57 protein-coding genes (2 of these 57 only partly in view) are annotated in these 55,431 nt (G+C 74.0%); 33 read left to right on the top strand and 24 right to left on the bottom strand.

Features of this window, described 5'->3' with window-relative positions; all coding sequences use genetic code 11:
* Positions 1-177, top strand: partial view of a response regulator gene (locus QRN56_RS22295; protein ID WP_285106952.1) — the end only. Its footprint begins 525 nt before the window's first position; only the last 177 of its 702 coding nucleotides appear in the window; its start codon lies beyond the left edge, outside the window; its stop codon occupies positions 175-177.
* 69 nt (positions 178-246) lie between these two features.
* Here QRN56_RS22295 and QRN56_RS22290 read toward each other — a convergent pair whose 3' ends face one another.
* Both QRN56_RS22290 and QRN56_RS22285 read right to left on the bottom strand, forming a co-directional pair.
* Complete coding sequence (locus QRN56_RS22290) at positions 247-807, bottom strand: hypothetical protein (RefSeq protein WP_285106949.1); 561 nt, start codon at positions 805-807, stop codon at positions 247-249.
* Positions 808-941: 134 nt separating this feature from the next.
* Positions 942-1,931: a helix-turn-helix transcriptional regulator gene (locus tag QRN56_RS22285; protein ID WP_285106947.1), complete on the bottom strand. Its 990-nt coding sequence runs from the start codon at positions 1,929-1,931 to the stop codon at positions 942-944.
* Between the two features lie 113 nt (positions 1,932-2,044).
* Between QRN56_RS22285 and QRN56_RS22280 the strand changes: the two genes are divergently transcribed.
* The 3 genes from QRN56_RS22280 (at position 2,045) to QRN56_RS22270 (ending at position 4,700) form a co-directional block, all read left to right on the top strand.
* Positions 2,045-3,127, top strand: a complete 1,083-nt coding sequence (locus QRN56_RS22280) for an ATP-binding cassette domain-containing protein (RefSeq protein WP_285106946.1) — start codon at positions 2,045-2,047, stop codon at positions 3,125-3,127.
* On the top strand, positions 3,124-3,942 hold the full coding sequence (locus tag QRN56_RS22275) for an ABC transporter permease (protein ID WP_285106944.1): 819 nt from the start codon (positions 3,124-3,126) through the stop codon (positions 3,940-3,942). Before QRN56_RS22280 ends, QRN56_RS22275 begins: the two co-directional genes overlap by 4 nt.
* A 134-nt stretch (positions 3,943-4,076) precedes the next feature.
* Complete coding sequence (locus tag QRN56_RS22270; RefSeq protein ID WP_285106942.1) at positions 4,077-4,700, top strand: cation efflux transmembrane domain-containing protein; 624 nt, start codon at positions 4,077-4,079, stop codon at positions 4,698-4,700.
* A gap of 9 nt (positions 4,701-4,709) precedes the next feature.
* Here the strand turns inward: QRN56_RS22270 and QRN56_RS22265 are convergent, their stop codons facing one another.
* Positions 4,710-5,909 carry an FAD-dependent monooxygenase gene (locus QRN56_RS22265; RefSeq protein ID WP_285106940.1) on the bottom strand — a complete coding sequence of 400 codons (1,200 nt, stop codon included), beginning with the start codon at positions 5,907-5,909 and terminating at the stop codon, positions 4,710-4,712.
* Positions 5,910-6,017: 108 nt separating this feature from the next.
* Here QRN56_RS22265 and QRN56_RS22260 point away from each other — a divergent pair, with 108 nt between their 5' ends.
* The 3 genes from QRN56_RS22260 to QRN56_RS22250 all read left to right on the top strand — a co-directional run bounded on the left by QRN56_RS22260 (position 6,018) and on the right by QRN56_RS22250 (position 8,149).
* The gene (locus QRN56_RS22260) at positions 6,018-6,716 is read left to right on the top strand and encodes a TetR/AcrR family transcriptional regulator (protein ID WP_285106938.1); all 699 of its coding nucleotides are present in this window, start codon (positions 6,018-6,020) and stop codon (positions 6,714-6,716) included.
* A 52-nt stretch (positions 6,717-6,768) separates the two neighbouring features.
* Entirely contained in the window at positions 6,769-7,632 is an 864-nt protein-coding gene (locus tag QRN56_RS22255; protein ID WP_285106936.1) for a patatin-like phospholipase family protein, read from the top strand.
* 91 nt (positions 7,633-7,723) lie between these two features.
* Positions 7,724-8,149 (top strand): NUDIX hydrolase, encoded by a 426-nt coding sequence (locus QRN56_RS22250; protein WP_285107082.1) that lies wholly within the window; start codon positions 7,724-7,726, stop codon positions 8,147-8,149.
* A gap of 22 nt (positions 8,150-8,171) precedes the next feature.
* On the opposite strand, the gene QRN56_RS22245 is transcribed toward QRN56_RS22250, so the two are convergent.
* Together QRN56_RS22245 and QRN56_RS22240 are read right to left on the bottom strand one after the other, a co-directional pair.
* The gene (locus QRN56_RS22245; protein WP_285106934.1) at positions 8,172-8,765 is read right to left on the bottom strand and encodes a histidine phosphatase family protein; all 594 of its coding nucleotides are present in this window, start codon (positions 8,763-8,765) and stop codon (positions 8,172-8,174) included.
* 66 nt (positions 8,766-8,831) lie between these two features.
* A complete protein-coding gene (locus QRN56_RS22240) occupies positions 8,832-9,479 on the bottom strand; it encodes a transcriptional regulator (RefSeq protein WP_285106932.1) in 648 nt (215 codons plus the stop codon).
* Positions 9,480-9,540: 61 nt separating this feature from the next.
* Here QRN56_RS22240 and QRN56_RS22235 point away from each other — a divergent pair, with 61 nt between their 5' ends.
* On the top strand, positions 9,541-9,873 hold the full coding sequence (locus QRN56_RS22235; RefSeq protein ID WP_285106930.1) for a PEP-utilizing enzyme: 333 nt from the start codon (positions 9,541-9,543) through the stop codon (positions 9,871-9,873).
* A gap of 131 nt (positions 9,874-10,004) precedes the next feature.
* On the top strand, positions 10,005-10,928 hold the full coding sequence (locus QRN56_RS22230; RefSeq protein WP_285106928.1) for a M23 family metallopeptidase: 924 nt from the start codon (positions 10,005-10,007) through the stop codon (positions 10,926-10,928).
* 66 nt (positions 10,929-10,994) lie between these two features.
* Here QRN56_RS22230 and QRN56_RS22225 read toward each other — a convergent pair whose 3' ends face one another.
* Entirely contained in the window at positions 10,995-11,378 is a 384-nt protein-coding gene (locus QRN56_RS22225) for a VOC family protein (protein ID WP_285106926.1), read from the bottom strand.
* Positions 11,379-11,387: 9 nt separating this feature from the next.
* Positions 11,388-11,855 (bottom strand): MarR family winged helix-turn-helix transcriptional regulator, encoded by a 468-nt coding sequence (locus tag QRN56_RS22220; protein WP_285106924.1) that lies wholly within the window; start codon positions 11,853-11,855, stop codon positions 11,388-11,390.
* A gap of 93 nt (positions 11,856-11,948) precedes the next feature.
* Here QRN56_RS22220 and QRN56_RS22215 point away from each other — a divergent pair, with 93 nt between their 5' ends.
* From QRN56_RS22215 to QRN56_RS22200, 4 genes are all read left to right on the top strand, one after another.
* Positions 11,949-12,404, top strand: a complete 456-nt coding sequence (locus tag QRN56_RS22215; protein ID WP_285106922.1) for a nitroreductase/quinone reductase family protein — start codon at positions 11,949-11,951, stop codon at positions 12,402-12,404.
* A gap of 1 nt (position 12,405) precedes the next feature.
* Positions 12,406-12,861 (top strand): nitroreductase/quinone reductase family protein, encoded by a 456-nt coding sequence (locus tag QRN56_RS22210; RefSeq protein ID WP_285106920.1) that lies wholly within the window; start codon positions 12,406-12,408, stop codon positions 12,859-12,861.
* Between the two features lie 36 nt (positions 12,862-12,897).
* Positions 12,898-13,356, top strand: a complete 459-nt coding sequence (locus tag QRN56_RS22205) for a DUF5959 family protein (protein WP_285106918.1) — start codon at positions 12,898-12,900, stop codon at positions 13,354-13,356.
* Positions 13,357-13,456: 100 nt separating this feature from the next.
* A complete protein-coding gene (locus QRN56_RS22200; protein ID WP_285106917.1) occupies positions 13,457-14,176 on the top strand; it encodes a DUF1684 domain-containing protein in 720 nt (239 codons plus the stop codon).
* A gap of 7 nt (positions 14,177-14,183) precedes the next feature.
* On the opposite strand, the gene QRN56_RS22195 is transcribed toward QRN56_RS22200, so the two are convergent.
* Complete coding sequence (locus QRN56_RS22195) at positions 14,184-14,501, bottom strand: XRE family transcriptional regulator (protein WP_285106916.1); 318 nt, start codon at positions 14,499-14,501, stop codon at positions 14,184-14,186.
* 3 nt (positions 14,502-14,504) lie between these two features.
* Complete coding sequence (locus QRN56_RS22190) at positions 14,505-14,858, bottom strand: type II toxin-antitoxin system RelE/ParE family toxin (protein WP_285106915.1); 354 nt, start codon at positions 14,856-14,858, stop codon at positions 14,505-14,507.
* Between the two features lie 344 nt (positions 14,859-15,202).
* On the opposite strand from QRN56_RS22190, the gene QRN56_RS22185 reads away from it, so the two are divergent.
* The 6 genes from QRN56_RS22185 to QRN56_RS22160 all read left to right on the top strand — a co-directional run bounded on the left by QRN56_RS22185 (position 15,203) and on the right by QRN56_RS22160 (position 21,725).
* Entirely contained in the window at positions 15,203-15,961 is a 759-nt protein-coding gene (locus tag QRN56_RS22185; protein ID WP_285106913.1) for a VIT1/CCC1 transporter family protein, read from the top strand.
* A 16-nt stretch (positions 15,962-15,977) separates the two neighbouring features.
* Positions 15,978-17,255, top strand: a complete 1,278-nt coding sequence (locus QRN56_RS22180; RefSeq protein WP_285106911.1) for an arginine deiminase — start codon at positions 15,978-15,980, stop codon at positions 17,253-17,255.
* 311 nt (positions 17,256-17,566) lie between these two features.
* Positions 17,567-17,701 carry a hypothetical protein gene (locus tag QRN56_RS22175; RefSeq protein WP_285106910.1) on the top strand — a complete coding sequence of 45 codons (135 nt, stop codon included), beginning with the start codon at positions 17,567-17,569 and terminating at the stop codon, positions 17,699-17,701.
* 150 nt (positions 17,702-17,851) lie between these two features.
* Positions 17,852-18,322, top strand: a complete 471-nt coding sequence (locus tag QRN56_RS22170) for an HNH endonuclease (RefSeq protein WP_020018328.1) — start codon at positions 17,852-17,854, stop codon at positions 18,320-18,322.
* 263 nt (positions 18,323-18,585) lie between these two features.
* The gene (gene rox, locus QRN56_RS22165) at positions 18,586-20,037 is read left to right on the top strand and encodes a rifampin monooxygenase (RefSeq protein WP_285106908.1); all 1,452 of its coding nucleotides are present in this window, start codon (positions 18,586-18,588) and stop codon (positions 20,035-20,037) included.
* Between the two features lie 83 nt (positions 20,038-20,120).
* Entirely contained in the window at positions 20,121-21,725 is a 1,605-nt protein-coding gene (locus tag QRN56_RS22160; protein ID WP_285106906.1) for an ATPase, read from the top strand.
* Positions 21,726-21,744: 19 nt separating this feature from the next.
* Here QRN56_RS22160 and QRN56_RS22155 read toward each other — a convergent pair whose 3' ends face one another.
* From QRN56_RS22155 to QRN56_RS22145, 3 genes are all read right to left on the bottom strand, one after another.
* Positions 21,745-22,350, bottom strand: a complete 606-nt coding sequence (locus tag QRN56_RS22155; RefSeq protein ID WP_285106905.1) for a TetR/AcrR family transcriptional regulator — start codon at positions 22,348-22,350, stop codon at positions 21,745-21,747.
* A gap of 10 nt (positions 22,351-22,360) precedes the next feature.
* Positions 22,361-23,269, bottom strand: a complete 909-nt coding sequence (locus QRN56_RS22150) for an SDR family oxidoreductase (RefSeq protein WP_285106903.1) — start codon at positions 23,267-23,269, stop codon at positions 22,361-22,363.
* A 196-nt stretch (positions 23,270-23,465) separates the two neighbouring features.
* On the bottom strand, positions 23,466-24,527 hold the full coding sequence (locus QRN56_RS22145; protein ID WP_285106901.1) for an LLM class flavin-dependent oxidoreductase: 1,062 nt from the start codon (positions 24,525-24,527) through the stop codon (positions 23,466-23,468).
* Between the two features lie 126 nt (positions 24,528-24,653).
* Between QRN56_RS22145 and QRN56_RS22140 the strand changes: the two genes are divergently transcribed.
* The gene (locus QRN56_RS22140; RefSeq protein WP_285106899.1) at positions 24,654-25,133 is read left to right on the top strand and encodes a GNAT family N-acetyltransferase; all 480 of its coding nucleotides are present in this window, start codon (positions 24,654-24,656) and stop codon (positions 25,131-25,133) included.
* A gap of 149 nt (positions 25,134-25,282) precedes the next feature.
* A complete protein-coding gene (locus tag QRN56_RS22135) occupies positions 25,283-26,104 on the top strand; it encodes a metal-dependent hydrolase (protein ID WP_285106897.1) in 822 nt (273 codons plus the stop codon).
* A gap of 73 nt (positions 26,105-26,177) precedes the next feature.
* Here the strand turns inward: QRN56_RS22135 and QRN56_RS22130 are convergent, their stop codons facing one another.
* Complete coding sequence (locus tag QRN56_RS22130; RefSeq protein ID WP_285106896.1) at positions 26,178-27,959, bottom strand: ATPase; 1,782 nt, start codon at positions 27,957-27,959, stop codon at positions 26,178-26,180.
* Positions 27,960-28,379: 420 nt separating this feature from the next.
* Between QRN56_RS22130 and QRN56_RS22125 the strand changes: the two genes are divergently transcribed.
* From QRN56_RS22125 to QRN56_RS22110, 4 genes are all read left to right on the top strand, one after another.
* Entirely contained in the window at positions 28,380-29,435 is a 1,056-nt protein-coding gene (locus QRN56_RS22125) for a hypothetical protein (protein ID WP_285106894.1), read from the top strand.
* A 108-nt stretch (positions 29,436-29,543) separates the two neighbouring features.
* Complete coding sequence (locus QRN56_RS22120; RefSeq protein ID WP_285106893.1) at positions 29,544-31,907, top strand: serine/threonine protein kinase; 2,364 nt, start codon at positions 29,544-29,546, stop codon at positions 31,905-31,907.
* A gap of 458 nt (positions 31,908-32,365) precedes the next feature.
* A complete protein-coding gene (locus QRN56_RS22115; protein ID WP_285106892.1) occupies positions 32,366-33,346 on the top strand; it encodes a hypothetical protein in 981 nt (326 codons plus the stop codon).
* A gap of 369 nt (positions 33,347-33,715) precedes the next feature.
* Entirely contained in the window at positions 33,716-34,870 is a 1,155-nt protein-coding gene (locus QRN56_RS22110; protein WP_285106890.1) for a serine protein kinase RIO, read from the top strand.
* A 79-nt stretch (positions 34,871-34,949) separates the two neighbouring features.
* Here the strand turns inward: QRN56_RS22110 and QRN56_RS22105 are convergent, their stop codons facing one another.
* A complete protein-coding gene (locus tag QRN56_RS22105) occupies positions 34,950-35,420 on the bottom strand; it encodes an Lrp/AsnC family transcriptional regulator (RefSeq protein WP_285106888.1) in 471 nt (156 codons plus the stop codon).
* Positions 35,421-35,479: 59 nt separating this feature from the next.
* On the opposite strand from QRN56_RS22105, the gene QRN56_RS22100 reads away from it, so the two are divergent.
* Both QRN56_RS22100 and QRN56_RS22095 read left to right on the top strand, forming a co-directional pair.
* Positions 35,480-36,613 carry a trans-sulfuration enzyme family protein gene (locus tag QRN56_RS22100; protein WP_285106886.1) on the top strand — a complete coding sequence of 378 codons (1,134 nt, stop codon included), beginning with the start codon at positions 35,480-35,482 and terminating at the stop codon, positions 36,611-36,613.
* Positions 36,614-36,617: 4 nt separating this feature from the next.
* On the top strand, positions 36,618-37,013 hold the full coding sequence (locus QRN56_RS22095; protein WP_285106884.1) for a DUF6841 family protein: 396 nt from the start codon (positions 36,618-36,620) through the stop codon (positions 37,011-37,013).
* A 12-nt stretch (positions 37,014-37,025) separates the two neighbouring features.
* Here QRN56_RS22095 and QRN56_RS22090 read toward each other — a convergent pair whose 3' ends face one another.
* Positions 37,026-37,640, bottom strand: a complete 615-nt coding sequence (locus QRN56_RS22090; protein WP_285106882.1) for a GNAT family N-acetyltransferase — start codon at positions 37,638-37,640, stop codon at positions 37,026-37,028.
* A gap of 148 nt (positions 37,641-37,788) precedes the next feature.
* On the opposite strand from QRN56_RS22090, the gene QRN56_RS22085 reads away from it, so the two are divergent.
* Together QRN56_RS22085 and QRN56_RS22080 are read left to right on the top strand one after the other, a co-directional pair.
* Positions 37,789-38,442, top strand: coding sequence for an SRPBCC domain-containing protein (locus QRN56_RS22085; RefSeq protein WP_285106880.1), 654 nt, complete (start codon positions 37,789-37,791; stop codon positions 38,440-38,442).
* Positions 38,443-38,892 carry an ArsR/SmtB family transcription factor gene (locus QRN56_RS22080; RefSeq protein ID WP_350224597.1) on the top strand — a complete coding sequence of 150 codons (450 nt, stop codon included), beginning with the start codon at positions 38,443-38,445 and terminating at the stop codon, positions 38,890-38,892.
* Between the two features lie 10 nt (positions 38,893-38,902).
* On the opposite strand, the gene QRN56_RS22075 is transcribed toward QRN56_RS22080, so the two are convergent.
* A complete protein-coding gene (locus tag QRN56_RS22075; protein ID WP_285106879.1) occupies positions 38,903-40,042 on the bottom strand; it encodes a glycerophosphodiester phosphodiesterase family protein in 1,140 nt (379 codons plus the stop codon).
* A 132-nt stretch (positions 40,043-40,174) separates the two neighbouring features.
* Between QRN56_RS22075 and QRN56_RS22070 the strand changes: the two genes are divergently transcribed.
* Positions 40,175-40,978, top strand: a complete 804-nt coding sequence (locus QRN56_RS22070; protein WP_285106877.1) for an alpha/beta fold hydrolase — start codon at positions 40,175-40,177, stop codon at positions 40,976-40,978.
* A 29-nt stretch (positions 40,979-41,007) separates the two neighbouring features.
* Complete coding sequence (locus QRN56_RS22065; protein ID WP_285106875.1) at positions 41,008-41,472, top strand: HtaA domain-containing protein; 465 nt, start codon at positions 41,008-41,010, stop codon at positions 41,470-41,472.
* Positions 41,473-41,538: 66 nt separating this feature from the next.
* Here the strand turns inward: QRN56_RS22065 and QRN56_RS22060 are convergent, their stop codons facing one another.
* Positions 41,539-42,537 (bottom strand): aldo/keto reductase, encoded by a 999-nt coding sequence (locus QRN56_RS22060; RefSeq protein WP_285106873.1) that lies wholly within the window; start codon positions 42,535-42,537, stop codon positions 41,539-41,541.
* Between the two features lie 52 nt (positions 42,538-42,589).
* On the opposite strand from QRN56_RS22060, the gene QRN56_RS22055 reads away from it, so the two are divergent.
* Both QRN56_RS22055 and QRN56_RS22050 read left to right on the top strand, forming a co-directional pair.
* Complete coding sequence (locus QRN56_RS22055) at positions 42,590-42,949, top strand: MerR family transcriptional regulator (protein ID WP_285106870.1); 360 nt, start codon at positions 42,590-42,592, stop codon at positions 42,947-42,949.
* A gap of 123 nt (positions 42,950-43,072) precedes the next feature.
* Positions 43,073-45,742, top strand: a complete 2,670-nt coding sequence (locus tag QRN56_RS22050) for a serine/threonine-protein kinase (RefSeq protein ID WP_285106868.1) — start codon at positions 43,073-43,075, stop codon at positions 45,740-45,742.
* A 13-nt stretch (positions 45,743-45,755) separates the two neighbouring features.
* On the opposite strand, the gene QRN56_RS22045 is transcribed toward QRN56_RS22050, so the two are convergent.
* From QRN56_RS22045 to QRN56_RS22015, 7 genes are all read right to left on the bottom strand, one after another.
* Entirely contained in the window at positions 45,756-49,178 is a 3,423-nt protein-coding gene (locus tag QRN56_RS22045) for an error-prone DNA polymerase (protein ID WP_285106867.1), read from the bottom strand.
* On the bottom strand, positions 49,171-50,877 hold the full coding sequence (locus tag QRN56_RS22040; RefSeq protein WP_285106866.1) for a Y-family DNA polymerase: 1,707 nt from the start codon (positions 50,875-50,877) through the stop codon (positions 49,171-49,173). Before QRN56_RS22040 ends, QRN56_RS22045 begins: the two co-directional genes overlap by 8 nt.
* Positions 50,874-51,995: a DnaE2-dependent mutagenesis accessory factor ImuA' gene (imuA', locus tag QRN56_RS22035; RefSeq protein WP_285106864.1), complete on the bottom strand. Its 1,122-nt coding sequence runs from the start codon at positions 51,993-51,995 to the stop codon at positions 50,874-50,876. Before imuA' ends, QRN56_RS22040 begins: the two co-directional genes overlap by 4 nt.
* A gap of 285 nt (positions 51,996-52,280) precedes the next feature.
* Complete coding sequence (locus QRN56_RS22030; protein ID WP_285106863.1) at positions 52,281-52,757, bottom strand: MaoC family dehydratase; 477 nt, start codon at positions 52,755-52,757, stop codon at positions 52,281-52,283.
* Positions 52,754-53,503, bottom strand: coding sequence for a 3-oxoacyl-ACP reductase FabG (gene fabG, locus QRN56_RS22025; protein ID WP_285106861.1), 750 nt, complete (start codon positions 53,501-53,503; stop codon positions 52,754-52,756). Before fabG ends, QRN56_RS22030 begins: the two co-directional genes overlap by 4 nt.
* Before the next feature lie 33 nt (positions 53,504-53,536).
* On the bottom strand, positions 53,537-54,655 hold the full coding sequence (locus tag QRN56_RS22020) for a zinc-binding dehydrogenase (RefSeq protein ID WP_285106859.1): 1,119 nt from the start codon (positions 54,653-54,655) through the stop codon (positions 53,537-53,539).
* An 11-nt stretch (positions 54,656-54,666) separates the two neighbouring features.
* Positions 54,667-55,431, bottom strand: partial view of an acetyl-CoA C-acetyltransferase gene (locus tag QRN56_RS22015; RefSeq protein ID WP_285106858.1) — the 3' portion only. Its footprint extends 459 nt past the window's final position; only the last 765 of its 1,224 coding nucleotides appear in the window; its start codon lies off the right edge, out of view; the stop codon is at positions 54,667-54,669.

Here is a 55,431-nt window from a genome sequence, read left to right as displayed (position 1 = left end):
GCGCCGGGCCCGCTGTCGGCGAGCGAGGTGGCCGACGAGCTGCACCTGGCACGGATCACGGCCCGCCGGTACCTGGAGTTCCTCGCGGACCGCGGCGTCGCCAGCCGCGCGCCCCGGTACGGGACCCGCGGGCGGCCGGAGCTGGAGTACGCGCGCCTGCGTGCCGATTCCCTTTGAGGCCCGGGTTTCTCCGCTTTGACGGGCGTCAAAGCGGAGAAACCCGGGCCTCAAAGGTGACTGAGAAGGTCAGCGCCCGACGGCGGCCGTGAGGCGGTCGATGAAGTCGCGCTCACCGGCGGTGACCAGCACGCGCTTGCTGAAGAAGCCGCCCTCCTTGGTGCCCGCGGCCTCGGCGACCTCCTCCGCGATCCGCAGGATCCAGTCGGCGTAGGCCTCGACGTCGGCGGCGTCGGCGCGCTCGCGGAGCACCTTGACGGAGGCACCGGTCAGCTCGACCGCGCGGGCCGTCTCGCCCTCGGGATCGGGGCGCGTGCCCTCCGTGGCCGCGCGCTCGGTGGCGGCGGCAGCGGCGGCGACCCCGACCTGCGAGGCGGGGTTCCGGGCGGCTTCCGCCTCGGCCGCGTCCTGCTCCCCCAGGCGGGCGCGCATCGCGACCGCCACCTCGCGGACGAAGTCGTTCTCGTGCTCCTGCGCCTCCCGGAACACCTTGGCCCCCGACGCCATCTCCTTGAAGAACTGGATCGCCCCCGGCTGGCCGTCGGCGAGGGTCGCGCCCTTCAGCACGGCACCCGGCGCGTCCAGGATCTGGGCGAGCTCGTTGTCACTGAAGTCGGACAGGTTCGTCATGCGCACGCTCTCTGTTGGGGTCGAGTCCTCGGGCAACGCATCAACATACTGTGCGGTTCCCGTGCCGCGCGCCCCCTTCTCGCAGGTCAGGCCCCGCGCTGAGCCGCGGGCCCCGGCCCACGCCGGGCGGCACCTCAGTCCCGCACCGCCGCCGCGTACCGGCCCGCCAGCTCCCGGGTCGCCGCCACGAGCTCGGGCGGCCCCACCACCTCGAACGGCACGCCGTAGACGCTGAGCCGCCCGGCCAGGCCGGCCCAGGACCACGAGCCGAGCACCGCGCGGCACCGGGGCTCGCCGTCCACGTCGGGCAGGGGCTCGCACAGCCCGTGGCCGCCGATCCACGGCGCGATGTCGGCGGCCCGCGCGTGCAGCACCACCTCGCCGCGCACCGGCGAGCGGGACCCGGTGATCCGCGGCCCGACGAACGCGGCCACGTCGCCGCCGGGCACATCCCGCGGCGCGAACCGCGGCCCGGTGCCGGATCGGAGCGTCAGCCGGTCCACCCGGAACAGCCGCCAGTCGTCGCGGTCGAGGTCGAACGCGACGAGGTACCAGCGCCCCTCCGACGTCACGAGGTGGTGCGGCTCGACGCGGCGCGGCGGCCGGAACGCGGCGTCGCCCTCCCCGACGGTGGCCATGGTGCCGCCCGCGTAGTCGAACCGCACCACCTCGCGGGCCTGGCAGGCCGAGCCGAGCGCCAGCAGCAGGTCCGGGTCCACGGCCGGTTCCTCGGGCCCCGGCCGGCGCCGCACGGTGGTCACCTCGAGCGCGTCCAGGCGCGCACGCAGGCGAGCCGGCATGACCTGGCGGATGGTCGCCAGCGCCCGCAGGGCACCCTCCTCGGCCCCGGGGATGGCCCCGGTGCGCAGCGCGACGGCGACGGCGACCGCCTGCTCGTCGTCGAACAGCAGCGGGGGCAGCTCGGCCCCGGCGTCGAGGCGGTAGCCGCCGTCGGGCCCCTTGGTGGCGTTGACGGGATAGCCCAGCTCGCGCAGCCGGTCGACGTCGCGCCGCACCGTGCGCGCGCTGACGCCCAGCCGCTCGGCGAGGAGCGCGCCGGGCCAGTCCCGGCGGGCCTGGAGCAGCGACAGGAGGGCGAGGAGGCGTCCGGAGGTCTCGAGCACGAATCCAGGATCGCATGCGGTAGAGGCCAGGATCTGACCTCTACCTCGGGAAGGCTGAGGGGGTACCGCAGAGCAGGACCGACCGAACGCACGGACCGCAAGAAGGAGACATCGTGATCCGCACCCGAGCACTCACCAAGGACTTCGTGGTGAGCCGCACCCGCACCGTCCACGCCGTGCGTGGCATCTCGCTGGACGTCGAGCCGGGCGAGCTGGTGGCCGTGCTCGGCCCCAACGGAGCCGGCAAGACCACGACGCTGCGCATGCTGACCACCCTCATCGAGCCCACGTCCGGCACGGCCGAGGTCGCCGGGTACGACGTCACCGACCGCCCTGGCCGGGTCCGCGCGGCCATCGGCTACGTGGGCCAGGGCGGCGCGGGCGGCGCCGCCCAGCACGTCCGCGACGAGCTCGTCACGCAGGGCGAGATCTACGGCCTGGACCGCCGCAGGGCCCGGGTCCGCGCGGCCGAGCTGTTGGAGGCCCTGGACCTGACCGAGCAGGCCGACCGCAAGGTCGAGAGCCTCTCGGGCGGGCAGAAGCGCCGCCTCGACGTGGCCGTCGGCCTGGTCCACCGGCCGCCGCTGCTGTTCCTCGACGAGCCGTCGACCGGGCTGGACCCGCACAACCGCGCCAACCTCTGGGACCACATCCTGCGGATGCGCACCGCGGCGCCCGAGCCGATGACCATCGTGCTGACCACCCACTACCTCGACGAGGCGGACACGTTCGCCGAGCGCGTCATCGTCGTGGACCACGGGCAGGTCATCGCCGACGACACCGCCGACGCCCTGAAGGCCGAGCTGGCGGGCGACCTGGTGACCCTGCGGGTCCCCGCCGAGCACGCGGCGGCCCTCGCGACGATCGCCGAGCGCGCGCCCGGCACCCGGTCGGTCCGCGTGGCCGACGGCGGGGTGCGAGCCCAGGCGGCCGGGCGCGCGCCCGGCGTCGAGCAGACCGTCGAGATCCGCACCGCGGACGGGCCCGGCGCCGCGCCGGGCCTGCTGCGCGCCGCCGACGCGGCCGGCGTCGACGTGCGCCGCGTCGACGTCGCGCGACCCACGCTCGACGACGTCTTCCTCGGCCTCACCGGCCGCAGCCTGCGGGAGACCGGCGTCGACGGCGCCGCACCCGACCCGGACGAGCCCACGAACGCCCCCACCTCCGCGACGACCAAGAAGGAGGTCCCGGCATGAGCGCCGCGACCCTGACCCCCGCCCCGCAGGCCTCCACGGAGCGCCCGCTCGCGCACCGCAGCTTCGTGCGCGACACCCGGATCGTGCTGCTCCGCGAGCTGCGCCCGGTGGCGCGCGACCCGTTCTCGCTCCTGTTCGGGCTCATCCAGCCGCTCGTGTTCCTCGGGCTGTTCGGCCCGCTGCTGGTCGGCTCGGCCGGCGCGACCCTCGGCGCCGACGTCTGGCTGTGGTTCGTACCCGCCGTGCTGGCGATGACCACGCTGTTCGGCAGCTCGGTGACCGGCTCCAACCTGCAGCTCGACATCTCCTCCGGGGTGCACGAGCGGATGCTGGTGACCCCGCTGTCCCGGCCGGCGCAGCTCGTGGGCCGCGCCCTGAAGGAGATGGTGCCGGTCCTGGCCCAGTCCGCGGTGGTGCTGCTCGTGATGCTGCCGTTCGGCCTGCGCCCGAACCCGCTCGGCGCGGTGCTCACGCTGCTGCAGCTCGCCGTGCTGGGCATCGGCGTCGGCGCCCTGTCGTACTCGCTGGCGCTCGCGGTGCGCAAGCAGGAGTGGATGTTCTGGGTGGTGCAGCAGACCGTGCTGTTCCCGGTCATGCTGCTCTCGGGCATGCTGCTGCCGCTGGAGACCGGGCCGGCGTGGATGCGCGCCATCTCCACGGTCAACCCGCTGCGCTACGTCGTCGACTCGGGCCGCGCCGCCTTCGCGGGCGACCTGGCCTCCTCGGCCGTCGCATGGGGCTGGGTGGCGGCGGTGGTCACGGCGGCCGTGGGCCTCACGGTGGGGGTCCGGGCCATGATCCGCTCGGCCGACTGACCGCCCTCGTCCCGGCTGCCGGATCTCCTTCGAGGCCCGAGTTTCTCCGCTTTGACGCCGCTCAAAGCGGAGAAACTCGGGCCTCGAAGCGGATCGGGCCAACCCGGACCCGCCCCGCGCGGCACAATGACCCCGTGCCCACGACACCGGACGACCGCACCGCAGCCCTGCGCCGGATCGTGCTGGTCGTCGCGGCCCTCAACCTCGCCTACTTCTTCGTCGAGCTCACCGTGGCGCTCGCCGCCGGCTCGGTCGCGCTGCTCGCCGACAGCGTCGACTTCCTCGAGGACACGGCGATCAACCTGCTGATCCTCGTCGCGCTGAGCTGGCCGCTCGCCCGGCGGGCGGTCATGGGCAAGGTCATGGCCCTGATCATCCTGGGGCCCGCGGCGGTGGCGGCCTGGCAGGCCGTGGGCCGGTTCGCCGGGCCGACGGCGCCCGACGTCGGCCCGCTGGTCGTCGCCTCGCTCGGTGCGATCGTCGTCAACGGGGTCAGCGCGTGGCTGCTCGCCCGGACCCACCACCACGGCGGGGCGCTGGGCCGGGCGGCGTTCCTGTCGGCCCGCAACGACGTGCTCGTGAACGTCGCGATCATCGCCATGGGCCTGCTCACCGCATGGACGGGCTCCGGCTGGCCCGACCTGGTCCTGGGCTGCGTCATCATCCTCCTGGCCGTCCACGCCGCCCACGAGGTCTGGGAGGCGAGCGAGGACGACCGCCTGGCCGCCCGGGCGACGGCCGGCGAACGGATCGGCTGACCGGGCCGGTCAGGCGGCCGCCACGTCCAGCGACTTCTCCGCGAAGCGCGGAGCGAAGACCCTCTGCATCACGCGCTTGCCCGTGGGGTTGCCCAGCAGGGTCTGCGTGAGGGTGCGCGCCCGCTTGTCCTGGCGGGTCTGCGGCACGAACATCACCAGGTCCCGGCGGCCGTTGCGCTGGTGGGTCGCGATGAACGGGCGCATGCGCAGCTCCCACTCGCGCAGGGCCCGGGCGGGGTTGCCGGGATTGCGCTGCAGCACGGTGCCGAGCAGGTCCGCGCCGGCCATCGCGCTGGAGGCGCCCATGCCGGAGTAGAGCGTCACGCACCAGGCGGAGTCGCCGAGCAGCACCACGCGGCCGGTGTGCCAGCTCGGCATCACCACCTGGTGCACGGAGTCGAACAGGACGTCGTCGGCCGCCTCGAACTGGTCCAGGAGGTTGCCCAGCACGGGTCCGGCGGGCTCCGGGCCGAAGGCCCGGCGCAGCGACTCGGCGGGCGGACGGCGGAACTGCGCGTCCTCGTCGTCCGTGCGGTAGCTGAACAGCACGGTCGGCTCGTGGTCGGTGAACGGGAACACCCACGCCGAGCGGCCCGGCTCCGCCAGGACGATCCCGTCGGTCGGCCGGAAGCCGGGCACGGCCTCCTTCAGCACCGAGACGCCGATGATGTGGTCGAACGGCCGCAGGTAGTCGGCGTCCGGGCCGAAGGCCAGCCGGCGCACGGTCGAGCGCAGGCCGTCGGCGCCCACCACGAGGTCGAACCGCTCGGTGGTATCGGCGCCGTCGGCACCGCGCAGCGTGACATCCACGCCGTCCACCGTCTCCTCGACGGCCACCGGCGTGGTGCCGAACCGGATCGGCGCGAGCTGGGCGACGGCGTCGTACAGGGCGCCCTCGATGTCGCCGCGCAGCACGAGCTGCGGCATGCCGGGCAGGTCGCCGTAGCCCATGCCAGGCCGACGGCGGCCGTCGCGCTCGACGTCGTACGTGATCGTGGCGGGGTCGGTGCGGTTGCCGATGGCGTCCAGCACCCCGAGCCGAGCCGCGGCCGACTGCCCGGTGCCGAACATCCCCACGAAGTACCCGGCACCGCGGCGCTCGGACGCCCGCTCGACCAGCACCGACTCCCAGCCCACGTCGTGCAGACGCAGGGCCGTCGCCAGACCCCCGATCCCCGTCCCGACCACCAGTGCGCGCGGCTTGCTCATGCCGTTCCCTCTCCTCGTCCGGATGACGTGATTCGATTATTGACTCACGATCGTTAGTGAGTCAAGAACTCGCGACTAGGATGAACGCGGCGCGAGGAAGGGGTGACGATGGCACGTCCGGTGCAGGACCGCGCGGAGGCGATCCTGGCCGCGGCCCGGGAGCAGTTCCTCCTGGACGGCGCGGAGCGCACGACGGTCGATTCCGTCGCAGCACGCGCAGGCGTCGGCAAGGGCACGGTCTTCCTCTACTGGCCCACCAAGGCCCGGCTGCACGACGCCGTGCTGCAGCTCGAGGCGGCCGGGCTCCTGACCTCGCTCGCGGACGAGCTGCGCGCCGGGACCACTCCCCTGACGATCGCGCACGTCGTGCGCCGCGAGATCGCCGCCGTGCTGGACTTCCCGGGGCTCGCGACGCAGCGGCTGGGAGAGCCGGGCGGCCCGGCCGGCTCGGACGACTTCCCCGGCCCGGCGCTGCACCGGATCATCTCGATCATGCAGGCGCACGGACTGGTGCACGACACCCCGACCGCCGAGATCGTCACGGCCTTCCAGACCGTGATGTCCGGTTCGGTGCTGATCGGCCTGGCCGACCCCGGGCGCCAGCGGGTGATCTTGGACGCCGCCGAACACCTGATCGGGTCCACCTACGACCGGCCCGACGCCGACCCCGACGACGTCGCCGCCGCCCTGCCGAAGGTGCTGGATGCGCTGGAGGACGCGGTCGACCGGCTGGTCGGGACTGCTGCTCCCGACCGCCCCACGACGGCCGTCCTGCGGCCGCGGGAACGGCCCGCGATCACCCCGTGATCACCCGGGCGTGACCGCGCCAGGCCCGAGGCCCGGTCGTAGTGTGCGAGGCATGACTGACGCACTCGTGCTCGGAGGTGGCGGCGTGGCCGGCGTCGCCTGGGAGCTGGGCGTGCTGCAGGGCATCGCCGACAAGGACCGGGCGCTCGCGGCCCGTCTCGTGAGTGCCGGCCGGGTGGTCGGGACGTCCGCCGGGGCTGCCGTGGCCGCGCAGGTCACGAGCGGCACGCCGCTGGAGGAGCTGTACGAGGCGCAGCTCGTCGACGACGGCCTCGACTTCGTGGTCGAGTTCGACGGGCCGGCCATGCTCGCGGGCTGGGTCGCCGCCCTGGAGCCGTCGGCCGACGGCTCCCCGCCCGACCCGCTCGTGATCCGGCGCCGCATCGGCGCGATGGCGCTCGCCGCCCCGACCACCGACGAGGCGACCAGGCTCAAGGAGCACGAGGCGGACCTGCTCAGTACGGAATGGCCCGACACCGACCTCACCATCCCCGCGGTCGACGCCGAGTCGGGCGAGCTGCGGGTCTTCCGCCGCGACTCGGGCGTGCGACTCCTGGACGCCATCGCCGCGAGCTGCGCGGTGCCCGGTGTGTGGCCACCGGTGACCATCAGCGACCGGCGCTACGTGGACGGCGGCATCCGGTCCGTGGCGAACGTCGACCTGGCCGCGGGCGCCGACCACGTGCTGGTCGTCACACCGCAGCGACCGGGTTCGCCGTCGGCGTTCGGCCCCTCCGCGAGCGAGCAGGTCGCGGCCCTGGCGCCGGCGAAGGTGCTCATGATCGGCGCGGACGACGCGTCGATCGAAGCGTTCGGCATCAACCCGCTCTCCCCCGCGACGCGGGCGCCGTCGGCCGCCGCGGGACGCGCGGTGGGGCGCGCCCAGGCCGCGGAGCTGGCGGCGCTCTTCAGCTGACGGGGACCGAGGTGTGTCCGCGGTGCACGGGTGCCTCCTGCGCGCTGCTGCCGCCATCATGGGCACCATGTTCATCAGCGACGACGGCACCATGGACCTGCGGGTCTCCGCGTACGCGGTCATCACCGACGAGGCGGGCCGGATGCTGCTGCCCCACTGGTCCGAGGGCAGGCACCACGGCTGGACGATTCCCGGCGGCGGCATCGACCCGGGCGAGCATCCGGCCGACGCCGCCGTCCGGGAGGTGCTCGAGGAGACCGGCTACCACGTGGAGCTGGACGGGCTGCTCGGCGTCGACAGCATCGTGTTCCCGGCGGCCGAGCGCGTGCACGCGGCGGACCGGCCGGGCCAGGCGCTCCGGATCGTCTACCGCGCGCACATCACCGGCGGCGAGCTGCGCGTCGAGGAGGACGGCTCCACCGACGGCGTGGCGTGGCACACCGCCGAGGAGATCGACGCGCTGAACCGGGTCGCGCTGGTGGACCTGTCCCGCCGCTGGGCGGGCCTGATCCCCTAGAGCACAGGCAGGCCGAGGCCCGTCAGGGCCGCGCCGACGGCGGGAAGCCCGTCCAGCGCAGGTCGGCGGCCAGGTGGCCCATGTCGTTGAACAGCACGACCGTGGGCGGCAGGCCGTCGCGGTACTCGATCACGGTCAGCGCCGCGTTCCCGCTGTTCAGGCCGAGCCAGCGGGCCGGAGGCGCGTCGAGCGCGTGGCGCAGCAGCCACGCGACCTGGAACGCGTGGGTGACCAGCACCTCGTGCGTCTCGGCGTCGGCGGGCCGCGCGAACCGGTCGACCAGCGCCGCCGCGAGGCGTTCGCCCGGGGCGCGCTCGGCGTCGTCGAACCCGTCGAAGAAGCCGGCCCAGGCCGGCGGCAGGTCCGGCGCCGCGGGCACGTACGGCACGTGGTCGATCAGCTCGGGCGCCTCCGCGACCGGGACCCCCGGCAGGTGCTCGCCGACCACGCGCGCGCTCGCCACCGCGCGCGGGAGGGGCGAGTGCCACACCGCGTCGACCGGCAGCCCGGCGAGCCGGGCGCCCAGCAGGTCCGCCTGCCGCCGTCCGACATCGGTCAGCTCGCCGAACGCGTCCGCCGCTCCGTGCCGTGCCAGGTACAGGTGTCTGGTCGCCATGCGACGAACCTAGCGGCCGGCCCGGGCGCTACGCACCGGACGGCCTGCTACGCGCCGCGCGGACCGCTACGCGCCGCGCGGGATCCCCAGGGTCGAGAGCAGGTCCTCGTGCAGCTCCATCCACACCACGTGGCACGAGCCGATGCCGGTGCCCGCGACCCACTCGCCCTCCCCGGCCCGCGCCCGGTCCAGCGCCCGGGCGAACCGCGTGTCGTACCCGTCGAACCGGGCCAGCACGCCGGCGAGCGAGGCGACCAGCGGCGTCAGCTCACCGCCCAGCGCGGCGAGCTCGTCCAGCACGCGCGCGTCCCAGTCCACGTCGGTGTGCGTGTTGGGAGCGAGCCGGTCGTCCTCGGCGGGGAGCAGCTGCCAGTCGGTGCACGCCTGCAGCAGGCGGGCGTTCAGGGGCGCGAAGACCTCGTGCGCCTCCTCGACGACGGCCCGCGCCCCCGACTCGGCCAGCTCCAGGGCGAGGAGCCGGTCGTCCTCGGCGCGGCCCCGCTCCGTGAGCGACCAGCCCGCCGTACTCCCGAACGCCGCACGCCGGACCCAGCCGTACGCCTCGTCGTCGAGCAGCGTCTCGCGGGTGTCCGCCGGATCGAGGCCGAACCGCGCGGCGACGGCGTCGTCGTCGGCCATGCCCTGGATGCGTACGGAGTGGAGCACGAGCAGCTCCGGCTGAGAGGATCGGCCGGGCACCGGGACAGAGGTCATGGTGCACCGTGCATCGTCCGGTGGAGAGTGTCAACGCGAACAGGTCACCGAAGGAGAAATCATGTCGGACGGTTCCGTCGTCGAGCTGGCCGGGATCCCCGGCAGCCCGGGCCTCGCGTCCGGGCCCGTGCGCGTGGTGCACGGACCGGACGACTTCATGCTCGTGAGCCCCGGCGACGTGCTCGTCTGCCGCTTCACCGAGCCGGCCTGGACCGCCCTGTTCGGCCTGGTGTCCGCCGTGGTCACCGAGACCGGCGGCGTCCTGTCGCACGCCGCGATCGTGGCCCGCGAGCACGGCATCCCCGCGGTGCTCGCCGTCCCCGGCGCGACGACCACGCTGAGCGACGGCGCGACCGTCACCGTCGACGGCGGCGCCGGGCGGGTCACCGGCTGACCGGCCGGCGAGCCGAACCCGACCAGCCCACGAGCCGTCCACGGGCAGTCCTCCCCATGGGCACCGGCCGGGGTCCCGTGCCAGCCTTCCTGCGTCAGGCCAAGAGTCAGACCTCAGGATGGAGAGCACCAATGACAGTCAACTCCCCGTTCCGCAGAAGAACCGCCAGGCAGTGGGCGCTCGCGGCCCTGGCCGCACTCGCCCTGGTCGCCACACCCGCGGCGTCGGCCACGGCGTCCTCGGCCACCGCGTCGGACGGCGCCGGCGTGCTGGCCATCTCCCACAAGTCGCCGTTCAGCTGCTCCAAGACGTTCTACGCCAACAACTGGAGCGGGGGCCACAGCCCCAACGGCTCCATCGACTGGCAGACCTACGGCGGCGACGCCATCAACGGCGAGACGGTCCGGGCCACGGCCGGCGGCACCGCCACGTTCGACGACGAGGGCAGCACCAGCTACGGCAAGTGGGTGCAGATCGTGCACAGCGACGGCACCCGGACCCGCTACGCCCACCTGGCCACGATGGTGCGAAACCCCGGCCAGACCATGTCGGTCAGCCAGGGCACCGTCATCGGGACCGTCGGCTCCACCGGCGGCTCCGAGGCACCGCACCTGCACTACGAGCAGCGCAGCTCCTCCGGCGTCGTGGACACCTCGCCGACCGTCGACGGCGTGACCGTCTCCGTGGGCCAGAAGAAGGCCGTCACCAGCACCAACGCCTGCGGGTCGAGCAACCCGTACACGCCGGCGGAGGTCTGCGGCAGCGGCTTCACGGTGGTCGACCAGGCGGCGCTCGGCACGGTGGGCCGCACCTACCTGCTGTACAACTCCGGCACCGGCAACAACTGCGTGGTCACCCTGAAGTCGACCAACCTCGGCACGCCGACCGCCGTCTCGGCCTTCCTGGAGCCGCAGGGCGCGTCGCGCACCACCGACTCCGGCAGCTACGGCTACTACGCGGGCCCGGTCAAGCGGTCCGCACCCGGCACCTGCGTGAAGTGGGGCGGCTCGGTGGGCTCCACCAGCTACACCAGCCCGTTCGAGCACTGCGGCTGACGCCCGCTCCGCCACACCGAAGGCCCCCGAGGTACGCCTCGGGGGCCTTCGGTCGCGGCCTGAGCCTCAGGCGCCCGACGGCGGCTCGATCAGGTCCCACGGCATGCCGTACAGGTCCTCGAAGACGGCGACCGTCCCGTAGACCTCGTACCGCGGCTCCTCCCGGAACCGCACGCCCGCCGCGACCATCCGCGCGTGCTGCGCGGCGAAGTCGTCGGTCTCGAGGAAGAACGCGACCTTCCCGCCCGCCTGCCGCCCGACGACGTCGTCGGCCCCGCTCAGCGCGAGCACGAGGCCGGTGCCGCCGTCCGCGGGGCCGACGACGACGCGGCGGCGGCCGGCCGCGTTGGTCTCGTCCTCCCGCAGGGCGAACCCGAGGGCGTCGACGAAGAAGGTGATCGCCTCGTCGTGGTCGCGGACGAGGTAGGTGACGTCGGAGAGTCGCAGCACCCCGTGATCCTAGGCCGCGCGCGCACCCCGGGCCGCCACGACGACGGCCGACGCCAGCCGCCGGAACTCCGGCCGGTCCTCCACCGGCAGCGTGGCCAGCAGGCCGTCGAGCGCGCTCGTGACGCCGGCCTCGAAGGCGGCCACCGCCTGGGTCCCTGCGTCGGTCAGCGACACCTGGACCGCCCGGCGGTCGCCCGGGACCGGGCCGCGCTCCAGCAGCCCGCGCCGCTCGGCCCGGTCGACGAGGCCGGTGAGCGCCGCCTTCTCGATCCCCAGGAGCTGCGCCAGGTCGACCATGCGCTGGGGCTGGTCGCCGAGACCGCAGAGCAGACGGCCCTGCATGGGCGTGAGCTCCTGCTCCTCGGCGACGCGGGCGACGGTGGCGGTCAGCACCACGGCGAGCTCCACGAGCTCGGGCATGCCCCCGATGCCGTGTGCGGCGCAGCCCAGCGAGGCGTCGGGGATCTCGTCGGGCATCACTCGTCAAAGGTACACAGCCAATATGGTTCATGCCATGTATAGTCAACAGTACGAACCTTTTCCTCGGACGTCCGACCGGAAGGCAGCACCATGAGCTTCACCCATCCGACCGGCACCCACGGTGCGCGGCAGCCGGGCCGGTCCACCCGCTTCTTCAACAAGCTGATCGCGCGGCGCGCCCGGCGCGCGGACGGCAAGACGATGGGCATGTCGCTGCTGGTACTGACCACCGTCGGCCGCAAGAGCGGGCAGGCCCGCGAGAACCCGGTCGGCTACTTCGCGGCGCCCGACGGCGGCTGGTTCATCGCGGCGTCGGCGGCCGGGGCGCAGGCCAACCCCGCCTGGTACCTCAACCTCGCGGCGCACCCGGACCAGGTGACCGTCGAGCTGGCGGGCCGTAAGGTCGCCGTGACCGCACGCGAGCTGCACGGCACGGAGCGCGAGCAGGTCTGGAAGCAGATCACCGACGAGGCCCCGGGCTTCCGCAAGTACGAGCAGACCACCGACCGGGAGATCCCGGTCATCCACCTGACGCCCAAGGACTGACGTGACCTTCACCTACCCCACCGGCACGCGCGGTGCGAAGCAGCCCGGCCGCGGCTTCCGCTGGATGAACCGGCTCCTCATGCGGCGCGCCCGGCGCGCCGAGACCCCGACGATGGGCATGAACCTGCTGGTCCTGACCACCGTCGGGCGCAAGAGCGGACAGCCCCGCTCGAACCCGCTGGCCTGGTTCCCCGGCCCCGACGGGAGCTGGCTGATCGTCGCCTCCGCCGGCGGGGCTCCCGCCAACCCGGCGTGGTACCTCAACCTCGCCGCCCACCCGGACCAGGTGACCGTCGAGCAGGGCGGGCGCAAGGTCGCGGTGACCGCGGAGCAGCTGCACGGGGAGGAACGTGCCGAGGCGTGGCGGCAGATCACCGCCGAGGCGGCGAACTTCCGCCGGTACGAGCAGACGACGGACCGGGAGATCCCCGTCGTCCGGCTGACGCCGAAGGCCTGACCCCTCGTGTCGGTGGGAGGTGGTTGACTCGCGCCCGTGACATCACAGGATGCGGGTCGACCCGCAGGGCTGCCGTGCGAGCTCTTCCGCTTCGAGGGCGACGGGAACGTCGTGGCGCTCCGCATCGACTCGCTCGCCCCACAGGACGGGCGCGTCATCCAGGCCGGCGGCACGATCGAGATCGACTGCGGGGACCAGTCCGCCGGGAACGGAGTGCGGGGCGCGCTGGCGACGCTCGTCGGGGACGATGACCTGGACGCCTGGCGGGAGGTGCTCGACGCGCTGGACCTGGGGCACGACGTCGCCTGGCGCGAGGACCAGAGGGCGACCGAGGTGCACGTCCGCTGGGAGCACGACGACATGCTCGTCGTCACGGTCCGCGACAGGATGGGCCTGCTGACGGACGTGACGACCGCCGTGCCCGTGTCCGACGAGTGGTTCGACGAGGCCTATGCCCGCCTGGAGCAGGTCTACGAGCTGTTCGAACGTCGCTGACCCCCAGCCACCCGGCGGGGCGGCGCGACGCCGCGGGTGCCCGCGCGACCACTGGTCCGACCGCCCGCGGCTGTCACCCACGGTGGGTAGTGTCGGACGCATGACGCACGCCGCCACCACCTCCCCGGCCACCACAGCACTCCAGACCGCGGACTGGCGGCGGCGCGTCTTCGCGTTGTACGCCGAGGCCCGCACCCGCGCGGTCGTGAACCCGGCCGCCGCGCACGCGGGCTGGATCGCCGCCCGGGACGAGCTCTTCGCGACCCACCCCGTCTCCCCGATCCTCCCGGAGGAGCGGCCCGGCTTCACCGGGCTGACCGTCACCCCCTACGACCCGGCCTGGCGCCTGAGCGCCCCGATCGTGCCCGCCGAGCCCGGCCCCGACGGCGCGCCACGCCGCCTCGACGTCCCCACCGGGACCGACGGCGTGGTGCCGTTCGAGCTGCTCGGCACGGTCGCCCTGGGATCCGACGCCCTGGGCGACCTCGGCACCCTCGACGTCTGGCGCCTCGCCTCCTACGGCGGCGGGCTCTTCGTGCCCATCAAGGACGCGCTGGCCGGCCCGCCCGGCGGCACCTACGGCGGTGGCCGCTATCTCATCGACACGATCAAGGGCTCCTGGCTCGGGCACACCGGCGGGTCCGACGGCGGCGAGGGCGGCGGTCCCGACGACTTCGGCGTCGGCGACCTGGTGCTCGACCTCAACTTCGCCTACAACCCGTCCTGCGCCTACGACCCGGCGTGGACGTGCCCGCTCGCCCAGGAGGGCAACACGCTGGCGGTCGAGGTCCCGGTCGGCGAGCGCACCCCGCAGTACTAGGGGCCAGTCAGCCCTGCACCACGACGAACTCGTCGCCGAAGTCCGCGATCACACGCAGCCGGCCGCCGAGCGCCTCGACATAGGACCGCAGCGTGCCCAGCTCGGTCGAGTCGAGCCGGCCGTGCTCGATCGCGGACACTCGGGGCTGCGCCACGCCCATCCCCTGCGCCAGAACGGCCTGGGTCATGTGCTGGGACCGACGGATGTCAGCGAGCTTGTATGCGCGCACCTGCTCGCGCATCTCAGCCATGATCTCGGCTGTCCGCGCCTCGTCCAGACCGGTCGCGACCGCGTCGGCCTTCACTTCGTTCCATGAACGAGCCATCTGTCACACCTCCTCGTCGTACTCACCGCTGAGCCACCGCTCGTACCGACGCTCGGCCACTGGGACGTTCACCCGGTACCACTCGTCCCATCGTCCCGCCTTGTCCCCCGCCACCAGCAGCACAGCTCTCCTGGCCGGGTCGAAGGCGAACAGGACACGGACCGTGGTCGCGCGAAGCTCTTTCAGGTTGTGCACCGTCGACCCCTTGATCGAGTCGACCGCGGGTCTCCCGAGGGACGGGCCGGTCCGGGCGAGCAGCTCGATCGCGGCGGCGACATGCTCTGCCACCGGGTCCTCCGCCCGGACTAGGTCGAGGAACCACGCATCAACTTCCTCGAGCAGGACGACGTTCCACATCCATGCCTCCACCATAATGCACGTGTTATGAGCGCTCCACGCCGTTGAGCCCCGACAAGCACTCTTGATGGGCTGACTGTGCCAAGAAAGACATCGCTTCGCAGGGAATGGGGTAGATCAGTGCGTATACGCAACGGTTGGGAGCGCCATGTGGTCAGCCTTCGCGCCGCCGCGAGCCGTCTGCGATCGTCCTGCCCCCTTCGAGACCGGGGTTTCTTCGCTTTGGGGCGGCTGAAAGCGGAGAAACCCCGGCCTCGAAGCGGAGCGGCATCACGGCAAGGTGAGGCTGCCCAACCTCGGCCCCGACATTGGCCCTCCGCGCCGAGTCCTGGTTGCCTGAGCCCATGACCACACCACCGTCCGGCGCGGAACGGCCGGACACCGGCCGCGCCGCCGTCGGCCACCCCGACGAACCCCACACCAACGGGCTCGCCGAGCGCCTGAACTGGCTGCGCGCCGGCGTGCTCGGCGCGAACGACGGCATCGTCTCGGTCGCCGCGGTCGCCGTCGGCGTCGCGGCGGCGACGTCGCAGACCGGACCGATCCTCACCGCCGGCCTCGCCGCCCTCGTCGGCGGCGCGATCTCGATGGCGCTGGGCGAGTACGTGTCGGTCTCCAGCCAGTCCGACACCCAGCGGGCGCTCATCGCCAAGGAGAAGGCCGAGCTGGCCACGATGCCGCAGGAGGAGCTCGCGGAGCTGGCCGAGCTCTACGAGGGCAAGGGCCTGTCCCCCGCCACCGCCCGCCAGGTCGCCGTCGAGCTCACGGAGCACGACGCGCTCGCCGCCCACCTGGAGGCCGAGCTCAACATCGACGAGGACGGCGTCGTCAGTCCCTGGCACGCCGCGCTCGCGTCCGCCGTCGCGTTCACGCTCGGCGCCGTCCTGCCGCTCGCGGCCGTGCTCCTGATCCCCGAGCCCTGGCGGGTCGGCGTCACGTTCGTCGTCGTGCTGGCGGCGCTCGCCGGGACCGGCTGGGTCGCGGCCTGGATCGGCGGCGCGCCGCGGGTGCGCGCCACGGCGCGCGTCGTCGTCGGCGGGGCGCTCGCGCTCGGCGCGACCTTCGCGATCGGCTCCCTGCTCGGCACGACGGCGGTCGGGTGAGTACCGTTATCGCCCGATGAACACCATCGACAGCACACCGCCCCCGGCCGGCACACCCTCGTCGGCGTACGGCGTCCACTCCGAAGTGGGCCGCCTGCGCAAGGTCCTGGTCTGCGCCCCCGGGCTGGCCCACCAGCGCCTCACCCCGTCCAACTCCGCCGACCTCCTGTTCGACGACGTCCTGTGGGTCGAGCGTGCCCAGCAGGACCACGCCGACTTCGTGGCCGAGCTGCGCGAGCGCGACGTCGACGTCGTCGAGCTGCACGCCCTGCTCGCCGAGACGCTCCGCGTGCCGGGGGCGCGCGACTGGCTCCTCGACCGCAAGATCGTGCCCGAGATCGTGGGCAACGGCCTGGTCGAGGCGACGCGCGAGTACCTGGAGTCCCTGCCGGAGCACGAGCTGGCCCGGTACCTGATCGGCGGCCTCGCCGTGGCCGACGTGCCCGAGCTGCCGCCGGGCTTCCGCGCGCTGGCGGACCTCAGCCCGGACGCGCGCGAGTACCTCATGCCGCCGCTGCCGAACACGCTGTTCACGCGCGACACGACCTGCTGGATCTACGGCGGCCTCACGCTGAACCCGCTGTACTGGCAGGCGCGCCGGGACGAGACGCTGCTCATGAAGGCGATCTACTCGTACCACCCCGACTTCGTGGGCAGCCGCGTGTGGTGGGGCGACCCGGAGAGCAGCCACGGCGAGGCCACCTTCGAGGGCGGCGACATCATGCCGATCGGCAACGGGACCGTGCTGATGGGCATGAGCGAGCGCACGTCGCGCCAGGCGATCACGCAGGTCGCTGCCTCGCTGTTCCAGGCGGGCGCGGCCGAGCAGATCGTGGTGGCGGGCATGCCGCGGCTGCGTGCGGCCATGCACCTGGACACGATCATGACGTTCGTCGACGTCGACACCGTCACCGTCTACCCGCGGATCGTGGACCGTGTGCACCCGTTCGTGCTGCGCCCCGACTCCGGTCCGCTCGGCGTCTCGGTGACCGACGCCGGCCGCTCGTCCTTCCTCGACGTGGTGGGGCAGGTCTCCGGGCTGGGCCAGCTACGGGTCATCGAGACCGGCGGCGACGTCTACGAGTCGGAGCGCCAGCAGTGGGACAGCGGCAACAACTCCGTGGCCGTCGAGCCGGGCGTCGTGTTCACCTACGACCGCAACACCACCACCAACGACCTGCTGCGCAAGGCTGGGATCGACGTGATCGAGATCGCGGGCGGCGAGCTGGGCCGCGGGCGCGGCGGCGGGCACTGCATGACCTGCCCGATCATCCGGGAGCCCGTGAGCTGGTAGACGGGCTGGTGGACGCCGGGTCGCCGGCCCCGCAGGTGAGCCTGGCCGCCGCAGCGGAACCCGAGACGGTGCCGGCCCCCTGAGCCTGCCCGCGGCGCGACACGCCGCGGGACCGCGCCACGCCGAGCACTTGATGCATCCTTGGGTTGCAGTTCCGGAAAAGCCATAGACGCTACCAAGTCCTCGTTGTACCTTTCTTCACACACGGACTGGTGCCGTGGCGGCAGGTTGTGTGTCTGTGACCGCCTGTTCCACGACGCCGGCACGACCGACAGCCGTATCCGAGACCACCGGAAAGGACGAGACACACGATGGTTCGCACCCGCATCGCGCACCAGGCCGCAGGCCTGGGCAAGGCCAGTGCTGCCACCGAGTCGTCCTACCCGACCACCGCGCAGCACCTCTGGGACGGCCGCGAGGCCATCCGGGGCGCCATACGCTCCTGATCCGGTAATGGCCGGACCAGTGAATGTGAGCCGCCTCGGGACATCTTGTTCCCGGGCGGCTCTTGTCGTCCCGGGGCTGAACAGCAGCACAGCCAGTACCACTCGAAAGACAAGAACCGAGACGACAAGCTCACCGGAAGGAGCAGGCCCGTGGCCGACGTCCTAGTCCTCAATGCCGGCTACGAGCCGCTGCACCGGGTATCGGTCCGGCACGCCATCCACATGCTCGTGCGCGAGGTCGCGGTCGTGGAGGAGGCGGTCGACGGCCGCTCCTTCGGGCCGTTCCCCTTACCGCGCGTGCTGCGGCTGGTCCGGTACGTGACGATGCGGTGGCTCTACAAGTCGGGCGGGGCGCCCGCGTGCACCAAGCTGGGCGTCAAGCGGCGCGACGGCCTGTGCGCCTACTGCGGCGGCCCCGCCGAGACCGTGGACCACATCCTGCCGCGGTCCCGCGGCGGGCCCTCGACGTGGATGAACCTCGTGGCCGCCTGCTACGAGTGCAACTCGCACAAGGCGGACCGCACCCCGGCCGAGGCCGGCATGGTGCTCCACGTGACGCCGCACGTCCCACGCGCGGACTACGCCCGCGCCATCCGGCACAGAGCGGCCCGCGCTGCCTGAGCCGAGCAGGTTCGAGCAGGGTGATCGGTAAAAGGTCAGGTGATCGGCAACTCGAGTTGCCGATCACCTGACCTTTTACCGTTCACTTGCCGGCGGCCGCCCGGGGCCAGAGCCTGGGGTCTCCGCGGTGAGGATGGGAGCGGGGGCCGCACTTCCTGCCAGTTTCAACGTATAACGCAGTGGGGGGCTTGCGGCAAGGGGCCTGTGGGGGCGCAGAATCGTTGGCCGTCGCCGGTTTCGGCGCCTGACGAAACGGGGTTCTCTTGACCGAGGTGAACGCGACCGACGTGAACACGACCGACGTGATCGTGGCCGGGGGCGGGCCCACCGGCGTGATGCTGGCCTGCGAGCTGCGGCTGCGCGGCGTGCGGGTGCTCGTGCTGGAGAAGGACGCCGAGCCGACCAAGGTCGTTCGCGGCCTCGGCCTGCACGCACGCACCCTGGAGATCCTGGACCAGCGCGGCCTGCTGGACCGGTTTCTGCCGCTGGGCAGGCAGTACCCCGTCGGCGGCTTCGCGGGCATCAGCAAGCCGGCGCCCGCGGGGCTGGACACCACGTACCCGTACGTCCTCGGCATCCCGCAGCCCGTCACGGAGGGTCTGCTGCGCGAGCGCGCCGCCGAGCTCGGCGTCGAGATCCGCTACGGCCACGAGGTGGCGGGGCTGCGCCAGGACGACGGCGGCGTGACCGCCGAGCTGGCCGACGGCACACTGGTGCGCTCGCGCTACCTCGCGGGGTGCGACGGCGGCCGCAGCACCGTGCGCAAGCTGCTCGGCATCGGCTTTCCCGGCGAGCCCAGCACGCAGGAGACCCTGCTGGGCGAGGTGGAGCTGACCGCGCCCGCCGAGACGATCGACGCGGTGGTGGCCGAGGTACGCAAGACCCACAACAACTTCGGCGCCATGCCGCTCGGCGACGGCCTGTACCGGCTCGGCGCCCCCGCCGACGGCGTGGCCGAGGACCGCGCCGTCCCGCCCACCCTGGACGAGCTGCGCCGGCAGGTGCGCAAGCTCGCAGGGACCGACTTCGGCGCGCACTCGCCGCGCTGGCTCTCCCGCTTCGGCGACGCCACCCGGCTGGCCGACGGCTACCGCGCCGGCCGCATGCTGCTGGCCGGGGACGCCGCGCACATCCACCCGCCGTACGGCGGGCAGGGCCTCAACCTCGGGGTCCAGGACGCGTTCAACCTGGGCTGGAAGGTGGCCGCCGAGGTCACCGGCCAGGCCCCGGACGGGCTGCTGGACACCTACGCGGCCGAGCGCCGCCCCGTGGCCGCCGACGTGCTGGACAACACGCGCGCGCAGAACGTGCTGCTCTCCCCCGAGCCGGGCCCGCAGGCCGTGCGCCGCCTGCTGTCCGAGCTCATGGACCTCGAGGACGTGCGCCGGCACCTGGTGGAGAAGCTCACCGCGACCGGCATCCGCTACGACCTCGGCGCGGAGCACGAGCTGGTCGGGCGGCGGCTGCCCGACGTCGGCCTGCGGCAGGGCCGGCTCTACGAGCTCCTGCGCACCGGCCGCGGCCTGCTGCTGGACCGCACCGGCCGGCTCACGGTGGACGGATGGGCCGACCGGGTCGACCACGTGGTCGACGCCGACGCCGCGCTGGACGTGCCCGCCGTCCTGCTGCGGCCGGACGGCCACGTGGCCTGGGTGGGCGCGGACCAGCAGGACCTGCTCGACCAGGTTCGCCGGTGGTTCGGCGCCGAAACATGACGGGTGAAAGCCACCGGTACTCTGTGCGCGTTCATGAACCTCGCCACGACGAAGTCCGGCGACCGGAGAAGGGGAGCACCCGAGTGAGCGTCGAAACCGCGGGGTGGCCGCGCGCCGATGTGATCGTGCGTGACGACGGCTCAGGGCAGGTGACGATCAACGGCCAGACGGTGCCCGTCTACCGGAACAGCCTGGGCGAGGCCCGCAGCGAGGTCATGCGCCTGGTCATGGAGTTCTCGGCGAGCGTCGGGCTGGCGGTGGAGGTCCAGGCCCTGGGCCCCGAGGGACCCACCGGCCTGACCGTCCACCCCGACGGCAGGGTGGTGCAGGACGGCGGCGCGGGGGCCGCGCAGGCGGCCCAGGCCGCCCTGCCCCAGAGCCTCGCCCAGCCCGTCGCCCCCGCCCAGCCGGCGCACGCCGTACCCGTGCACGCCGGGCCCCCGGCGGCCGGTCCGGGCGCCGGGGCCGCGGTGCCGCAGCGGACGAGCGTCATGGGCCATGCCGACCAGCCGGGCGCCGGCCAGCACGCCGCCGTTCCCAACGGCGTCGGGCAGCACGGGGTGAGCCCGCACGGCGTCGGCCAGCCCGGCCTCCCGCCGGAGGCTCCCCCGCAGGACCCGCGTGACCCGCAGGGCCCCGCGCCGCAGGGCATACCCCAGCAGAACGTGCCGCAGCAGGACCGGGCCCCGCAGCGTCCGGGCGCCTCGTTCGGTGCCCAGGCACCCGGGACCGAGTCGCCGTTCAGGCCCGGGCACGACGGCGGACGCCGCGACAACCGCCGCTCCTTCCTCGTGCAGGACCGCCTCGACGAGCCGGCCACGCAGGGTGTGCGCGGCGTGCTGGCGCGGGTCGGGCTGCGGGTGCGCCCCGGCGAGACCGAGCGGGCCGAGCGCGCCGACGAGCAGGTGGTGAGCCAGCACTGGCCCGGCCCCCGCACCATCTCGATCGTGAACGGCAAGGGCGGTGCCGGCAAGACGCCGGCCACGGTGCTGCTGTCGGCGGTCTTCTCCTCGCACGGCGGCTCCGGCGTCGTCGCGTGGGACAACAACCAGACGCGCGGCACGCTGGGCTGGCGCACCGAGCAGGGCCCGCACGAGGCGACCCTGCTCGACCTGATCCCGCAGACCGAGCACTTCCTGGGCCCGACGGCGCAGCTCGCCGACCTCGCCTGGTTCGTGCACCACCAGTCGCGCGACCGGTTCGACGTGCTGCGGTCCAAGCCGATGGCGCTCGCGCACGAGCAGCGCATCTCGTCGGAGGACGTCGACGCGATCCACGCGGTACTGGCCAAGTACTACCGGATGATCTTCATCGACTCGGGCAACGACGAGTCCGACCCGATGTGGCTACGGATGATCGACCACACCGACCAGCTCGTGGTCGCCACCAGCACCCGCGACGACCACGCCGAGGCGGGCGCACTGCTGCTGGAGGCGCTGGCGAACCGCGGGGAGCACATGGCGGACCTGGCCCGCAAGGCCGTCGTCGTGGTGAGCCAGTCCGACCCGAAGGCGACGCCGGCCGACCTGCGCCGCGTCGCCCAGGGGTACCGGTCGCTGGCGCGCGAGGTGGTCACCGTCCCGTTCGACCCCGCCATGGTCGACGGCCAGCTCGTCTACCGCGCCCTGCGCCCGCAGACCCGCCGGGCGTGGCTCGCCGCAGGCGCGGCGCTCGCCCGGGGCTTCTGACGCCGCACCGGCCGGGAGGTCACACGGAGGCGGCCGGGGCGACGATCCGGGTGACGGCGCGGCGGACGTCGGCGCGCACGTCGTCCGCCGCCTCCGTGCCCTCCGGGGCGGCGAGGATCCCGCCCACGGTGAGCACCGAGCCGTGCACGACGGCGAGCACCTGGCCGAGCAGCCGGTCGGCCGGCACCGTGCCGTCGATCCGCTCCGGGTGCCGCGCCTGGACGTCGCGCAGCGCCTCGACCTTGGCCGCGCTCGACGTCACCGACCGCTCCAGGGCGCCGAGCGCGCCCGGCCGCTCCAGCGTGTGCCAGAGCAGGAGCCGCACCAGCTCGGGGTGGCCCACCGTGAAGTCGAACAGGCGCACGGCATAGCCGGGCAGGTCGTCCGCGGTGAAGGGCACGGCGTCGAGCAGGTCGAGGATCCGCGCGCTCACCACCTGGTCGAACAGCGCCTCCTTGCCACCGAAGTACGCGTAGATGCGCTGTTTGTTGGCCGAGGCGCCCTCGGCGATCCGGTCCACGCGCGCGCCGGCGAGCCCGTACCGCGCGAACTCCTCGGCCGCGGCCTCCAGGATGCGCTCGGGTGTCGAGGCGCGTCCGACGTCGGCAGCGGCGGGGATGGGCATGTGGCTCAGCCTAGCCCGCGGGCACCGCGGTCGAGGTGGTCTCCTCGGCGACGGACCAGAGGCGGGCTGCCGTGGCGTCGTCGCGCATGCGCCGGTTGAGCCGCGCCGGGACGGGTTCGCCCACCAGCATGAACCGGGGCCCGTAGTAGGCGCCGGACGGCGCACCGGGGTCGGCGGCGGCGAGCAGGATCGAGCCGGCGCCCTCCGGCGGCGCCATGGAAGGCAGCGGTGACCGCGGGGTCCAACCGTTCCGCCGTTCCCGGCCCATGGTCGGTCCCGTGATCTGGAGGTTCGTCCGGGTGAACCCGGGGTGTGCCGCCGTGCTCACCAGGGCCCAGCCGCGGCGTGCGGCCAGGTGCGCGAGGTGCCGGGCCAGGTGCAGGTCGGCGAGCTTGGACTGCCCGTACGCGGCCCAGGCCCGGTACGGGCGCCGCTCCCAGTCGAGGTCGTCGAAGTCGATCCGCCCCCGGTTGGCCACGCCGGAGCTCATGGTGGCGACGCGCGGCGCGGGCGCCGCCAGCAGCATCGGCAGGAGCCGGTTGGTCAGGGCGAACGGGCCGAGAAAGTTGGTGCCCCACTGCAGCTCGTGTCCGTCGGCGGTCTCGTACCGCTGCGGCGGGACCATCACGCCCGCGTTGTTCACCAGGGTGTCCAGCCGGTCGAGGTCGCGCCCGAGCCCGTCGGCGAAGGCGCGGACCGACGCCAGGTCGGCGAGGTCCAGGAGCCGCACCTCCGCCCGCGCGTCGGGCCGGGTCGCGAGGACCTCCGCGAGGGCGTCCGCCCCCTTGTCCGGGTTGCGGACGGCGAGGACCACGTGGGCGCCGGCTGCGGCGAGGCGCTTGGCGGCCTCGCGGCCGGTGCCGCTGTTGGCACCGGTGACGACGACGGTGCGGCCGGTCTGATCGGGGACGGTGTACATGGGCGCTCCTCTGACGGGATTCGATTGGGCCAACCAACAAGTTGGTTGGCCACCCCCACTATGCACCCAGCGCCTCCCACGCACAACCCCCGCGCACGACGACGGGGTACCGGATCTGGTCAGATCCGGTACCCCGTGTTCGCGGCGGTGCCCGCCGTGCCGGTCGCGGCCGTGCCGCGCGACGCGGTCGCGGCGCTCAGTCGCTCAGCGCGCCCGCCACCAGCTCCAGCGTCTGCGAGCGCCCGAACGTCGCGTCCAGCGGCTCGTCGTCGCGCGAGCCGGCCACCGGCACGAGCATGACCTCCTCGACGCCGTGCCGCTCGGCCAGGCCGCGCACCTCGGCCGCGACATGCTCGGCGTCGCCGATCAGCCAGCGCGCCCGCATCGCCTCGATGGACTGGGCGATCATGCCGTCGGCGGGCTCGTCGGCCGTGGCGCGCAGGGCCTCCTCGACGGTCTCCAGCGGGCCCAGCTTCTGGCCGGAGCGCAGCCGGGCCATCTGCCGCAGCTGCGGCAGGGCGCGGTCGTGGGCCTCGTCCGCCGTCGGCGCGGCCACCGCGTTGACCGTCACGAACGTGCGCGGCTCGGGGTGCTCCGGCGAGGGCCGGTAGCCGTCCCGGTACAGGGCGAGGATCTGGTCCATGCCCTGCCCGGAGAAGTGGTTCGCGAACACGTACGGCAGCCCGAGCTCGGCGGCCAGGCGCGCGGAGTAGTCGCTGGAGCCGAGCAGCCACACGGTCGGCACGCTGCCGGCGGCCGGGGTGGCCCGCACGTCGTAGATGTCGCCCGAGACCAGGCGCAGCCGTGCGCCGTCAGGCCCCATCAGGCTCAGGATGTCGGTGACGTGCTGCGGAAAGCGGTCCACGTCCGCCGTCGGACCCGTGGCGCGCAGCAGGGAGGTGACCACGGGGTCGCTGCCCGGGGCGCGGCCGATGCCGAGGTCGATGCGGCCGGGGGCCACGGCCTCCAGTGCCGCGAACTGCTCCGCGACCACGAGCGGGGCGTGGTTCGGCAGCATCACGCCGCCCGACCCCACCCGGATGCGGGAGGTCCGCGCGGCGGCGGCGGCGATCATCACGGGCGGCGACGACGCCGCGACCGCTGCCATGTTGTGGTGCTCCGCGAACCAGTAGCGCTCGTAGCCGAGCCGGTCGGCGAGCGCCGCCAGGTCGAGCGAGGCCGACAGGGCCTGGGCGCTGGTCTGGCCCGAGCGGACGGGCACGAGGTCAAGGACGGACAAGCGTGGCTGGGTGTTCATCGCCTTGGTCAACCGTCGCGGGGTCCGGCGTGTTCCTCGGCCGCCGCCCTTTACCAGTTCTGTACCGGTTTCGGTATCGCGGGAGGTCATGGCGCCCACCCCGGTCGGCCTGACATGATCACGTGCGTGTCTGTTGATGTGCGCCCCGCGACCGACGAAGACGTCGACTCCGTGGTCGACCTGTTCCGCCAGTACCTGAGGTTCTACGACCAGGAGGTGCCCGACGCCGAGGCGCGGGCCTACCTGACCGCCCGTCGCGACGCGGGCGACAGCGTGCTGCTCGTCGCGGAGGTGGCCGTCGAGGGCGCGGACCCCACGGAGGACGCCCGGATCGTCGGGTTCACGCAGAGCTATCCGACCTGGTCGTCGGTGAGCCTGAGCCGGTCGTGGGTGCTGAACGACCTCTTCGTCGCCCCGGGATCGCGCGGGACGGGCGCTGCGCGCGCCCTGGTGCAGGAGACCTGCCGCCTGGCCAAGGAGGCCGGCGCCATCCGGGTCTCGCTGGCGACCGCGTGGGACAACCTCGCCGCACAGGGGCTGTACGAGTCCGAGGGCTTCGTGCGCGACCAGAACTTCCACCACTACGCCTACGTGACGGGCGCCTGACCCGACCGCGTCGCAGGACGCGCGGCGTGCTCCTCCAGCTCTGTGTCGGTAGCCCGCGCTAGGGTGTGCCCCGGCCAGGAACGGACCTGGTCAGAAGGCCAAACTGCCGATTCGGGGAGACCCCGGGAACTGGAGCGCACACCACCATGATGGGAGGCAACCACGCCGCGACGGGAGCCGCGGCCTGGGTAGCGGTCACGGCGTCGACGCCGATCGCGTTCGGCTGGTATCCGGGGGTGACCGACACGGGCGTCGTCGCGGGAGCCCTCGTCTGCGCGGGAGCCGCGCTCCTGCCGGACGCCGACCATCATTCGGGCACCATCGCGAACTCGCTCAAGCCGGTCTCGAACGTCGTGGTCAAGGGCATCGAGGCCGTCTCGGGCGGGCACCGCAAGGGCACTCACTCGATCCTCGGCGTCGCGGTGTTCACGGCGATCGCCTGGGGCCTCAGCTTCCTGAGCATCGACACGGGCAACGAGCAGTTCGGCTCGATCCTGATCGGCCCGGGCATCATGTGCGTGCTGCTGGTCGCGTTCGCCCTCAAGGCGCTCAAGATCACGCGCGACACCAAGCTGTTGCCCTGGACCACGTCGATCACGCTGGCAGTGCTCATCGCGATCTTCGCGCCCGAGGAATGGTTCTGGATGCCGTTCAGCGTGGCGCTGGGCTGCACCGTGCACATCCTGGGCGACATGATCACCACCAACGGCGTGCCGCTGCTCTGGCCGCTGAAGTTCCGCAGCCCTCGCTGGATGCGCGACGGGCGCGGCCTGGAGCTCGACATGATCTGGCGGTCGGGCGGCAACCTGTCGCTGCCGATCCTGGGCGACGCCGGGTCGGTCCGGGAGTGGATCTTTCTCATCCCCGTGTCGCTGTACGCCGTCGTCGGCATCGTGTGGGCGCTGCTGAACGAGATGGGCTACGACACGATGGCGGTCTGGTACCAGTTCCTCGGGCTCTTCCCGGGCTGAGCCGCCCGGCACGACGACGTCGTCCGGCCCCCGCCCGCTGCCGGGCGGGGGCCGGACGTCGCTCGACCCTCGTTCAGAGGCCGCCGGCCACGGCAGCGCCGGCGGCGAGCCAGGCACGCCGGGTCTCCGGGCGCAGGGCGCCGTACCGCAGGTGCCCGTCGACCATGGCCGGGTCGAACGGGATGGTGACGACCTCACGGGCCAGCGACCGGTACCCGTCGGCGACCTTCTCCAGCTCGCCCGAGGACTCCTTGGGGTCGGCCTGGCTGACGACCACGACCGCCTGCTGCGCCAGGTACGCCGACCGGCCGTCGCGGGTGCCGAGCGCCTCGAGCAGCAGGGCCCCGGCCTCCGCGTGGTCGTCGCGCGTCGTGGTGGCGACCACGAGCTGGTCGGTCAGGTCGATCATCCGCTGCCACATCGGGTCGGACTCGTCGTTGCCGGAGTCGATGAGGATCATCCGGTAGTACTTCGAGAGCACGGAGTGGATCGCGTCGACGTCCTGCGGCTCGATCCGCTGTTCGTTGGCCATGGCGATCGGCTTGGAGCGCAGCACGTCGAACCGGTCGCGCGTCTGGTGGTGCACGTACCGCGCGAGGTCGGCGGCCTGCGCCGACGGGCCCAGGAGCCGGTCGGTCTGCGGCAGCAGGTCCAGCAGGGTGGACTCGTGCGGGCCCTGCTCGGTGCGCCAGCCCAGGGTGCCGCGGGTCTGGTTGTTGTCCCACGTGACCACGCCCGCGCCGCCGAACTGCGCGAAGACCGCCGCGAGCAGCACCGTCGACGGCGTCTTGCCCGCGCCGCCCTTGCCGTTCACCATCGAGATGGTGCGCGGGCCGGGCCAGTGCTGGCTCACGGCGCGCTCGTCGGCGCGCTCGAGCCGTTCCGACTCGCTCGGGCCCACGCGGATGCCCATGCGGGTCAGCATCCCGCGGAAGCCCTGCGTGGCCGGGTCCTCGTCCTGCTGGTGCGTGAGGAACGACTGCCGCGCCTCGCGGCGCGAGCGCGGCGTGTCACCCTCGACCGCTCGCGTGGGGCTCGACTGCGGCGTGGAGAGCCCGCCGTCCGGACCGGCGTAGTCGGCCGTGGGTACGCCGTTCGTGGGCACGGGGCCCGCGAGACCGCCGTGGATCCCGCCCGGGACGCTGCCCGGGAGGTCCTGCGCCGCGTTCTCGCGGACCCAGTCGGCGACACCCGGGTCGCCGGCTGCGGGCGCGCCGTCGGACGGGAGAGGAATGGTGGGCGCGACGCCGGGAGCGGGCAGGTTCTCCGCGGGGTCGGGCGCGAACGCCGGGGCTTCCGGCGCGAACGCAGGGCCGCCTTCCGGGGCGGACGGCGTGCCGGCGCCGTTCGACCCCTCGGGCGCGCGCGGGGCGCGGCGCACCGTGTCGGTGTCGATCGGTTCGGTCGCCTCGGGGGCGGCGGTGTCACCGCCCGGGGCCAGGTCCGCGACCGGCACGCCCTCGAACGCGGGGGCCGGGAACGTCCCCGGACCCGCTCCGGGCTGAGGCAGGGGCTCGGGCAAGGGCTCCGGCTGCGGCTCGGGAAGCGGGGAGGCGGGCGGCGCCTGCGGCGTCGGCGACGACGGCGGCGCGAGCTCGTCCTCCTCCGGCACCACGGTCCCGTCCGGGTGCACGATCAGGTTCCAGAGCCCCTCCGGGCCGGTCGCGGAGGCCCGCACGGGCCTGCCGATCTGCACGGCGTTCTCCGTGACCCGGCGCAGGACCTCCACCCGTGCCTCTTCCAGGCTGCCGGCGGCGATCGGGTGGAACGTCCCGTCGATCGTCACCTCGCCGGAACCGTCCTCGCGGACGATCGCGTCGATCCGAGGCCAGCGTGGCACGGTGTCAGAGCTCATGCGTTTCCTCCGAAGTTCCTGGGCAGGCGGCATAGCGTGGGTTCGCCCCCGAGAGCAAGCGTCGGCCATGATCGGCCCGCTGGCCACCCCAACGGGGCATTCACCCCACCTGGTAGGTTCTCGCGCAAACAGGTGTCGAAACCGGGACCACAACCGAGGAGCCCTTGCGTGTCCGACGAGCCCACCCGCCGAATTCCTCCGGCGGCCGACCCGACGCAGATCCAGCGACCACCGGCTCGTCCGGGGCAGCCGGGAGCCCCGTCATCGTATGACGCGACCCAGCGGATGAGCGCATTCGCACCGGGTGGTGGAGCCGGACAGCGGGTCCCGGGGAACCAGGGCGGCTCCCCGGTCGATGAGTCCACGCAGCTCATGCCGCCACCCCGCGGCGCCTCCCCCGTCGATGAGTCCACGCAACTGATGCCGCCGCCCCGCGGCGGCTCGCCCGTCGACGAGTCGACCCAGGTGATGCCGCCGCCGCGCGGCGCCTCCGCCGTCGACGAGTCCACCCAGCTCCTGCCTCCGGCGGGCACGCAGCGGGACTACCGGTCGGCGACGCCGCCGCCCGCGCGGCCGTACCGGCCCTACGAGACCGAGCAGCCCACGCAGGTCCAGGCCCCCGGCGCCTTTCCCGGGGAGCCCGGCTACGGGCAGGGCCAGCAGGGGTACGGCCAGCAGGCCGGCTACGGGCAGCAGGGTCAGCAGGGGTACGGCCAGACCGCGGCGTACGGTCAGCCGGGCCAGGCCGGGCAGCAGGGTTACGGACAGCAGGGCTACGGCCAGGGTTACGGGCAGCAGGCCGGCTACCCCCAGCCGGGGCAGCAGCAGGGCCAGCAGGCGGGCCCGCCCAACCCGTTCGAGCAGGGTTTCGGCCCGCAGTCCGGCCACCCGACGCCGCAGCGTCGCGACCGGGACGACGACTCCCGCGGGGACGGCTCGACGGCGGGCGCCGTCCTGGCGTGGATCCCGCGGATCCTGCTCGCGCTGAGCGTGTACCAGCTGATCCGGCTGATCCCCGGGTTCGACGTCATGCCCGATGTCTCGCAGTTCCCCTTGTTCCGCGGGATCGGCGACGGCGTGCTCGGCATGCTCAACCTCAACCCCGAGTGGTCGGACCAGGCCGCGAACATGACCATCCCGGTGCTCGGCATCGCGCTCGCGGGCCTGTTCAACACGATCCGGTCACTGAACACGTCGCTGGCGATCTGGCCGTACGGGCTGGCGATCGTCGCCTGGATCGTCGTGTTCGCCGTCGGCGGCATCGTCGGCTACGCCCAGGACGCCACGGAGAACGTGAAGCAGAACGTCCAGGACACGGTGGACCAGGAGATCGAGGACGCCAAGCAGGACGCGAAGGACTCGGTGCAGCAGGAGATCGACAAGGGCGTCGAGGACGCCCGGCAGAACGCGACCGAGAGCGTCGAGGAAAGCATCAACGACCAGCTCGAGGACGCGCTGCCCGGCGGGAACGGCTGAGCGGGCCAGGTCACGGGTCGGGCACTTCGACCGCGGTCAGGGGCAGGACGCTGATAGCGTTTCTCACGTCCAACCGGTAGTTCCGGTGCGCTGCTGAGGAGTCCTTGCTTGTCCGACGAGACCACCCGCATGACGGCCGCACGCCCTGCCGGACAGCCGGTCGGGGGTGGCGACCAGACCGCCGTCGTGCCGACGCCGCCCACGCGGGCAGTGCCGCCGCTGCCCGCGCCCACGCGGACCGTCCCGCCGCCCACCGCGCCCACGCGGGTGGTGCTGCCCACCGGGCCGTCCGGGACGGCGAACGGTGTGCCCGCGAACGTGGCGCCCACGAGCGTGGCCGGACCCGGGGGCGCAGTCGGGCAGGGAGCCGGGTACACCGGTGGCGCGTACACCGGCTCCGGGGTGCCCGGAGGCGTGCCGCGCATCCCTGCGACGGGCGAGGTGCTCGGGCCGTTCCAGCTCGGTGACTCGCTCGGCCACGGCGGGTTCGCCCACGTGTACCGGGCCACGGGCCAGGGCGGCGAGGTGGCGCTCAAGGTGCTGACCAACACCGAGTCGGGTTCGCTGGACCGGTTCGTCGGCGAGGCGGCCCTGCTGGAGCGGCTCGCCGGACGCGGGTTCCCGCAGCTCGTCGCGGCAGGCCTGGACTCCCCCACGCCGTGGTTCGCGATGGAGCTCGTGCCGGGTCCCACGCTGTCCCAGCGCCTGGCCGCGGAGGGCCCCCTGCCGGTGCACGAGGTGCTGCGCGTGGCGGACGACGTGCTCGACGCCCTCGCCGTGCTGCAGGAGGAGCACTTCCTGCACCGGGACGTGAAGCCGGCCAACATCATCGCCGCGCCCGACCGGTACGTGCTCATCGACCTCGGCATCGCCAAGGGGCACGGCACCACCACGTCGACGCATGCGGCGGGCACCATCTCGTACATGGCGCCCGAGCTGTTCGTGCGCAAGCCGCACGCCCGCTCCGACGTGTACAGCCTGGGCCTCCTGCTGATCTTCCTCGCCACGGGCCAGCTTCCCAACGACCTCAACTTCGCGGGGCGCGATCTGACGGCCGCCGATGTCGGGCCCGTGGACCAGCGGCTGCTCCCCCTGATCCTGGCCATGACGCGGCACCGGCCCGAGGACCGCCCGCCGCTGCACAACCTGTCGCGCACCGTGGCCCAGCTCGCCACCGACAGCGCCCGGCTCGACCCCGCGCTGCTCGCCGCGGCGGGGGTCACCACGATCGAGCGCGGCCTGGTCACCGAGGTGCTCACGGGCAGCGCGGCGGCGGCCACCGTGGCGCCCACCAGCGTGCTCGCGAGCAACCCCGTGCAGCCGGGCGAACCCATGACCAACCTGGTCTACGACCAGCAGCTCATGGGCCGCCTGCACCAGGTGCACGGCGACGGGTTCGACGGCGCGGCCGAGGAGGTCATCTCGACGTACCTGGCCGCCGTCGGGCCGCAGCGGGCCGGCGGGCGCGCGCCCGCCGCGATCAAGGACTACCTGTGGGCCGCGATGCGGTGGGCACCGGCGTTCACGCCCGAGGGCTACTCCGACACGTTCGAGGGCTGGGCGGCCTACCGGCAGCGCCACGGCCTGCCGCTGCCCGGCACACCCGGCGCGACCACGCCCCGCCGGCACACCAGCAGCGCGCCGCGGGTGGCGCCGGCCGCCCACCAGCAGGCCACGCAGGTCGCCCCCTCGTTCCGCCCGGGGTCGGCGGCGACGGGCGCGCGGACGGCGCCGTCGCCGGCGCAGCAGCCCGGGACGACCGGCACGCAGCCCGTGCAGCGGCCGACCGGGCCGGTGCAGCCCCAGCCGCCTGTGCAGCAGCCGACGGGGCCGGTGCAGCCCGCCCGGCCGGTCCAGCCGACGGGACCGGTGCAGCCGGCCGGGCCCGCGGCGGGGCTCTCGCGGCGGGACGCCCGTGACGAACGGGACGCCCGCGCCGACCGGGACCGGAGCTCCGACGGCGGCCCGCGCGCCGTCGCGGTGATCCTCGGCTGGATCCCGCGCGTGCTGCTCCTCATCGCGCTCTACCAGCTCGTGCGCCTGATCCCGGGCTTCGACGCGATGCCCAGCGCGGCCGAGCTGCCCCTGTTCGCCGCGCTCGGCGACATCACGGTGGCGACGCTGGGCCTCGACCCGGAATGGGCGCCGCGCATGGCGGAGCTGTCGATCCCGCTGCTCGGCATCATCGCGGCCGCCCTCGTCAACCTCGTGCGCGCGGTGCGCTCGCGCCGCGGCGGCCGCACGTGGCCGTTCTGGCTGGTCGTCGTCGTGTGGGTCATCGTGATCGCGGTGCAGGGCGTGGTCGGCTACGCGCAGCAGGTCACGCAGGACGCCCGCGACTCGTTGCAGGAGCAGCGCGAGCAGATCCAGGACGACCTCGAACAGGGCGTCCAGGACACGACCGAGGACGTGACCGACTCGCTCTGGCAGTCGTTCGAGGACGCCCTTCCCTGGAACTCGGAAGAGGGCTGACCCCGCGGCGTCCGTCAAGGTGCTGCGAGGTCGGCAGCCTCCTGACGCCGGGCTCGGAAGTCGGCAGTTTGCCCCGCAGACTCGGCACTTGGCACTGAGATCGGCAGAGGCCTGAGCCGATCTCGATGCCAACTGCCGAACGCTCAGCGAAGTGCCGAACGTGCGGGCTGCTGGGCTCTGTCGCAGCCGGCGATCCCGCGACCGGTGCCCGGCGCAAAGCGCCCAGTGCCCGTTGCCCAGTACCCGGCGCCCAGTACGCGGTCCCCGGTCCCCGGCGCGAAGTGCCGTTCTCGTCGTTCGTCGCGTAGCGGGGCCGGATCGCGAACGCCGCCCAGACGTCCCTGGGCACCGAGGCGCAACGCTTCGAGTGCGACCACAGGCAGGGTCGAAGCCACCTGGTGCACAGGGCGTCCGGCACGGCGACACCTGAGCGGCGCGCGCCCGCCACGCTCGTGTCCATGAAAGTGACCTTTACCCAGGACGGCGTCGCCGTCCCCGAAGTGCTCCTGGCGCGCGAGCAGGACAAGAATCAGCTGGCACTCGCCAGCCGCCAGGGCTCGTTGACCCGCATCCGGCGGGGTGCCTATTGCGACCCGGACGACATCCGGGCGGACGGTCCCGCATCGGCTCCGCGCGAGAAGCGGAACCGGGAGCTCGCCCGCGCCCGGGCGCTACACCGGCAGCTCCGCTCGAACGTGGTGTTCAGCCACACGACGGCGGCGCTCCTTCTGGGGTGCCCCGTCTGGACCGTGCCTGACCGCACACACGTCTACCAGCGCTACCGCCCCTCGAGCCGCGCGGCGAAGGACATCGCCCGACACGTGGGCACCGTCCCGGCCTACGCCGTCACCACCGTGCACGGTCTTCCGGTGACGTCGCTCGTGCGTACCGTCGTGGACTGCGCGCTGGCGCTGCACCCGCTGGAGGCCCTCGTCATCGCGGACTTCGCGCTGAGCCACGACATCGATCGCGCCGAGCTCCTGGTGGAGCTCGGTGCCCGGGCCGAGCGGCGCGGCGTCCGGCGCGCCCGGCTGGTCCTCGAGCTGGCGGACGGCGGCTCGCACTCACCCTGGGAGACCTGGGTGCGCTACGAGATGCTGCGATCCGGCCTTCCCAGGCCGGTCACCCAGATGGCCGTGCCGACCGACAGCGGCCTGTTCCACACCGACCTCGGCTATGAGCAGTGGAACCTGGGCGTCGAGTTCGACGGCCTGATCAAGTACCGACCGGACGGCGTCGGCACCGGTCACGACCCCGCGCGCGAGTTCATGAGCGAGAAGGGGCGCGCCGAGGCGATCCGCCGGACGGGTGTCGCCGTGGAACGCGTCACGGCGTCCGACCGCAGAGACGTCCCCTCAATGCTCGCCCGTCTCACAGCCCACCTGCCACCCCACGTGCTCCAGCGGGCGCGCGTCAACCCCCTGCTACCGCCGTCCTGACCGCGGCAGTTTGCCTTTTCGACTCGGCAGTTGGCATCGAGATCGGCAGAGGCCTGAGCCGATCTCGATGCCAACTGCCGAACGCTCAGCGAAGTGCCGAACCGGCCCCGGAAAAAACAGGTGCGCTTCCTCGGCGCCCCGTGCCATGCTCCTCGCACGGTCACCGGGCCAACCCCTGAGGCGCTCGCTGACCGGCCAGCTCAGGTAGTGGAAACGGCTCCGGCACGTGTGTTCGGGCACGGTGCGGACAGGAAGGAGGCAGTGATGGACGACGTCGTTCGCGCAGCTGCCCTCGCGGCAGCAGACGCCACTGTCACCAGGAGCACCCGGGACTGATCCGGCGGTGCTCCAGCATCAAGGAGCACCGACTTGCCCCGTTTTCCCGAAGCACCGAAGAAGTCCGTCCTGATCCGCGCAGCCGGCAGGGGCGGCAAGCAGTCCGACGACCGACCGGCCGACGACGAGCGTCGGTCCGCCCGCGGCGTGCGGGCCGGCCGCGAGGACCTCGAAGGCCCGTACCCGGGCACGTTCGAGGCCGACGGGTTCGGCTCCGACGAGCCCGACGCGTTCGAGCGGGACGGCACGGTTCAGGACGGCGCCGACCGGCACCCGTCCGGCGTCGTCGCGCACGACCACGACCAGACCGATCCCACCCAGACCGATCCCACCCAGCCCGGCCCCGGGCAGCGCTGGTCCACCTGGCGTTCCGTCGCCAAGGGGCAGCGCGGGCCCGAGCCGCTGCCGGAATGGGTCGTCACCCGCGACGCCGCGCTCGACACCGAGCTCGGCATCCTCAAGACCGGGAAGGAGGCCGACGCGTTCCTCGTGGAGCGCGCCGTTCCGGAGGGCGCCGGCCCGACGTCCGACGACGCCCCGGACCTGGCGCTCGACCAGGCGGCCACGCGCTGCCTGCTGGTCGCCAAGCGGTACCGCAGCCTGGAGCACGGGCAGTTCCACCGCGGGTCCGAGTACACCGAGGGCCGCACCGTGCGGCGCACGCGCGACCAGCGCGCCATGGAGGACCGCAAGTCCGCCTGGGGTCGCGCGGTGTCGGCCACCCAGTGGGCCGACGCCGAGTTCATCGCCCTGCGCGAGGCCTGGTCGGCGGGCGCGCCGGTGCCCTACCCCGTGCAGATCGACGGGACCGAGGTGCTGATGGAGTTCATCGGCACCGAGGAGACCGACGAGCTGGGCCGCACCCAGGCGGTCGCCGCGCCGCGCCTGACCCGGGCGCGCCCGTCGGACGACCTGCTGGAGTCGTACTGGGACCAGCTCACGCACGGCATGTCCGTGCTGGCCCGGCTCGGGCTCGCGCACGGCGACCTGTCGCCGTACAACATCCTGGCCCACGGCGAGCGGCTGGTCATCATCGACCTGCCGCAGGTCGTGGACCTGGCGGCCAACCCGTTCTCGAGCGACGTGCTGCTGCGCGACTGCCGCACCGTGTCCGACTGGTTCATCGCCCGCGGGCTGGACGTCGACCCGGACGCCCTGTTCGCCGACCTCCTGGCGCAGGCGTTCTGAACACCCGCGCGCCGCGGCGTCAGTAGCGCCCCGTGTCAGACGTACGGGTCACCCGGGTGACCCGTACGTCTGACACGGGCTACTCCGCGGGGGTGACCGGGCCGCAGGTCCAGGAGGAGAACACCAGGTCGGTCTGCACCCGGCCCACCTCGCCGCGCGCCGTCAGGTCGAGCACCAGGCGCTGTAGCTCGTCGGTGTCGGCGCAGGCCACGTTGATCAGGAAGTCGTCCGGCCCCGACACGTGGTGCACGGCCCGGGTCTGCGGCAGCCGCCGCACCCACTCCACGAACGGCCCCAGCAGGGGCCGCGAGTGCGTGGTCAGCCGCACCATGAGCATGGCCTGCAGCCCGCGCCCGACGGCGGCCGGGTCGATCGCGGCGTGGTACCCGCGGATCACTCCAGCGTTCTGCAGCCGCTGGACGCGCGCCAGGCAGGTCGACGGCGCGACGCCGACCCGCTGGGCGAGCGTCTTGTTGGAGAGACGCCCGTCGTTCTGCAGCTCGGTCAGCAGCGCCCGGTCCACCGAATCCAGGAGCACGTTCTGGGTCATGGCCCGAATATCTAGCACGCCGGGACGTCGTCGGACAGCAGGAATGCCGATAGTCACCCATGAGCATGCATTCCTGGACCACGCGCGCCGTCCACGCCGGCAAGGACGACCTCGCCGCGCTCGGGCTCCATGCCCCGCCGATCGACCTGTCCACCACCTACCCGTCGTACGACGTCGTCGGCGAGGCCACGCGCCTGGACGAGTTCGCCGAGGGGCGCGACGACGGCGGTCCGCCCGTCTACGGCCGCGTCGCCAACCCGACGGTGCGCCGCTTCGAGAACGCCCTGGCCGAGCTCGAGGGCGCGGAGGCGGCGGTCGCGTTCGCGAGCGGCATGGCCGCGCTGTCGGCATGCCTGCTGACCCAGGTCGCGGCGGGCCGGCCGCACGTCGTCGGGGTGCGGCCGCTGTACGGCACCACCGACCACCTGCTCGACTCCGGGCTGCTCGGCACCTCGGTGACGTGGGCGGCGCCCGAGGACGCGGCGTCGGCCATCACGGGCCGGACCGGGCTCGTGGTCGTGGAGAGCCCGGCGAACCCCACGCTCGACGAGGTGGACCTGCGGGCCCTGACCGACGCCTGCGCGCCGGTGCCCGTGCTGGTGGACAGCACGTTCGCCACACCGGTGCTGCAGCGACCGCTGGAGCAGGGGGCGGCGATGGTGCTGCACAGCGCCACGAAGTACCTGGGCGGGCACGGCGACGTCATGGGTGGCGTCGTGGCCTGCGACGAGGAGCTGGCCCGGTCGCTGCGCCAGGTCCGGTTCGTCACCGGCGCCATGCTGCACCCGATGGCGGGGTACGAGCTGCTCCGCGGCCTGGCGACGCTGCCGGTGCGGGTGCGCGGGGCGGCGGCCACGGCGGCGGAGCTGGCCCGCCGGCTCGGAGAGCACCCGCGGGTGACCCGGGTGCACTACCCGAGCATCGGCGGGGCGATGGTGTCGTTCGAGACCTCCGCCGACCCGGTGGCCCTGGTCTCCGCCGTACGGCTGATCACCCCGGCCGTGAGCCTGGGCAGCGTGGACAGCCTGATCCAGCACCCGGCGTCGCTGACCCACCGGATCATGGACGAGGTGTCCCGCAAGGAGGCGGGCATCTCGCCGGACCTGGTGCGGCTGTCCGTGGGGCTGGAGGACGTCGAGGACCTCTGGACCGACCTGGACCAGGCGATCGCGCACGCCGCCCGGCTACCGTGAGGGCATGACCAGTACCCCGTACGACCACGACGACCTGCTCGCGTTCCTCGTCGGCCACGGCGTCGCGCTCGGGACGGGCGACCTGGACGCCCTGGCCGACGGCCTCGCCCAACCGGCGGTGATCGTCGAGGCCGACCGTTCCGTCGTGGTGCCCGACGCCGAGGCCGCGCGGGCCGGCCTCGGCGGCATGCTCGGCTCCTACCGGGAGCAGGGGCTGGTCGCCGCCGTGCCGGAGATCAAGGCGGTCGAGCAGGTGGGCGACGCGCTGCTGTGGGTCGACGTGCGCTGGAGCCTCAAGGACGAGAACGCCTCGGAGGCCGCGGCCTACCGTGCGCGCTACCTGGTGCGGCGGGGCCGGGACACCTTCGAGCTGTGCGTGGTCGTGCCGGTCGAGGAGTAGGTCCGCGGGCCCTCAGGCCGCGGCGATCTCCCGCCGCATGTGCCAGCGGGTCAGCCGTCCGCTCGTGGCGTCGGTCGGCGCCAGCCGGTCGAAGCCCGCTCGCTCGAACATCGCCACGGTGCCGACGAACGCCGCGCTCACCGGCACCCGCCGCCCGTCCTCGGGTTCGACGGGGAAGGCTTCCAGCGCCGTCGCGCCGTGGGCCGCGGCGTAGTCGACCCCGGCGTCGAGCAGCGCCTGGGCGACCCCCTGCCTGCGGAGACCCGCGCGCACCGTCACGCACATGAACACCCAGGTGGTGGGCCAGGTCTCCGGCTCCCCCACCGGTAGCACGCGCGACCGCTGCAGCGACCGCGCCGCCGATCGCACCGAGAAGCCGAGCCAGCCGGCGACCTCGCCACCGCCGTCACCGTCGAGGTAGGCGAGCATCCCCGGCACGGGCTCCTGCTCCGTCAGCTCGCGCAGCCGCGCACCGCGCGTGGTGACGTCCTCCTTGGCCGGGGCGCGCCAGTGCATGCACCAGCACGCCTGCTCGCGCCCGGTCGGGTTGAGGACGCGGGCGATGTCGTCGAACCGGTCGGCCGTGGCGGGCACCACCGCGATGCGGGCCTTCTCCTCAGGGGCCATTCTCGGAACCTACTCCGCGTCACCGACACTCGCGCACAGTCGCCGCTTGGCACACTCTTTTGGACCGCAACGGCACCCGCGCCTCGGCACTTGCCTCCCGGCCGGACCTGTGACCTAATATAAGTGTCTACTTATTGAAGGAGTGAGCATGTCTATCACCATCGACCCCGTCGCCACCGCCGGCCTCGTCTCCCGCGAGGTCCGCGACGGCAGCCGGGACGGCACCCCGACCAAGATCGCCGTCGCCCGGCGCACCTACGACGCCGAGCAGTCGGACCTCTGGCAGGCCGTCACGTCACCCGACCGCATCCCCCGCTGGTTCATGCCGGTCAGCGGCGACCTGAGCGTCGGCGGCCGCTACCAGCTCGAGGGCAACGCCGGCGGGCTCGTCGAGCGCTGCGACGCGCCCGAGTCGTTCGCCGTCACGTGGGAGTTCGGCGGCGGCGTCTCGTGGGTGGAGGTCTCCCTCACGCCCGCCGACGGCGGCACCACCCTCGAGCTGGTGCACGAGTCCCCCGTGGACCCCGACTTCTGGACCCAGTACGGCCCGGGCGCCGTCGGCGTCGGCTGGGACCTCGGCCTCCTCGGGCTGGGCCTGCACCTCGCCACCGGCGCCACGATGGACCCCAAGGAGTCCGAGGCGTGGGCCCTCTCCCCCGAAGGGGTCGAGTTCGCCCGGCACGCCAGCGCCGGCTGGGCCGACGCCGCGATCGCCGGCGGGGACGACGCAGACGCGGCGCGGGCCGCGGGCGAGCGCACGCTGGCCTTCTACACCACGCCGCCCCCGACGCCGGAGGCCTGAGTGCCGGCCGCGGCCGCGCCGGCGGACGACGGTGGACCGGACGCCGGTCCCCCCGGCGCGCTCGACGCGGCCCGGGCCGGTGTGTTCGAGGCGCTCGGCGACCCGGTCCGACGTCGGCTGCTGGAGCTGCTCGTCGCGGGCGAGCAGCCTGCCGGGGCCCTGGTCACCGCGCTGCAGGCGCGCGTGCGCATCACGCAGCCCGCGGTCTCGCAGCACCTCAGGGTGCTCCGCGAGGCGGGGCTCGTGCGGGTGCGCGCCGAGGGCACGCGCCGCCTCTACGCCGTGGACGACGCCGGGACCGCCGCTGCCCAGGCCTGGCTCGCGCGCTTCGAGGACACCTTTGCCCAGCCGCTCGACGCCCTGGCGACGGAGCTGGCCCGCGGACGCCGCGAACGCCGTCGGGCAGCGCCCCGCGCCGGGACCGGCGAGCACGACACGGCCGCGGGCTGACCCGCGCGCGTCAGTAGCGCTTCGGGAGCTTGAGGTGGCGCTCCGCCATGATCGTGCGCAGCAGGTCCGGCCGGTCGGTGATGAGGCCGTCGACGCCGATGTCCATCAGGGACTCGATCGTGGCGCGGTCGTCGACGGTCCACGGGATCACGGCCATGCCGGCGCGGTGCGCGGCGCGGACGAGCTCGGGCGTCGTGAACGGGACGTAGCCCGGGTCGGACACGCTGCCGCCCTGCGGGTCGCCGTGCACGGGCGAGACGGCGTCGGCGTCGAACGAGGCGGCGGCCGCGACGAACTTCTGCTGGATCGAGCCCGGGAAGTCGTCGATGTCCAGGCCGCCGAGCCACGGCGACGCGCCCTCGACGCCGACCTGGAGGAACTGCTGGCCGTTGGTCAGCGCCACCAGGCCGAAGCGCGGCTCGACCTGGCTCATCCGCATCAGCGAGCCCCAGTCGAAGCTCTGGATCGTCACCTGGTCGACCAGGCGCGCCTTGCGCACCTCACGGGCGACGACCTGCACGAACTGCTCGCGCGGCGCCGTCTGCTCGGGGGCGCCCGCCTCGACCTTGGTCTCGATGTTGAGCTTGACCTGGTGCGCCCGGTGCCGGTTGACCAGCGCCAGGACCTCCGACAGCAGCGGCATCTGCTCGCCCGGGTGCAGCTCCTGCCCGGGGAACTGCGGCTGGCGCAGCGACCCGCAGTCGAGGGTGCGGACCTGCGCGAGCGTGAGGTCCTTGATGTACGTCTTGTTCGGCACGTAGGGGAACTCGGGGTCGCCCGGGAACGCCGGCTCGGTGTCGACGCACTTGGCCGGGCTCGGGTCGCGGTCATGGGTCACGACGGCATACCCGTCCTGCGTGATCTGCACGTCCAGCTCGAGCGTGCTGACCCCGAGCGCGAGGGCGTTGTCGAAGGCCGGGAGCGTGTTCTCGACGGTGAGCGCGATGCCGCCCCGGTGTGCCTGGAGGTCGAAGGTGCGGTGGTGGCCGGCCGGGCGGCCGGCGGCATCCGCGGCGGCGGCCATGGCGCCGTCGTCCGTGGTGCTCAGGGCGGACGCCGGTGCGGCGCCCAGTGCCAGCGTGCCCGCGAGGGTCACGGCGAGGGCTGCGGCGGTGCGGGCGGCGACGACGCCGCGTGGGGTGGTCCTCATGCGGCTGAGCCTGGACAGGTCCCGTGGCCAGGTCGTGGCGACGCGCCGTCAGGAGGGCGACGACGACGTGAACGCCCGGCGACGCGCGCCGGCGCCCCTGCACGCCCGCCCTGGCGCGCGTACGGTCCAGGAGTGGGCTTCATCCGGGTGGGCGGGCTTCGGATCGCTTACGAGCGGGCCGGCCAGGGGCCGCCCCTGGTCCTCGTGCACGGCGCCGCCGAGGACTGCCGCATCTGGCGGCCCCAGCTCGCCGGCCTGGCCGACGAGCTGACGGTCGTGGCGTGGGACGAGCCGGGCGCCGGGCGATCGTCCGACCTGCCCGAGGGCTTCGGGCTGGCCGGCTTCGCGGACGGGCTCGCCGCGCTGATCGAGGCGATGGGGCTCGGACCCGCGCACGTCGCCGGCCGGTCCTGGGGCGGCACCGTGGCGCTCGAGCTCTACCGCCGTCGGCCCGAGCTGGTCGCGACTCTCGTCCTGGTCGACACCTACGCCGGCTGGAAGGGGTCGCTGCCCGCCGCCGAGGTGCGAGCGCGGATCGCCGGAGCACGCAGGATGCTCGCCGCGCCTCCCGTGGAGCTCGGCCTCGCCTTTCCCGGGCTGTTCGCCGGCGACCCGCCGCCGGAGCTCGTGCCGCTGCTCGCGGACATCGCCGCCGACGTGCGCCCGGCAACCCTCGCCCAGCAGCTGGAGATCATGGCCGAGGCCGATCTTGCCGACCTGCTGCCGCGGATCGACGTCCCCACGCTGCTGATCTGGGGACGCCTGGACGCGCGCTCCCCGCTCGGGGTCGCGCGCCGGTTCGAGGCGGCGATCCCGGACGCGACGCTCGTCGTGGTCGAGGGCACCGGCCACATGAGCAACCTGGAGCGTCCCGAGCCAGTGAACGACGCCGTCCGCGGCTTCTGCCGCACCCATCCGCCCGGCGCAAAGCGGTAGAAATCGCCACGCGGGGGTACCGTTCTCGGGTGGCTCATCTGGACTGGGAGATCAAGGCAAGCCTGCTGATGTACGTGATGGGGGCGCCTGGCGGCCGCATCGTGCAGGACGACGCAGTAGGCGGCAGCGGCGCCTCGTTCCACTTCCCGCTCGACCCGGAACGTACTCCTGAGGTGTCCGCGGACTCCTCGTCGTTCGCGTTCACGGGGTCGGTCATCTTCATCGGGCACTTCGGCTCATTCGTCGGCGAGGTCGCCGACATCGAGGTCGTCGCCCCCGCCGACGGCGGTCCCGACTGGACCATGTCCATCCGGGACCGCGAGTCGGACGTGCGCACGGTCGCGTTCCGCCTGGCCGGCGCGCCCGAGCGGTCGGCCGACGGCGCCCGCCTCACCTGGGCGCAGGTCGACCTGACGGAGGACGGCGCGAAGCTCTGGGGCGGCAGCTACCCGGTGGCGACCCCCTTCGAGCCGCTGACGATCGACCTCTCCTGACCCGTTGAGTGCTGGATATTCGCCCTTTTTCGTGTGCCAGAAGGGCGAATGTCCAGCACTCAACGGTCAGGAGGCGGGCGAGGTGACGTCTACCGCCGTCAGGCGGGTTGCCTGGTCCGGGGTGAGCGGCAGGGTCATCGCCGCGAGCGCCGACTCCAGCTGGGCCGGCTTGCTGCCGCCCAGCATCGGGTGGATGCCGCGGGCCGTCAGCCAGGCGAGCACCACCTGGCCGCGGGACGCGTCGAGCTCGGCCGCGACGTCGTCGAGCACGGCCAGCCGCCGGGCGGTGCCCGGGTGGTCGAAGACCTCGGGGATCGGCTTGGCCGGGTTGTCGTACGCGCCGGACAGCAGGGGCGTGTACGCCCAGACGTCCAGGTGCTCGACGGCGGCCAGGTCGACCAGCTCGTCGTCGAGCCAGCCGAACCGGTGGTTCCCCGTGAGCGTGCCCGGGCGCGGCTGGAGGTAGCTGTAGGCGTGCTGCACCACGCTGAACGGTTCCTTGTCCCGCCCGACGGCGTGCCGCCGGGCCCGCTCGACCCGCCACGCGGGGTGGTTCGAGGTGCCGATCCGGGCCACGACGCCGTCGGACACGAGGGCCGCGCAGGCGTCCGCGGTCTCCTCGACCGGGACCGAGCGGTCCTCCATGTGCGCCCAGGCCAGGTCGACGTGGTCGGTGCCGAGGCGGCGCAGGCTGCGGGTGAGCTGTTCGCGGACCGCGGCGGCCGACAGACCGGTGCGGGAGGCGGGCCAGTCGGCGGCGTCGCGCGGCTCGGCCCCGAACTTGGTGGAGAGCAGCACGTGGTCGCGCATGCCGGGGCGCGCGGCGAGCCAGCGGCCGAGCACCTCCTCGCTCTGCCCGCCGTAGCCGGACTCGCTCGCCCAGAAGGAGTAGCAGTCGGCGGTGTCGATCCAGCGGCCGCCGGCGTCGACGAACTGGTCGAGGAGGGCGAACGACGTGGGCTCGTCGACGGCGGTGCCGAACATCATGGCGCCGAGCACCAGGCGTGCGGCGGGTGGGGTGTCGTGAAGGGTGGTGTGCTGGGTGGCGCTCTGGGTCGTGGTCATGAGAGCAGCGAAAACCCTGGAGCGCGCTCCAGGTCAAGGGCAGGATCAGAACATGATCACGTACTCGCCCGCGCAGGCCGCCGAGGTCTCCGGTTTCAGCATCGACACGCTGCGGTACTACGAGCGCGAGGGCATCCTGCGCCCCATCGCACGGACGTCGGGCGGGCACCGCACCTACACGCAGGACGACCTGGGCTGGCTCGACCTGGTGCACTGCCTCCGCGACACCGGCATGCCGATCGCCGACCTCAAGCGCTACGCCGAGCTGTCGCTCGACGAGGCGACCCTGGCCGCGCGCGTCGCGCTGCTGGAGGAGCACGACCGGCGGGTCCAGGAGTCGATCGACGCCCTGCGCAGCCAGCAGGAACGCCTCCGGGAGAAGATCGCCTGGTACCGCACCCAGGGTGTCTAGGTCGAGCACAGCAGTTGCTGCCGGATCGGGGCTGCTCCGGCAGCAACTGCTGTGGTCGACGGGTTCCGGACCCGGCGCGGACTTTCCTCCGATCGGCAGGGGTCCGCTGGTAGGTTTTCCGGCATGACGTCACCAGCACCCGGCGTCGGCGAGGTCGCGCCAGCGGCCGTCGGCCCCGGTCCGGTCCCGTCAACGGAGCCCGAGCCCGCAGCAGGCCCCCCGCCGACCCCGGAGCTCGCGCCGGTCCCCGCGCCGCCGACCGAGGAAACGGCCGAGGAGCCGACCAGGGAGCTCGCGCCCGTACCCGCGCCGCCCGGGGCGGACGACGTGGCCGAGCCCGGAGCGGCCCCGGTCGAGCCTGAGCCGGCCACGGGACCCGAACCGGTCACCGGACGTGAGCCCGTCACGGAGCCTGAGCCGTCCTCGGGACGCGACCTCGAGCCCCCGGCGGAACGTGGGCCCGTCCCCGACCCGCCGGTCGCGGAGGCAGAGGTCGCGGAGGCAGAGATCCCGGAGGCAGAGATCCCGGAGCCGGCCGACGCTCCCGAGACGACCGAGGCTGCCGCTGTCGCGGAGCCGGCCGAGGCCGAAGCCGAGGCCGACACAGAACTCGACGAGGCCGCGTACGCCGCAGAGCCCGAGCCCACGCCGGCGCCCGCGCCCCTGCCGGAGCCGGACGCCGAGCCCACCCCGGAGCTCCCGCCCGCCCCGCTGGCGGAGCCCGCCGCCCCCGCCCCACGCGCCGCCGCGCTGCCGATGCGGCCGGTGCGGCGCATCCCCGCCAGCGGGGAACGCCTGGGCCGGTTCACGCTCGCCGAGGCGCTGGGTCACGGCGGCTTCGCGCACGTGTACCAGGCGCAGGCCGACGACGGCACCGAGGTGGCCCTGAAGGTCCTGACCGGCCTGCACGACGACGCCCGGGAGCGCTTCGCCCAGGAGGCGCACCTGCTGGAACGGCTCGACGGCCGGGGCTTCCCGCGCTTCGTCGAGGCCGGTCTGGACGCGACGCAGCCCTGGTTCGCGATGGAGCTCGTGCCCGGCACCACGCTGCGCGACCGGGTGCGCGAGGACGGGCCGCTGTCCGGCCCTGAGGCGCTGCACCTGGCCCGGCAGATCGTCGACGCGCTGCTCGTGCTGCAGGAGGAGCGCTGCCTGCACCGCGACCTCAAGCCGGCGAACATCATGGTGGACGGCGACCGCGCCGTGCTCATCGACCTGGGCATCGCCAAGGTCTTCGACGCCGCGACCTCCACGCAGCCGGCCGGGACCATGGCCTACATGGCGCCCGAGCTGTTCGGACGCCGGGTGCACCCGCGGTCCGACGTGTACAGCCTGGGCCTGCTCCTGGTGTACGCGAGCACGGGCGCGCTGCCGCTGGACCTGAACTTCCTGGGCCGGGACCTGACGCCCGCCGACCTCGTGGAGGAGGAGCCCGCCGGCGTCGTGCCGGACGACGATCCCCTGCCCGAGCGCCCGGCCATCGACCGGCACCTGCAGTCCCTGGTCCTGGCCATGACGCGGTACCAGCCGAACCACCGGCCGCCGCTGGAGAACATCGCGAGCGTGGTGCGCGCCCGGATCGCGAGCGCGACGCCCGACCCGACGCTCCTGCTCACCTCGCAGCTCGTCAGCGACGGCGTGACGGCCGCCGAGGTCGCCACGCTGCCCTCGACGGACATCCTGCCCGGCCGGGGCAGCACCCGGGTGCTCCAGCGTGAGCTCGACCGGTCGGACGAGATCACGCCCACCCGCGTCCCGGAACCCTGGCACGCCCTCGTCTACGACCGGGCGCTGATGAGCGTGCTGACCGAGGTGCACGCGGACGGTTTCGACGGCGCCGCCGAGCAGGTCGTGGCCGACCACGTCGCGGAGATCGGCGCGGAGGTCGCCGGCGGCCGCACCCCGGCCGAGATCAAGGACTGGATCTGGCTTGCGATGCGCTGGCGGGTCGCCACTCCCCCGGAGGGGCACGCCGACACGCTCCGCGGCTGGCGCGCGTTCCGCAGTCCCGAGCCCGCGCCGGCGAGCAAGCGCGCCCCCGTCACCAGCCGGCCGCGGTCCGTGACCCCGGTCGGGTCGTCCGCGGGGTCCACCGCCGCGACGCCGCCGTCGGCCGCCGCGACCCAGGTGGTGCGCAGCCAGGTTCCGCCGCCGCAGTCGTACCAGCCGCGCAAGAGCCCGGTCAAGCACCTCGGCCCCGCCCCGCAGCAGGCCGCGCCCAGCCCGTCCCTGCGCGCCACCCGGCCGATGCCGGCCGTGCAGCCGGGCGGCAGACCGCCCGTCGCGCAACCGACGAGGCAGCAGGGCGCACCGCCGACCGCTCAGCCGGCCCGGCAGCCCGTACGGCCGCCCGCCGCCGCACAGCGGACCGCCGTGCGACCGCAGAGCATGCCGCCGGGCGGGCAGCAGGCCGTGCCGCCCGGCAGGCAGCAGGTGCAGCCGGGCGGGCAGCAGGGTGCGCGGCCGGGCAAGCAGCCGCGGACGCCGGCACCCGCCCCCGTCGCGCCGCGGCGGAGGCCGTGGCCGGTCCGGCTGCTCGGCGCCCTGCTGCGCTGGGTCCCCCGGCTGCTGCTCCTGAGCGCCGTGTACGTGCTGGTCACCCAGGACGCGCAGGGCGGCGACCCGTTCCTCGCCGCCCCCGCCCTGGCGGTCGCCGCGTTCGGCCTGGCCGTGCTGCTGCGCATCACCGGGCACCGCATGAAGATCTGGTTCTACGTGATCTCCGCCGTGCTGGTCGGCGCGGGTTCGGCGGCGCTGTGGGCCACCAGCACGGGCCAGCTGTACCTGGGCTGACGCCGCCGGGCGCCTACCGGAAGTCCCGCGACCGCCCCGGGACCGCCAGCGTCAGCGGGGCGAGGTGTTCCGCCAGGAGGTTGACGGCGCCGTCGGCGGCCTCGATCCGCCCCCGGATCACCATGGCCTGCGCCGACCGCGCGACCCGGCGGAACCGCTGCCACAGCCCGACGGTGCAGATCACGTTCAGCAGCCCTGTCTCGTCCTCCAGGGACAGGAACGTCACGCCCCCGGCCGTGCCCGGCCGCTGCCGGTGCGTCACCACCCCGCCGACGGCGACCCGGCGTCCCGGCTCGGTCACCATCGCCTGGGCCACGGTGAGCACGCCGGCCGCCTCCAGTCCCGGCCGGACGTGCTGCGTCGGGTACGAGTCGGGCGTGACGCCGGTCGCCCACGCGTCGGCCTGCGACAGCTCGACCTCGCTCATCCCCGGCAGCATCGGGGCGTCGACGCCGACGCTGACGCCGGGCAGCGTCGTCGGCCCCTCCTGGCCCAGGGCTCCCGCGGCCCACAGCCCCGCTCGGCGCTCGACGCCGAACGGCTCCAGCGCGCCGCCGGTCGCGAGCGCCTCGAGCTGCACCGTCGACAGCTCGACCCGCCGCACCAGGTCCCGCAGCGACGCGAACCCCGCAAGGCCGGCGGCGTCCCGCGCCGCGACGATCTCCTCCGCCTTGTCCTTGCCGATGCCGCGCACGGACTCCAGTCCCATGCGGACCACGAGCTCTCCGTCGGCCCGCTCGACCGACGAGAGCACGCGCGACGCGGCGACCGAGGGCCGCAGCACGCGCACCCCGTGCCGGCGCGCGTCGGCGACGAGGGACTGCGGGGAGTAGAACCCCATGGGCTGGGCCGCGAGCAGCCCCGCGTAGAACGCGGCCGGGTGGTACACCTTGAGCCACGAGCTCGCGTAGACCAGGTACGCGAAGGAGTAGGCGTGCGACTCGGGGAAGCCGAAGTCGGCGAACGCCTTGAGCTTCTCGAAGATCTCCTCCTGCACGTCCGGGGGCACGTCGTTGGCCGTCATCCCGGCGAAGAGCCGTTCGCGCAGCGCCTCCATGCGCTCGACCGACCGTTTGGACCCCATGGCCCGCCGCAGCTGGTCGGCCTCCTTGCCCGAGAACCCGGCGACGTCGATCGCCATCTGCATGAGCTGCTCCTGGAACAGCGGCACGCCCAGGGTGCGGCTCAGGGACTTCTCCAGCAGCGGGTGCGGGTACGACACGGGCTCCCGTCCGCGCGCCCGCTCGATGTACGGGTGCACGGACCCGCCCTGGATGGGGCCGGGCCGGATGAGCGCGACCTCCACGACGATGTCGTAGAACGTGCGCGGCCGCAGGCGTGGCAGCGTCGCCATCTGGGCGCGCGACTCGACCTGGAACACGCCCACGGTGTCGGCCGCGCACAGCAGGTCGTAGACGGCGGGGTCGTCCTGCGGCAGGCCGTGCAGCGTGGGCCGCTCCCCGGTGTGCTCCTCGATGAACTCGAACGCGTACCGGATGGCGGTCAGCATGCCCAGGCCCAGCAGGTCGAACTTCACCAGCTTGGCGTCGGCGCAGTCCTCCTTGTCCCACTGGAGCACGGTGCGCCCCTCCATGCGGGCCCACTCGACGGGTACCACCTCGATCACAGGACGGTCGCACATGACCATGCCGCCGGAGTGGATGCCCAGGTGGCGCGGCAGGCGGAGCATCCGGTCGGCCAGGTCGAGCACGTCGTCGGGGATCTCCCCCTCCTGCGCCGCCGACGGCGGGGTGCGGAACGGCACCACGTCGTGGCTGTCGTCGGCGCGCTCCCGGGGCTCGCCCGGGGCGCGCGCCTCCTGCGCCAGCACGTCGACGAAGGCACCACCCTCGCCCGGTCCCCACAGCGCCGTCATGCGGGCGTCCTTGGCGGCGGTCCGGTTCTGCGGGGCGGGTCCGGCGCCCGGGGCGCCGTCCGGCGGCGGCCCCGAGGTGCCCGACGGCGAAGTGGTCGCCCTCGGCTTGAGCGTGCCCCAGCGTTCGATGCTCTTGGACCACGCGTCCTGCTGGCCGACGTCGTACCCGAGCGCGCGGGCGGCGTCGCGCACCGCGGACCGCGGCCGGTAGGAGATGACGTTGGCGACCTGCGCCGCGTGCGTACGCCCGAACCGCTCGTAGACGTACTGGATCACCTCCTCGCGGCGCACCGACTCAATGTCGATGTCGATGTCCGGCGGGCCGTCCCGCTCCGGTGCGAGGAAGCGCTCGAACAGCAGCTCGTGCCGGACGGCGTCCACGGCGGTGATCCCCAGCGCGTAGCAGACGGCGGAGTTGGCCGCGCTGCCCCGGCCCTGCGCGAGGATGCCGTGGGTGCGGCAGAACTCCACGAGGTCGTAGACCACCAGGAAGTACCCGGGGAAGCCCAGGTCGGTGATGACCCTCAGCTCGTGGTCGATCTGCGCCCACGCCTTCGGGTTGTCCTCCCGCGGTCCGTAGCGGGCGGTCGCGCCGCGGTGGGTGAGCTCGCGCAGCCAGGAGGCCTCGTCGTGCCCCTCCCCGACGGGGTACGGCGGCAGGTTCGGCGCGATGAGCTCCAGGTCGAACGCGCACTCGGCGCCCAGCGCGGCCGCCGTCGCCACGGCCTGCGGGTGCAGCCGGTGCAGGCGGGCCATCTCCGCACCGCTGCGCAGGTGGGCGGTGGGCGCGCCGGGCAGCCAGCCGTCCAGGTCGTCCAGGCTGGACCGGGCGCGGACGGCGGCCAGGGCGCCCGCCAGGTCGGCGTCCCGGGGGCGGGCGTAGTGCGCGGCGGTGGTGGCGACGAGCGGCAGGCCCGCCTCCTGTGCGAGAAGGGCGAGCGCGGCGTGCAGGTCGGCGTCGCGGGGGTCGCCGGTCGCGGTGATCTCGACGACCACGTTGTCCCGCCCGAACACATCGACCAGGCGCGCCAGCTCCCGCCGCCCACCCGCCAACCGATCACTCCGGTTCCCCGACGGGACCATCAGGGCCTGGCGGACCGGACCCTTGCGGCAGCCCGTCAGGATCAGCCACTCGCCCGACGCCGCCTCGCCCAGCCCCTCCAGCGTGTAGTTCGCGGCACCCTTGACGCCCGCGTCGAGGTGCGCGGTGCCGATCGCGCTCGACAGGTTGCGGTACCCCTGCGGCCCGCGCGCCAGCACGAGCAGGTGCGTCGCGCGCGGATCGGGGATCCCCGTGGGCGGGTCGAGCACGGGTGCGCCGCCCGCGCCGGCCGGGGCCGGCAGGTGCAGCTCCGCCCCGAACGCGGTGGGGAGCTGGACCTTCTTCGCGGCCTCCGAGAACCGCACCACCCCGTACAGCCCGTCGTGGTCGGTGACCGCGAGCGCCTTGAGCCCGAGCCGAGCCCCCTCGGCGGCGAGCTCCTCGGGGTGGGAGGCGCCGTCGAGAAAGCTGAACGCGGAGTGCGCGTGCAGCTCGGCGTACGGCACGGGCTCAGTCATAGAGGGCCTCCAGGGACCAGGCCCCCGCCGCCGACGACAGCAGCAGGCCGAGCGTGAGCTCCCCCGGCCGTCCGGCGGGGCCGTCGACCACCACCTGGAGGAACACGCGGCGCTTGCCCCGGGACGTCCACCACCGTTCGGCGACCGGCCAGGGTCCGGCCCAGTCGACGACGGCGGCGTCGAGACCGGCCCACGCGCCGTCGTCGTCCGCGCCGCCGGACGCACCGCCGTCCGCACCGTCCGAGCCGCCGCCCGCCGCCTCCTCCGGCACCACCACGCGGGCCGGTTCGCCGCTGACCGCCAGCCGCACGCCGACGACGACGGGCCGCCCGTCGGCGTCGAGCACGTGCGCGGGCACGGGCTCGGGCAGCACGACCGACGGCGCCGGGGGCGGGAGGGCGCCGGGCCAGGGCCGGTCGGGGTCGCGCTCGGGCGGGACCTGCTCGCCGTAGGGCACGAGCTGCACGCGGTCGCGGGGGTCGCGCCCACCCTGGAGCCGCACGGTGAGCACGGCGTCGCCGCCGAGCAGGGCCTGCACACGCTCGACGGCGCGGCGGGCGCGCAGGTCCTCGCCCGCACCAGGCCCCCAGAGGCGCGGCTGCAGGGCCCCGGCGGGGGCGACCTCCTCGGCGGCCAGGCTCAGGCCCGCGATCGGGGCGGGCTGCTCGCCCTGCCCGAGGGACGACGCCGTGAGCCAGCCCTCGAGCTGCCAGCGCACGCGGTCGGTGATCCGGGCGGCCGACAGCCCGCCGAGGGTGTCGTCGGTGCGCCACAGCCGCTCCAGGGTGCGGGCCTCGCCCGTGACCGGGTCGACGGCGCGCGCCGTGATCCGCAGCCGGCCGCACGCCAGGCCGCGCCGGTGCAGGTCGTCGTGCAGTCGCTCGGCCAGGCGGCGGGCGGCGAAGGTCGCGACGTCGACCCGGTGCGCCGGCGGGTCCAGCTCCTCGGTGACGGTCAGGTCCTCGACGAGCCGGCGCCGGGCGGGCGGGCGCACGTCCTGCCCGCGGGCGAGGCGCTGCGCCCAGACGCCGAGGTCGCCGAACCGGGCGGCAACGGCGGCGTCGGGCAGGGCGGCCAGGTCCGCGAGCGTGCGCACGCCGAGGCGGCGCCACAGGTCGACCAGCTCGGTCAGCGCCCGGTCGGCGGGCCGGGCGTGCACGAGCACCGCGGCGGGACGGGGCGCGAGGTAGTCCCGGGAGTCCCCCGGCGGCACGACGGCGTCGTCCCGCGCGGCCAGGACGGCGGCCAGGAAACCGTCCGCAACCCCGACCTGGCACTCGTGGCCGGTGCGGACGGCGACCTGCTCGGTCAGCTCGCGCGCCAGGTCGTGCTCGGAGCCGTGGTAGCGGGCCGCGCCGCCCGACGGCAGCAGGAGCAGTCCCGGGCGGGCGATCTCCAGCCCGGAGACCACGGTCTCGGCGGCCACGGCGACGGGTTCGAACTCGCGGGCGTCGCGGGCGTCGTCGGCGGTCCAGAGCTGCAGGTCGGGGCAGCGCCCCTGGGCCTCGCGACGGCGCATGCCGCGGCGCACCCCGGCGCTGCGCGCGGGGGCGGACACCGCGACGATCCGCCCGCCGGGACCGCCCGTGACGGCGGCGGGCACCTCGGGGCCCAGGCCGGCGACGACCAGGGCGGCGACGACCGGCCAGTCGGGCACCCAGAGGCAGGCGGTGCGGGTCGCGGCCCCGGACGCCGTCATCCCACCAGCTCCAGCGGCGGCCGGCTCTCGACGGCCTCGTCCGGCGCCTCGGCGTCCCCGGCGACCATCCCGACGACGTCCGGCATCTCGGCACCGGCGGGCATCTCGGCACCGCCCGGATTCTCGATACCGTCGCGCACCCCGGCCAGGCCGCCCGGGCCCGTCCGGCACACCGGCACCTCCACGTCCAGGTGCACCGGACGCGCCGCGCTCCCCCGCCCGGTGCGCCGCACCCGCAGGGTCCGACGTCGCAGCCAGCCCACCCCGCCGTCGACCCCCGACCAGGCTCCTCCCGTGGCCTCGAGCACCACGTGGGCGCCCGCCCAGTCCCCCGCGTCCCGTTGAGTGCTGGACATTCGCCCCGTCGAGGGCCGTTGGAGGGGCGAATATCCAGCACTCAACGGGGCGGTGGGGACCAGCACGGTTCCTCGTTCCCGGGCGCGGGCCGACAGCCGGCGGCGGTCCTGGTCCAGCAGCGCCACCTCCGGCCCGACCACCACCACGTCCATGCCGTCGATCAGCGCGGCGAGCACGGCGGGCGCGTCCACCCCCGACCCGGCCGGCAGCGGGACCACCAGGGTGCGGGTCAGGTCGCACCCGGCGTCGGCCGCGGCGGCCATCCCGGCGGCCGGGTACCCGACCAGCACCGTCCAGGCCCCGTCGCGGGACGCCTCGGCGAGCAGCGTGAGCAGCAGCGACGTCGAGCCCCGGACCGCGACGGTGGTCCCGGCCCGCAGGCCGCCGTCGGGCAGGAGGGTCGCGAGGTGCGGGTGCACGGGCAGCACGCGCGCGCCCTCACCCGGTCCGGCGGCTCCGCTCACCCGGCTGCCCGACGACGGCGCGGGGCTCGCCGCGGACCGGTCGCCCACCGCGGACGCGGGCTCGGTCGAGAGCCCGCCCCGCAGCGCCCGGACCTGCACCCGCCGCGGCTCGCCGGGCTGCTCGGCGCGGACGGTCTGGACGGCGGTCCGCGCGGCCGTGGCCTGCTTGCGCACGCCGGTGCGCGCCTCGGCGTGCCGCAGCGCCGCGAGCGCCTGCGCGTGCTTCGTGACGGTGTCGGCGGTGCCGGCTTGCCTGGCGTCGGTCCCGGCCTTCGAGGAGATGGTTACGACGGTCATGTCCCTCCAGCGATGGTGCCTGCCGGCGAGAGACCGGTGGTGGAGCACTTGCGAACACATGTTCGATAGAACACCAGTACATCGCTCCGCGGCGCACCTGTCAAACCATCTGTTCGCAACACTGCGGCGGGCTCGACAGGTCGGGCTGTGCCGAACAGTTCGGTCAAGAGCATCTGACCGGAACGACACGAGGTACCGATCCCGAACCGGGATCGGTACCTCGTGTCGTTCCGCAACAGATGTCGTGTCGCAACAGCCCAGCGCTCGGCCGGGCCGCAGGAGCCCTCAGGTCTCCAGCACGTAGAGCGACAGGGTGTGCGCGACCAGGGCCGGCTTCTCGGCCCCCTCGATCTCGACGGTGACCTTCGAGGCGAGCCGCACGCCGGCCGCCGCCGGCTCGGCCGAGAGGATCTCGGTGACGGCCCGCACCCGCGCGCCCGAGGGCACCGGGCTGAGGAACCGCAGCCGGTCCATGCCGTAGTTCATCACCATGGCGACGCCGCCCACCTCGACGAGCGAGGACGCCAGGTGCGGCAGCAGCGACAGGGTGAGGTAGCCGTGCGCGATCGTGGAGCCGAACGGCCCGGCGGCCGCCCGCTCGGCGTCGAGGTGGATCCACTGGTGGTCCTCGGTCGCGTCGGCGAAGGCGGCGATCCGCTCCTGCGTGACCTCGAACCACTCGCCCGTGGCGGTCCGGCCCACGGCGTCGGCGAGGTCGGCCGGTGAGTCGACGGCGATGACGCCGTCCACGCCGGTGCTCATGCCTTGGGCCCACCCGCCACGTACAGCACCTGGCCCGAGACGAACCCCGACTGCTCGGCGCAGAAGAACGACACGGCGTTCGCGATGTCCTCGGGCTGGCCCACGCGGCCCACGGGGACGTCCTTGGCGGCCACGCTCAGGTAGTCGGACAGGGACACCCCGATGCGCTCGGCAGTCTCCCGGATCATGTCGGTCTCGATCACGCCCGGCGCCACGGCGTTCGCCGTGACGCCGAACTTGCCGAGCTCGATCGCCAGGGTCTTGGTGAAGCCCTGCATGCCCGCCTTGGCCGCCGAGTAGTTGGCCTGGCCGCGGTTGCCGAGCGCCGACGTCGAGGACAGGTTCACGATGCGGCCGTACTTCGCCTCCACCATGTGCGCCTGCACGGCCCGCGTCATCAGGAACGCGCCCCGCAGGTGCACGCCCAGCACCGCGTCCCAGTCGCCCACCGACATCTTGAACAGCAGGTTGTCGCGCAGGATCCCGGCGTTGTTCACCAGCACGGTGGGCGCGCCCAGCTCGGCGGTGACACGGGCGACGGCGGCGGCGACCGAGTCCTCGTCGGCGACGTCGACGCCGACGGCGAGCGCGCGCCCGCCGTCCGCCACGATGGCCTCCGCGGTGGTCTTCGCCTGGTCCTCCAGGAGGTCCAGGACGGCGACGGCGAAGCCGTCCTGCGCGAGCCGGCGGGCCGTCGCGGCGCCGATGCCGCGGGCCGCTCCGGTGACGATGGCTGTACGAGTCATCAGGGTTTCCTCTCGTTGCGTGAACTTCTCAGGTCAGAACATCACGAGCTGCCGCAGCGCCGCGCCGGAGGCGAGGCGGTCCAGCGCGGCGGGCAGGTCGTCCAGGGTGATGCGGTCGGACACCAGGCGCTCCAGGGGCAGCCGCCCGGCGCGCCACAGCTCGACGTAGCGCGGAATGTCGCGGCTCGGCACGGCCGAGCCGAGGTAGGAGCCCACCACGGTGCGGGCCTCGGCGGTGAGGCTGAGCGGCGAGATGCTCGCCCGCGCGTCGGGATGGGGCAGCCCCACCGTGACGGTGGTGCCGCCCGGGGCCGTGACGGCGTAGGCCGTCTCGAACGCGCGGGCCGAGCCCGCCGCCTCGATCACCACGGGAGCGCGCAGCCCCTGGTCGGCGGCCTCCTGCGGCCCGACCGCGAGGGTCGCGCCCAGCTCGCGCGCCAGGTCGAGCTTGGCAGGCACGGCGTCGACGCCCACGACCTCGTGCCCGAGCGCCACGGCCACCAGGAGCGCCGCCATGCCCACACCCCCGAGCCCCACGACGGCCACCCGGTCGCCCGGGGCGGGGCGGCCCGCGTTGACGACGGCGCCGCCGCCGGTCAGCACCGCGCAGCCGAGCAGGGCCGCGATGTCGGGCGGGACGTCGTGGTCCACGGGCACCACGGAGGTCTCGGAGACCACGGCGTGGCTCGCGAACGCGCTCACGCCGAGGTGGTGGTGCACCTCCTGGGCCTCGCCGGACCCGGCCGGGACAGCCCGGCGCAGCCGGCGCCCGCCGCCCACGAGCGTCCCGGCCGCGTTGGCCGCCGACCCCACCGCGCAGGGCAGCCGTCCGTCGGTGGCGCACTGCGCGCACTGCCCGCAGCGCGGCAGGAACGTCATGACCACCCGCTGCCCGACGGCGAGGCGCGCGCCGGGGCCGGTCGCCTCCACGACGCCGGCGGCCTCGTGGCCGAGCAGCATCGGCACCGGCCGAGCCCGGTTGCCGTCCACGACCGACAGGTCGGAGTGGCACAGCCCCGCGGCCTCGATGCGCACCAGCACCTCGCCGTCACCCGGCGGGTCGAGCTCCAGCGGCCCGACCGTGACCGGCCTGGACTCCGCATAGGGCGCGGGCGCGCCGCAGCGCTCCAGCACCGCACCGGTGATCCGCACGCCTGCTCCCTTCAGAGCTTCTCCAGCACCATCGCCATGCCCTGCCCGCCGCCCACGCACATCGTCTCCAGACCGTACTGGCCGCCGGTGTCCGCGAGCGCGTTGATCAGGGTGGAGGTGATGCGCGCCCCGGTCATCCCGAACGGGTGGCCCACGGCGATGGCGCCGCCGTTGACGTTCAGCCGCTCCTCGTCCACGCCGAGCTCGCGCGCCGACGGGACCACCTGCGCGGCGAACGCCTCGTTGATCTCCACGAGGTCCATGTCGTCGACCGTGAGCCCCGCGCGGCGCAGCGCCTGCCGGCTGGCGTCGACGGGGCCGAGCCCCATGATCTCCGGGGACAGCCCGCTGACCCCGGTGGACACGATGCGGGCCAGCGGCGTCAGGCCGAGCTCGTCGACGACCCGGCCGGAGACGACGACGACCGCGGCGGCGCCGTCGTTCAGCGGGCAGGCGTTGCCCGCGGTGACGCTGCCGTCGGGGCGGAACACCGGCTCCAGCGTCGCGAGCTTCTCCACGGTGGTGCCCGGCCGCGGGCCGTCGTCGGCGGACACGACCGTGCCGTCGGGCAGGGTGACGGGCGTGATGTCCCGGGCCCAGAAGCCGGCCGCGACGGCGGCCTGCGCACGCTGCTGGCTGCGGGCGGCGAACTCGTCCTGCTCGGCGCGCGTGATGCCGCGCAGGGCGGCGACGTTCTCCGCCGTCTGCCCCATCGAGATGTACGCGTCGGGCAGCACGCCCTCCAGCCGCGGGTCGGTCCACAGGCCGGTGCCGGC

The organism is Promicromonospora sp. MEB111, from assembly GCF_030209445.1.
Lineage (GTDB): Bacteria > Actinomycetota > Actinomycetes > Actinomycetales > Cellulomonadaceae > Promicromonospora.
The sequence above is the reverse complement of the archived record's forward strand: the minus strand, read 5'-3'. Positions and strand labels throughout refer to the sequence as shown.

What these genes read in the sequence shown, in the direction of transcription:
- QRN56_RS22290 (WP_285106949.1), bottom strand. Translation starts at nt 807, where the DNA reads ATGACGAACCTGTCCGACTTCAGTGACAACGAGCTCGCCCAGATCCTG.
- QRN56_RS22215 (WP_285106922.1), top strand. Translation starts at nt 11,949, where the DNA reads ATGAGCTTCACCCATCCGACCGGCACCCACGGTGCGCGGCAGCCGGGC.
- QRN56_RS22040 (WP_285106866.1), bottom strand. Translation starts at nt 50,877, where the DNA reads ATGACGGCGTCCGGGGCCGCGACCCGCACCGCCTGCCTCTGGGTGCCC.
- QRN56_RS22125 (WP_285106894.1), top strand. Translation starts at nt 28,380, where the DNA reads ATGCCGCCGCCCCGCGGCGGCTCGCCCGTCGACGAGTCGACCCAGGTG.
- QRN56_RS22200 (WP_285106917.1), top strand. Translation starts at nt 13,457, where the DNA reads ATGACGCACGCCGCCACCACCTCCCCGGCCACCACAGCACTCCAGACC.
- QRN56_RS22175 (WP_285106910.1), top strand. Translation starts at nt 17,567, where the DNA reads ATGGTTCGCACCCGCATCGCGCACCAGGCCGCAGGCCTGGGCAAGGCC.
- QRN56_RS22085 (WP_285106880.1), top strand. Translation starts at nt 37,789, where the DNA reads ATGTCTATCACCATCGACCCCGTCGCCACCGCCGGCCTCGTCTCCCGC.
- fabG (WP_285106861.1), bottom strand. Translation starts at nt 53,503, where the DNA reads ATGACTCGTACAGCCATCGTCACCGGAGCGGCCCGCGGCATCGGCGCC.
- QRN56_RS22105 (WP_285106888.1), bottom strand. Translation starts at nt 35,420, where the DNA reads ATGACCCAGAACGTGCTCCTGGATTCGGTGGACCGGGCGCTGCTGACC.
- QRN56_RS22260 (WP_285106938.1), top strand. Translation starts at nt 6,018, where the DNA reads ATGGCACGTCCGGTGCAGGACCGCGCGGAGGCGATCCTGGCCGCGGCC.
- QRN56_RS22095 (WP_285106884.1), top strand. Translation starts at nt 36,618, where the DNA reads ATGACCAGTACCCCGTACGACCACGACGACCTGCTCGCGTTCCTCGTC.
- QRN56_RS22145 (WP_285106901.1), bottom strand. Translation starts at nt 24,527, where the DNA reads ATGAACACCCAGCCACGCTTGTCCGTCCTTGACCTCGTGCCCGTCCGC.
- QRN56_RS22150 (WP_285106903.1), bottom strand. Translation starts at nt 23,269, where the DNA reads ATGTACACCGTCCCCGATCAGACCGGCCGCACCGTCGTCGTCACCGGT.
- QRN56_RS22030 (WP_285106863.1), bottom strand. Translation starts at nt 52,757, where the DNA reads ATGAGCACCGGCGTGGACGGCGTCATCGCCGTCGACTCACCGGCCGAC.
- QRN56_RS22245 (WP_285106934.1), bottom strand. Translation starts at nt 8,765, where the DNA reads ATGGCGACCAGACACCTGTACCTGGCACGGCACGGAGCGGCGGACGCG.
- QRN56_RS22265 (WP_285106940.1), bottom strand. Translation starts at nt 5,909, where the DNA reads ATGAGCAAGCCGCGCGCACTGGTGGTCGGGACGGGGATCGGGGGTCTG.
- QRN56_RS22115 (WP_285106892.1), top strand. Translation starts at nt 32,366, where the DNA reads ATGAAAGTGACCTTTACCCAGGACGGCGTCGCCGTCCCCGAAGTGCTC.
- QRN56_RS22190 (WP_285106915.1), bottom strand. Translation starts at nt 14,858, where the DNA reads ATGTGGAACGTCGTCCTGCTCGAGGAAGTTGATGCGTGGTTCCTCGAC.
- QRN56_RS22250 (WP_285107082.1), top strand. Translation starts at nt 7,724, where the DNA reads ATGGACCTGCGGGTCTCCGCGTACGCGGTCATCACCGACGAGGCGGGC.
- QRN56_RS22220 (WP_285106924.1), bottom strand. Translation starts at nt 11,855, where the DNA reads ATGCCCGACGAGATCCCCGACGCCTCGCTGGGCTGCGCCGCACACGGC.
- QRN56_RS22230 (WP_285106928.1), top strand. Translation starts at nt 10,005, where the DNA reads ATGACAGTCAACTCCCCGTTCCGCAGAAGAACCGCCAGGCAGTGGGCG.
- QRN56_RS22135 (WP_285106897.1), top strand. Translation starts at nt 25,283, where the DNA reads ATGGGAGGCAACCACGCCGCGACGGGAGCCGCGGCCTGGGTAGCGGTC.
- QRN56_RS22050 (WP_285106868.1), top strand. Translation starts at nt 43,073, where the DNA reads ATGACGTCACCAGCACCCGGCGTCGGCGAGGTCGCGCCAGCGGCCGTC.
- QRN56_RS22235 (WP_285106930.1), top strand. Translation starts at nt 9,541, where the DNA reads ATGTCGGACGGTTCCGTCGTCGAGCTGGCCGGGATCCCCGGCAGCCCG.
- QRN56_RS22075 (WP_285106879.1), bottom strand. Translation starts at nt 40,042, where the DNA reads ATGAGGACCACCCCACGCGGCGTCGTCGCCGCCCGCACCGCCGCAGCC.
- QRN56_RS22155 (WP_285106905.1), bottom strand. Translation starts at nt 22,350, where the DNA reads ATGCCCATCCCCGCCGCTGCCGACGTCGGACGCGCCTCGACACCCGAG.
- QRN56_RS22180 (WP_285106911.1), top strand. Translation starts at nt 15,978, where the DNA reads ATGAACACCATCGACAGCACACCGCCCCCGGCCGGCACACCCTCGTCG.
- QRN56_RS22255 (WP_285106936.1), top strand. Translation starts at nt 6,769, where the DNA reads ATGACTGACGCACTCGTGCTCGGAGGTGGCGGCGTGGCCGGCGTCGCC.
- QRN56_RS22060 (WP_285106873.1), bottom strand. Translation starts at nt 42,537, where the DNA reads ATGACCACGACCCAGAGCGCCACCCAGCACACCACCCTTCACGACACC.
- QRN56_RS22090 (WP_285106882.1), bottom strand. Translation starts at nt 37,640, where the DNA reads ATGGCCCCTGAGGAGAAGGCCCGCATCGCGGTGGTGCCCGCCACGGCC.
- QRN56_RS22100 (WP_285106886.1), top strand. Translation starts at nt 35,480, where the DNA reads ATGAGCATGCATTCCTGGACCACGCGCGCCGTCCACGCCGGCAAGGAC.
- QRN56_RS22130 (WP_285106896.1), bottom strand. Translation starts at nt 27,959, where the DNA reads ATGAGCTCTGACACCGTGCCACGCTGGCCTCGGATCGACGCGATCGTC.
- QRN56_RS22275 (WP_285106944.1), top strand. Translation starts at nt 3,124, where the DNA reads ATGAGCGCCGCGACCCTGACCCCCGCCCCGCAGGCCTCCACGGAGCGC.
- QRN56_RS22195 (WP_285106916.1), bottom strand. Translation starts at nt 14,501, where the DNA reads ATGGCTCGTTCATGGAACGAAGTGAAGGCCGACGCGGTCGCGACCGGT.
- QRN56_RS22185 (WP_285106913.1), top strand. Translation starts at nt 15,203, where the DNA reads ATGACCACACCACCGTCCGGCGCGGAACGGCCGGACACCGGCCGCGCC.
- QRN56_RS22045 (WP_285106867.1), bottom strand. Translation starts at nt 49,178, where the DNA reads ATGACTGAGCCCGTGCCGTACGCCGAGCTGCACGCGCACTCCGCGTTC.
- QRN56_RS22240 (WP_285106932.1), bottom strand. Translation starts at nt 9,479, where the DNA reads ATGACCTCTGTCCCGGTGCCCGGCCGATCCTCTCAGCCGGAGCTGCTC.
- QRN56_RS22055 (WP_285106870.1), top strand. Translation starts at nt 42,590, where the DNA reads ATGATCACGTACTCGCCCGCGCAGGCCGCCGAGGTCTCCGGTTTCAGC.
- imuA' (WP_285106864.1), bottom strand. Translation starts at nt 51,995, where the DNA reads ATGACCGTCGTAACCATCTCCTCGAAGGCCGGGACCGACGCCAGGCAA.